We start from the raw sequence: 57043 nt of genomic DNA, 5'->3' as shown, positions 1-57043 counted from the left end.
CGTCGCTGGCGGTGGCGTAGGCCGCTTCTGCGCGGGCGGCGTCCAGTTCGAGTTGCGCGGCGCGGCGGCCATCGAGTTGCAGGGTCCAGGTCTCGCCTGCGTCAGCAGACACCAACACCGCCCCGCCATGGCCGACCGCCCAGCCGTGTTCGGCATCGACGAATTGCACCGCCGTCAGGCTCACCGACACCGGCACCGGCGCCTGACGCCAAGTGTTGCCGTTGTCATCGGAGAGCAAGACAATGCCGCGCTCGCCGACCGCTACCAGTCGCGCGCCGGCCCGGGCCAGATCGAGCAACACCGCGTGTTCAGCCTGCGGCGCGTGCATCGCCGGGGTGTTCAATACATCGCCGACCGCTGCTTCGGCTGCGCTCAAGGGCAACGCCCAGGGCAACGCTAACGTCAGCAAGCCCACCAGCTGACAGACTCTGTTCATAGCCACCTCGAAACCTGTGTGAAACCGCACCGCAAGCTGTGCCGCGATCCGGGCCGTTTCAACGAACCCCGGCACCGGCCATCGCCGCTGGCGAGAATTCCGACGGCTTGTAGCGATCGACTACGCCGTACTGCTCAGGCAGGCCGGTGTAGACGTTCTGGATAAACCAGGCGCCTGAAGTCAGGTCGTAGAAACCCGAGGACAGTTGCGCCTGCGCCGGCAGGTCCGGCAGCACTGCCGGCAGCGACCACAGGGTCTTGGCCAGTTGGCCGTTGGCGTCCCAGCGATCGCCGAGCATCGCTTGCCAAGTGTCTTCGTCGAGGTAGTAGCGGCCCTTCGGCAACTGGTGACGCTTGCCCGGCGCCAGTTCGGCATCGACCACCCATACGCGATGCAGCTCCCAGCGCACGTAATCGGGGTTCAAGTGATGCGCGGAGAACAGGTCTTCGGGTTTGTTGGCGGTGAGGACCTTGTTGGTGTTGTAAGGGATGTACATTTCCTGCTTGCCGACCAGTTTCCAGTCGAAGCGATCCATACGCCCCTGAAACACGCTCAATTCGTCGAACGACATCACCCCGGCGGTGGCCGGTGTCGGTGTGTCGCAGCAAGCGTTGGGCAACTTGCGCACGCGACGCTGCCCGGTCAGGTAAACATGGGCCTGGGTTTTGTCGCCGTTGATGTTGGTACGGCCCATGATCTGCTCACCGGCACGCAGTGGCGGGCCGACATTGAGCAGGCGGAACAGCCAGTAATCACCGGCGAACGTCTCCGGCGAGCCGTCCTGGTAGTAATACGGCATGTCCTGAATCGCCTGGCCGTCAGTGGTCATTACCGACTTGCCGTCCGCGGTCATCAGGTAATGGCGAAAATGCATGGCCAGCGAGGTGCCGCGCCAGTTCAGCACATGGTTCCACATGGCTTCGGAGCCGTTGCGCGGGATCGGAAACGGGATGCCGCCGAATGCGCCTTCCGGCACGGGCCCGGCGCTGCTCTCGACCAGTTTGGCGCGGGTCGCGTTTTTCAGGGTGTTGTCATACACCCATTGCGGCGCGGCAGCCGAGCGCCGGGTCGGGTAGACGTCGATGCGATAGGTGTCCGGAAAGCGCTTGAACATTTCCCGGGTGCCGTCGCTGAGCTTGCTGGCGTACTGCGCAAGATTTTTCGCAGTGATGCTGAACAACGGTTTGTCAGCGGCAAACGGATCGCTGCGCTTGCCGCCCGGTTTGTACGAAGGATCGACCTTGGTGTAACCGCCCTGCCAGGCCGGGATGCTGCCGTCGGCATTGCCGGCACGCTCGGCGCCCATCGGCGTCAGCGTCGTCGACAGTTTCGCCGCTTCCTCGGCAGTGGCAGCGCTCGCGCCATGGCTCAGAACGGCCAGAGCCCCCATCAGTGCGAAGCACACAGCCTTGAGTCGCAAGGCGCGGTGGTGGTGATGAACAGTCATGCGCAAGTCCTCTTAAAACGTGGTCTTGACGGAAAAGGCCAGGTAATCCCGATCCTTCAGCGATTGCTTGTAATTGAACTGGCTGAGGCCATTGAGGTTGGTGTCTTCGGCGCCGTAGTAATGGGTGTAGGTCAGGCCGGCGGTGACGCGGTCGAGGTAGGTGGCGGTGATGCCGATGTTGAAGTCGCCGCCGTTGTCCGCGCCGAACGAGCTGACCACCGCTGATTTGCCCAGGGGGAAATAGCTGACACCGACCGGGATGCTGATATCGACGCCGGAGAAGAACTGTCGGTAGGTCGGCGTGTACACCAGTTTGAAACCGAGGCCGTCGTCGGTGGCGTTGGGGTCGAGTGCGGCGCGGTTTTTGGTGACGCTGAGCAGGCGATTCCACGCCACTTCGCCGACCAGTCCGGATTCGCGCGCAAGGAAGTTGGGGCCGAACGAGGCGATCACGTTGAGGTTGACGTGAGCCGTGCGACCCACTGCATACAGCGCGTCGTCATCATTGTCGGCAACGACGCCCGGCAGCACGGTCTGGCCGTTGGAAACCAGCGGCATGTTCCAGCGCATCGACGCTTCACCGGCGAAGCTGTACTCGTCCATCGTCGTGGAAAAACTGGCGCCGAGGGCGCGGATGTCTTCCGGGTAAACCCAGTAATACTCGCCGATCTGCCCGCTGCTGAAGTTCGGCGCGCCGGCCGAAGGTTTCAGATAAAGCTTGGGCGTCTTGTCGTGATACTGGATCGCATAGAGGCCGTATTCGACGCTTTCAGCGCTGTACTTGAGCTGCAAACCACCCTGCCCCGAACTGCGCGCTTCCTTGTCATTGCCATGGAAAAATGCCGCCGGACTCGCCGGATTGCCGCCGAGAAATGCCGGAAACGGTGCGCCGACAATCAATCGCTCGGTGCCATCGCCGATAGTGTCGCTGGTGGAAAAATAACTGCCCGCCGCCGGCAGACGGGTTTCTTCCCATTCGAACTGGTAGAAGCCGCCGAGCGAGACGTCGTCGGTGAGCTGGAAGGTGCCCGACAGTTGATTGACCGGACGGGTGATTTCCTTGAACTGGGTATTTGGCACCGATTGCGCCTTCACCACGTCGACCGGGGCCATCCCGCCGGCAATGCCGTTGGCGCCGAAGAACAGGCTCTCGCCCCAGATCAGACCGTGGCGCCCGGCGCGCACCGAGGTCGCGCGGTCGGCCAGTTCGCCGTTCCAGTAGACGAAAGCGTCGAGGATTTCAGCGTCACCGCCGTGCAGGTGGCGGGTGTCGTCGGTGAACTCGTCGTAGGCCACCGAACGCGCGTTGGCCCGGGACAGATCGTTGTTGTCGTTGTTGCCCTGGTACTCGCTGTCGTACCACGCCGCGCCGCTCAAACGCGCGCCGACATCCTGGTATGACAAGTCCAGTTCGGAAAGGATGTCGGTGCGGTTGGAGATCAGGCCTTTCGTGAACGCGCGATCGCCATCGTCCTGGTTCAACGCGACCTGGCCTTCGGACAATTTGCTGCTCGGGTTTTGCGTGCGCCACGCGGCGCTGTACTTGACCGTGTTGTCCCAGCGCAATTTGAAATCCGGGTTGCCGGTGTCGATATCGAACGCCTGGGCCGCCTGGCTGCACACCACCAGCGCGGCAGCGACGCTCAAGGCACAGGGTGCAGACAAGCAGACCCGGCGACGCGCAAGCGCCGCAGTCGTAGAACTAACCATCGCGTTAACCTCTTGTTTTTATAGTGGCTACTGCTGTGGGTGGGGCGCCGTGTCGGCTAGATCGGCTCCGCCGTGCGCGCGAGCATCTGCTTGACCAGACCGATGCGATCGAAGCTGCGGTCGTGCTGCATCTCCTTGTCGCCGGCCAGCACCGAGCTCTCGCTGATGTACTTGCAGCGCTCGAAACGCCGCGCCATGAAGCGCTGCAACTGCGCCTCGATATCGCCCGCAGGGGTGGAATCACGGGTGAGTTCTTCGCTGAGCACGATCGCATCTTCGATGGCCATGCCGGCGCCCTGGCCCAGGTGCGGGGTGGTGGCGTGGGCGGCATCGCCGATCAGCAGCACGCGGCCGCGATGCCACGGTTCATCGACGAACACCACTTCCATCGGCTTGTAGACCACCTGGCGGCTGTCGGTGATTTGTTCGCGCAGTTCGCCGATCAGGCCGCTGAAGCCTTGCAGGCGCTGGCACATCTGCGGGGCGAGATCGGCCGGGTCCATCCATGGGTTGGACGGTTCGTGGGAAGTCAGAAACAGGTACATCAGATCACCGCCCAGCGGCACCAGCCCGGCGTTGCCTTCGGCACTTTGATAGTTGGCCAGATGATCGATCTGCGGCGCGCGGGGAAAGTTGTAGCGCCACACCGATTGGCCGGTGAAACGCGGGGTGTAGGTGTCACCGAAGACCAGGCTGCGGACTTTCGAGAACAGGCCATCGGCGCCGACCACCAGATCATATTCACCGCGACTGCCGTCGGTGAACAGCACGTCGACCTGCTGGCCGTTGTCGTCCAGGGTTTCGACGCTCAGCCCAAGACGCACTTTTGCGCCCAGGCCAAGGGCGGTTTCGCTGAGCACCTTGTGCAGGGCCAGACGCGAAATGCCAACGTTGGCCGGGTATTGCGGGCCGGCCAGACGCTGCCCCGGAATCCGTGCCAGTTGCTGCCCGCCCGGGCCGTAGATGGCCACGTCTTCAAAGGCGTAAGCGGCATCGAGATAACCGTCGAGCACGCCCAGCTTGGCCATCTCGCGCACCACGTTGCTCTGCTGGATAATCCCGACGCCGTAGACTGTCCACTCGGACTTGAGCTCGATCAGGTCGACCTCGATGCCTTTGCGCCGCAAGGCGATGGCCGCGCACAAGCCGCCAATACCACCGCCCACGATCAGAACGTTGTTCACTGCACTCATGGCTTATTCTCTTTTTATTCTTGTGATCGAAGCAGCGTCGGGCACTGCGTCGTTGGGTGAAGCTTCCCGGCAAACCAGGGATTTGACTAATCGCGAGTGGGGATGCGATGTATCGCCGTACGCGATACCTCGATTTGCCCTGATACTGGCCTCGTCTCAGGCAGCAGCACCCGCAACCAACCGCCCTCTTCACGCCATTGCAGTGCCTCCAGCGATTGCCCAAGACACGGGCCGTAGACGCATTCGCCGGTGCTCGGCAAGAATTGCGCGCCGTGGGCATAGCAGACGATCAACTGGCCATCGGCCGAGAGAAAACGGTCCTTGCGATACTCCATGCGCACGTCCAGATGCGGGCAACGGTTGCGATAAATCCGCACCTGACCGTCATGGCGCAGGGCAAACAGGCAGTCGCGGCCCTGTTGCAATGGATCGAAACCGCGCGCCTGGCCCTCCAGCAACTCATCCAGCCGACACAGCGGCCACTCGCGCTCACTCATGTCCCGGCCTCAACCAAGCTTCGGTGGCGGGCCGCCGGGCGCCCATTTTTCCTTGCTGGCAAACAGGAACAGCTGCGAGTTGTCCGCCGACAGCGGCGCGCGCCGTGCTTCCCAGGCGTCATCGTGCTTGTCCATGTCGGCGTCATATTCGATGTGGCAGCCCAGCGGACTGTTGAAGTACCAGAACCAGTTCGAACCAAACAGGTGCCGGCCCGGGCCCCAGAAACTGGTCCAGCCCTTCCGCTCGAAGCGCGTACCGGCGAGCAGCACTTCGGTGCCGCTGCCCATGTGAAAGGTGAAGTGTTCGCAGCCTTTCATGTGCGGCGGGGTCTGGATCATGAACAGGCAGTGGTGATCGTCCGAACCTGCCGGGCGCATGAACGGCCCGGCGCCGATGAAGGTGTCAGTGGTGCGAAAACCCAGACGCTGGGCATAGAACGCCTCGGCCTTGACCGCGTCCGGAACGAAATACACCACATGGGACAAAGTCCTCGGGATGGCGCTCATTTCCGGGCTGATGCCTGGCTGATTGAGCGGGCGCTGCGGCGCATGGCCGGCGGCATTGGTCAGATCGGCCGGAGCACTGTAGGGCTTGCGCACACTGACCTGAAAGGCGATCGCAAAGCCCATGTCATCGACGCTGTGCAGCACGCCCTGGGCGTCGCGGCTGACGGGCCGATCGCGGGCCAGTTCATCTTCGATGGCATCCAGATCGCTGAGGGCGCCGACGCCGTACACGGTTTCACGAATTGACGGCGCCGGGCCGATGGCTGCGGGCAGGTCTGGGTCATCGGCGCGGCGGATGATCACGGCGGTGCCGTCGAGCGCTTCGAAACGCCCGCCCTGACTGTCGACGCCGACCGGCGCGAGGCCGTAGTCGCGCAGACAATCGGTGCAGGCTTGGATGTCATCGACGCCAAAGATCAGGGCATCAAGGCCAATGATGTTCATGGCTTACCACTCCATTGAAATTATGATCCGGAGACCGCCACCGCAGACGCCAGGGGGCGTCGGGCCAGGCTGGAAACCGGTGGTGGTGTCAGCGGCTACAGGCCGACTGCGGCGAAGATTGGCGCAAGGCCCGGCAGCTGACTAATCGCGAGTCGGGATGCGACCTATCGGCAAACGCGATACCTGCGCAGATGGTTGACGCGCCGATGGAATCGTTCGAAGGTATTGGCAAAATAAATACAACAAGCGGACCTGCCCATGCGTTTCAACCACCTGGACCTGAACCTGCTGGTGGCGCTCGATGTGCTGCTCGAAGAACAGAACATCACCCGCGCCGCCGAACGCCTGCACATGACCCAGTCCGCCACCAGCGGCGTGCTCGGACGTTTGCGTACTTACTTCGAAGACGAATTGCTGGTCCAGGTCGGGCGCAAGATGCAGCCCACGCCCTACGCCACCGAACTGGCGAAACCGGTGCGCGAAGTGCTGCTGACGATTCAATCCTCGATCACCGCCAAACCGGTGTTCGACCCCACCACCAGCAAGCGTCACTTTCGTCTGGTGACCTCGGATTATCTGATCAGCGTGCTGTTCGCGCAGGTGATCCAGAAGATCCATCAAGAGGCGCCGAACATCACTTTCGAAATGCTCGGCCCCAGCGACAACTCCGGCGAATTGCTGGTGCGCGGTGAGGTTGATCTGATGATCGTGCCCGAGCGCTACATCATCGACGGTCACCCTTCGCAGCTGTTGTTCGAAGAACAACATGTCTGCGTGGTCTGCCAGGGCAACAGCGCGGTTGGTGACAGCCTGACCCTCGAGCAATACATGCAGATGGGCCACGTCTCGGTGGGCTTCGGCCGCACCCGGCACATGAGCATCGAAGAGTGGTTCATGAACCAGTACGGCTTCAATCGCCGTATCGAAGTGATCACCAGCGACTTCAACACCCTGCCGCAACTGGTGGTCGGCACCCAGCGCATCGCCACGATGCACCAGCGTCTGGCCAACCTGTATGCGCGGTATCTGCCGCTGCGCATCCTGCCGCCGCCGGTGAAAATCCCGCTGATGCGCGAGTACATGCTCTGGCACCGCAGCGTCGACGGCGACCCCATGCACCGCTGGCTGCGCGAACGCATCAGTGAGTTCATCCAGCATTTGGAGCAGCCGCCTATCGAGTCTCGCGATACCTCGTATCCGCCGTCACGATTGGCCAATTAGCCGGTTGATCCTTAACGTGCGTTGCGAATGCCAAGGCAACCACAAGGACAACAATAATCATGTTCCGCTACTTCCCGACCAACTACGTGTGGAATCTTTCGGTCGACCTGGCCATTGAAATGGGCGCCCGCATGGGCGAGATCGAGGCCATGTGCGCACCGCTGCAAGAAGCCGCCAAACAACCGGACGCGGCCGGCACCAAGGCGTTTCGCGAGACCTGGGCGAAGATGGCCGACAAGCTCTGCGGCCTCGCCGAAGAAGACGAAGGCAATGGCCGCCTGCTTTCGGCCGGCGAGAAATACAACCGCGCCGCGACTTACTATCTGACCTGCGAACGCCTGCAAGCCCACGGCGCGCCGGGGCGTACCGAGCTGTATCAGCGCTTTCTGCAAACCTTCAAACGCGGCATCGAACTGTCGCAGGAAAACTGCCAAAGGGTGGAAATCCCCTATGAAGGCAAGCACCTCTCCGGCTTGCTGGTGCGCGCTGAAGGTGTCGATGGGCCGGCGCCGATTCTGGTGCAGGTCAACGGCCTGGATTCGACCAAGGAAATGAAATACCGCGTCGGCCTGCCGGCCTGGCTGGCCACGCGCGGTGTGTCGTCACTGATCATCGACCAGCCCGGCACCGGCGAAGCGCTGCGTCTGCACGGTTTGACCGCGCGCTATGACAGCGAGCACTGGGCCAGCCGCGTGGTCGACTGGCTGGAAACCCGCGATGAAGTCGACGCCAAACGCATTGGTCTGGAAGGGGTTTCCCTCGGCGGCTATTACTGCCCCCGCGCGGTGGCGTTCGAACCGCGCTTCGCCTGCGGCGTGGTGTGGGGCGCGAACCACGACTGGCGCGAGGTGCAGAAGCGTCGCCTGGAGAAAGAAGGCAGTTTCCCGGTGCCGCATTATTGGGCGCACGTCTGCTGGGTCTGGGGCGCCAAGGATGTCGAGGAATTCATGAGCATTGCCGAAAACGTCCACCTCGACGGCGTGCTCGACCGGATCAAAGTGCCGTTCCTGGTGACCCATGGCGAGCAGGACTCGCAGATCCCGTTGAAGTGGGCGCATCGCACTTACGAACAGTTGGTCAACAGCCCGAAATGCGAGCTGAAGATCTTCACCGAACGTGAAGGCGGCGTGCAGCATTCGAGCTTCGATAACAGCATCAACGCCGGCCACTACATCGCCGACTGGGTCGCCGAAACCCTGGGCGGACGCACGGCCTGAGCGTTTCGTCGGCGACACCACTCCTACAAACGACCGCGCTCAGTCAGTTCAACCGCATTCCCCTGTGGGAGCGAGCTTGCTCGCGATGAGGCCATCCGCCTCAACATCAAAATCGCCTGCCCCACCGCCTTCGCGAGCAGGCTCGCTCCCACAATTAACCGCATTCCGTCAGTTCAACCGCATTCCTCTGTGGGAGCGAGCCTGCTCGCGAAGAGGCCATCCACCTCGGCACCAATGGCGCCTGCCCCACCGCTTTCGCGAGCAAGCTCGCTCCCACAATTGACCGCGTTCCGTCAGTTCAACCGCAATCCCCTGTAGGAGCGAGCCTGCTCGCGAAAAGGCCATTTGCCTCGACATCAAAACCGCCTGCCCCCCCGCTATCGCGGGCGATGAAGAGTCCTGACAGCGCAAACTCCGCGCGAAAAAAAACCTGCCTTGAAGAGGCAGGTTTTCCCATTGCCAGCGCTCGATCAGCGTGACGGCGGATGTTCCGTCGACACCGAGTTGGCCGCGTCCACATCCGACATGTCTTCCTCGACTGGCGCCTCATCATCCGGCGGCAACGGCACCTCGGGATTTTCCCGCTTGGGATCGTGCCCGGTCTCGTTGTCGGTGGTGCGCGTCACGGCTTGCTGCGACTGGTTGCCCGGTGCGTTTTCATCAATGTCCATGTCGGTCTCCGATGTGATTCAGGGAAAGGTACCTGAACGTGTGAAATGCCAGCGCGCGACAAGTGCCCGGCAATGGACGAACGGTGGCTGGCCTGTCGGTCATGAACGCAAAAAGCCTGCTTTCGAGGCAGGCTTTTGCGGTGGTTTGAAGGCTTACTTCTGCTGCGTCAGCGCCGAGTAGCTGTTCATCAGGTTGCGGTAGTTGGGAATTCGCTGCGACAGCAGGTTGCCCAAGCCTTCAATGTCGTTGCGCCAGTCGCGGTGCAGCTCACAGGCCACCGAGAACCAGTTCATCATTTGTGCGCCGGCCTGGGTCATACGGCTCCACGCCGCTTGCTGCACGGTGGTGTTGAAGGTGCCGGATGCATCGGTGACCACAAACACATCAAAACCTTCCGCCAGTGCCGACAGGGTCGGGAACGCGACACACACATCGGTCACCACACCGGCAATGATGATCTGCTTGCGCCCGGTGGCTTTGATCGCCTTGACGAAATCTTCGTTGTCCCAAGCGTTGATCTGGCCTGGGCGAGCGATGTAAGGAGCATCCGGGAACATCTCTTTCAGCTCCGGCACCAGCGGGCCGTTCGGGCCTTGTTCGAAGCTGGTGGTGAGGATCGTCGGCAGGTCGAAGAACTTGGCCAGATCCGCCAGCGCCAGCACGTTGTTCTTGAACTCGTTCGGCGAGAAGTCCTGCACCAGCGAGATCAGACCGGTCTGGTGGTCAACCAGCAGCACGATAGCGTCGTCTTTGTTCAGGCGGTTGTAGGTTGGAGTGGTCATGGTGTGCGTCCCTTTTCAAGTTTGAAGTTTTGTTGTTGCGTTCAAGTTGGGTACAGATTACTGACGCACAGCAAAGGGATAAATCGGCTGAAAAGCGTTTCACCGTCAACTCAAACAGGACAATGCCAAAAGTCGAAATGCTTGACGGTTAATCCCCCCAGAACGACGCCATGCTATGCTCAGAAAGAGACAACGAGGGGTTAGAAGATGAGCGAATCAGCCACTGACAGCGTCGCGAGCGAAGTTCGCAAGCTCGCGGAAAAACACAGGGTAGGCGCCGAGCGTGACGGACTGAGTCGCATGGCGGTGACGATAACGCGGCTGGCCGGTGATGCCGTTGAACTGGACAGTGTTGAGCAACTGCTGGTCAACCTGAAGCGAAAGGGTGTCCTGAACAAGTCTGAGATCATGGCCTTGCAAGGACGTTACCTTCAGGAAAAAAGGCATTCGAAGAAGCAGCTCAGCGCATGACGTTCGACCCCTTCGGCGATTTCGAAACTGAAGGCTACCTTCGCAACTCGCTCAAGCTCAAAGACCCGGTTGAAGTCAAGGAATCGGAACATCTCTCTTTCGAGGCCAGTATCGAAGAAGCGCTTGCCTATCTGGCAAAAAGAAGACCCATCAACTATCAAGCGGTACTCAAGACTCATGAAATCCTGTTCGCCGGTTTCTACCCATGGTCAGGTAAAGACAGGAATGAGCTGGTTCCCCATCTGGCGGTTTTCAAAGGATCGATAGACGATCCGCATCACACACCTTTCGAGCGTCCAGAGCTGATCAAAAGATCCATCGAATATGCGCTGGAGCTCGCTGCAAACAAAAAACGTTTCCGTGATCGCCCAGGCGAGGTGATGGGGCAATTGGCTTCGGCTCATCCGTTTCTGGATGGAAACGGACGGACTATCCTGCTCGTTTACATGGAGCTGTGCTATCGGGCCAGGTTTGCCATCGATTGGTCCAAGACCAACAAAGATCCATATTTGCGAGCGCTCAGCGACGAGATCCGCGATCCCTTCAGAGGTCACTTGGACGAATATCTGAAACCCCACGTCGTAGACATCTCAAGCCGTGAGGAATGGCCTGGAGTGATTGGCGGTATCAAAGGGTTAGACGGTCTGGATAAGGAAGGAATCATTTACGCGAATCTCGACAATCCTGACATTCAGCAACTGTATAAAACTTACAGAACGCAGCCAATCGAGTGAAAACGCAAAAGCCTGCTTTCAAAGCAGGCTTTTAGTTAGCGATGACTTACTTCTGCTGCGTCAGCGCCGAGTAGCTGTTCATCAGGTTGCGGTAGTTGGGAATTCGCTGGGACAGCAGGTTACCCAGGCCTTCAATGTCGTTGCGCCAGTCGCGGTGCAGCTCACAGGCCACCGAGAACCAGTTCATCATCTGCGCGCCGGCTTGAGTCATGCGGCTCCACGCGGCTTGCTGCACGGTGGTGTTGAAGGTGCCGGACGCATCAGTCACCACAAACACATCAAAACCTTCCGCCAGTGCCGACAGGGTCGGGAACGCGACACACACATCCGTTACAACACCGGCAATGATGATCTGCTTGCGCCCGGTGGCTTTGATCGCCTTGACGAAATCTTCGTTGTCCCAGGCGTTGATCTGACCAGGGCGGGCGATGTATGGCGCATCCGGGAACATCTCTTTCAGCTCCGGCACCAGCGGGCCGTTCGGGCCTTGTTCGAAGCTGGTGGTGAGGATCGTCGGCAGTTCGAAGAACTTGGCCAGATCCGCCAGCGCCAACACGTTGTTCTTGAACTCGTTCGGCGAGAAGTCCTGCACCAGCGAGATCAGACCGGTCTGGTGGTCAACCAGCAGCACGATTGCGTCGTCTTTGTTCAGGCGGTTGTAGGTTGGAGTGGTCATGGTGTGCGTCCCTTTTCAAGTTTGAAGTTTTGTTGTTGCGTTCAAGTTGGGTACAGATTACTGACGCACAGCAAAGGGATAAATCGGCTGAAAAGCGTTTCACCGTCCACTCAAACCGGACAATCTAATCGTAAAACGGCTCAACCAACGCCCGGCTGCTCACAAAGAAGCTGTCCGCCACCAGGCGCAACGGTTGCAGATCCAGGTCGCTGGCCTTGTCGCCGATCAGTTGCTGGAAGTGGCGGTAGACCGCTGCGTACTCGCCCTCCTCCGACACACTTTGGCGCACGCCGTCGATGCTCAGCACGGCACCGCCGTTGTCCAGGCGCAGGACGCCTTCGGCGCAGCGGATTTCGATGCTCCACAGTTCGTCATGACCATGGTCAAAATCGAACTCGGCGCGCACGTCGAGCTGACGCGCATCGGACATTTTGATCGATGCGGCAATCGGCGACTGGCAGTTGCTCGGCACGCGCAGCTCGGCGGCTTCGACAAACAGCGGCAACGCCAGCAGGTGGGTGATGATCGACAAGGCGTTGATGCCCGGGTCGAACACACCGAGGCCGCCCGGTTGCCAGATCCACGCCTGCCCCGGATGCCATTTGCGCACATCCTCCTTCCAGTCGATCTGCACGCTTTGCAGGGTGCGGCTGGCCAGCCAGTCGCGGGCGGCGGCGATGCCGGGCGCATAGCGCGAATGCCAGGCGAACAAAGCGCTGACGCCTTGTTCGGCAACCTGATCGACCAACGCCATGGCCTCGCCCAATGTTGCACACGGCGGTTTTTCCACCAGCACATGCTTGCCGGCCGCCAGCGCCTGTTGCACCAACGCGAAACGCCCTTGTGGCGGCGTGCAGAAGGCAATCGCGTCGACGGTCGGGCCGTCCTTGAGCAGTTCGCCCAGGGACTGGAAGTTTTCCACCCCGGCGCAAGGTTTGCCCTGAGTGGCGACCGCCACCAACTGGAACGCCGGGTTGGCGAGGATGGCGGGGACGTGTTGATCCTGGGCGATCTTGCCGTAACCCACCAGGCCGAGACGAATCGGTTGCATTACAGACTCCTGTTGTTGTTTTGGTCTTTGCAGCGCAGCGGCAAGAGTACGTGTTTCTGCGCCGGCCTCCAATCGTCATACTATTTAAATCGAGTTTGGTCGCGGCGAACGCATGGCTTATTCGTCATTTCTTCTTACACCTTTTGTCGTCCGATCCCGCACTGCGCGGCGATCGGCAGCCGGCGATCAGCCTCAGTTTGCTATCATGCGCCGCTTTTACGGTTAACCCCTCGCCAGTCCTGCTGACTGGCGGGCTGCAAAAGGCGGTATTAGATGACGGCTTTGTTGACTCGCCGCAAGGTACTTGCGGGAATGGGCGTGCTCGGGCTCGGCCTGCTCGCCGGTTGCGATACCCGTGGCCAACTCTCGTACAAATACGGCAAGGATCTGAGCGACAAGATCCTCGGACGCACCTTCAAGCTGAAGAACCCCGAAGGCGAAACCATGTCGCTGTCGAGCTTTCGCGGGATGATGCCGATGATCTTCTTCGGCTTCACCCAGTGCCCGGCCGTTTGCCCCACCACCCTGGCCCGCGCCGCGCAGATCAAGAAACTGATGGGCCGCGACGGCGATCGCCTGCAAGTGGTGTTCATCACCCTCGATCCCGAACGCGACACGCCGCAGATCCTCGACGCCTACGTCAAAGCCTTCGACCCGAGCTTCGTCGCGCTGTACGGCACACTTGAGGAAACCAAGGCCACCGCCAAGGAATTCGACGTGTTCTACGAAAAAGTCCCGGCCGGCGACACTTACACCATCTCCCATACGTCCACCAGCTACGTCTACGACTCGCGTGGTGAGTTGCGCCTGGGCCTGTCCACCTCGCTGACGGCCCAAGAGTGCACGGAAGATTTGCTTACTGTTATGGAGGTCTGCTGATGCATCCCGTTCTGAACCACCTTAAACGCACCGTGTGTGCACTATCCCTGCTCGGCCTGGCCTTTCAGGCGTCGGCGCAGACCAAAGTCGACGACGCCTGGGTCCGTGCCACCGTGCCGACCCAGTCCGCCAGCGGCGCGTTCATGACCGTCACTGCCGACAGCGACAGCAAATTGCTCAGCGTTGCCTCGCCAGTGGCCAAGGACGTACAGATTCATGAAATGAGCATGAAGAACGACGTCATGACCATGGGCCCGGTGAAGTCGGTTGAACTGCCCGCCGGCAAAGCCGTGAGCTTCGACCCGAACGGCTACCACGTTATGTTGATGGGCCTGACCGGTCAGTTGAAGGAAGGCGACAGCGTGCCGCTGACCCTGACCGTGGAAAACGCCAAGGGCGAGAAAGAAACCGTCGAAGTCAAAGCGCCGGTTCGCGCGCTGACCAACATGGGTGGCCACGATCACAGCAAGATGCATTGATCTGACTGAGCGGCAATAAAAAGGGGCGGCGTGATCGATGATCAGGCCGCCCCTTTTTTTGATGTGTGCAGAATTAACGCTTGCGGGCCAATGCGTTGCGCACGCTTTCCGGTGACATCGTTGAGCTGGAACGGGTCATGGGTTCAACGACGGTCGCTTTAGCCAACTGTTCCTTGCGCTTCGTCACCTGACGCCAGTGGTAAGCGAAATATCCGACTGCTACCACGATCCCCAGCCAACCGAACACCGAACTCACGAAGAACCACAGCGCCAGTGTGATCCACACGGTTTTCGAGTTGAACAACTTCAAACTGTCGTCGGCAGGCACCGGTTCGACCGGCGTCTGTGGCGCCTCCGTTACTTTCTGCATCCCCTGCAGATCAAAGCGCAGCGCGAAGTCCGCCCCGGGCACAGGCACCTCGATCTGATTGCCTTCAGCACGATGCACGCGAATTTCGCCATCGACGAGCGAGACGGAGCTGAAACTGATCTGGGTGTCACAGCGAATCTCGCCGTTGACCAGGGTCACGACCGTTCGTTGTGAGTCAGTGGGAGTGTCGCGCATGTCGATTCCTTGAGCGTTCCACGTCGGACGACGTGCGAAGGGAAAATCCGTTGGAGGCAAATGCTACTGAGTGGCTACTACGCTGTCCAGAAGCGTGAACCCGGCTGCAAGTTATCCGGCTCGAGCGTGTTCGAAGTAACCAGCCTGATGGAAAGCGTGCTTTACATCTGAAACAACATCAGCAACCATGTAAAGGGTCTTTTACATAGGAAGTGAAGAATGAACCGGTACCACCTCGAATTGGGCGCAGCATTAATCCTCTACATGCTGGTGCTGACAGCATCATTGATTGCCTCGCAATACCTGATGGATGCGCACCTCGTGCTGCGCTCGACCGTCGCACTGACGCCGATCATTCCGGCGGCCCTGATGTGCTGGGCCATCGTGCGGAACATGCGGCGCATGGACGAAATGCATCTGCGCATCCAGTTCGAAGCCTTGGGGTTCGCCTTCGCCGCCTCGGCATTGGTGACCTTCAGCTACGGTTTTCTGGAAAACGTCGGCGCCCCGCATATCCCGTGGACGTGTGTGTGGCCGGTAATGGGGCTGATGTGGATTGTCGGCCTGCACATTGCGCGACGCCGCTACCAATGAAAAACCGTCTCAAGGAATTGCGAGCCGAGCGCAAATGGTCGCAGGTCGATCTGGCCGAACGCCTGAACGTGTCGCGCCAGACGATCAACGCCATCGAAAACGAGCGCTACGATCCGAGCCTGCCATTGGCGTTTCAGATTGCCCGGGCGTTCGAGCTGCCGATTGAGAGCATTTTTGATGATGGCGAATCTTGAATGGCAAAAGGGGCTACACACGTTGCCCCTGTTCGATCAACTCCCCGCACCACCATGCGCCTCTTCAAAGAAGTAATCCTTCCAGCTCGCCGCCTTGTTTTTCAACACACCCAGTTCCTGCAATTTTTCGGCATAGATAAACGTGCGTTGCGGCACGACGGTGAAGTCGATTTCCGGGTCTTTGACGATTTGCTCTACCAGTGCCAGCGGCAGTTTCGATTGTTCGACGCGGATGTAGGCTTGGGCGGCGGCGGGTTTGTCGGCCTTGATGATCTTCTCGGCTTCGGCCAGTGCGTCGTAGAACGCCTTGTAGGTTTTCGGGTTTTCGTCGTGGAATTTTTCCGTGGTGTAGAGCACGTTGAACGTCGCCGGGCCGCCGAGGATGTCGTAGGAACTCAGCACTTTGTGCACGTTGGGGTTTTGCAGCGCCTGGTATTGAAAAGGCGGGCTGGAGAAGTGCGAGTTGATTTCCGAGCCGCCGGCGATCAGTGCAGCGGTGGCGTCCGGGTGCGGCAGGCTGACCGAAATGTTGTCAAACTTCTTGAACTGGTCGTCGCCGAATTCCCTGGCGGTTTCGATCTGCAGCGTGCGCGACTGGAAGCCTACGCCCGCGGCTGGCACGGCGATGCGATCCTTGTCGCTGAAGTCCTTCAGGGTTTTGATGTTCGGGTTGTTGGTCAGCAGATAATTGGGCATCGAGCCCAGCGCGGCGATGGCTTTGACGTTCTGTTTGCCCTTGGTGCGGTCCCACACGGTGAGCATCGGCGGCACGCCGGCGGAGACCACGTCCAGCGCCCCGGTCAGCAGCGCCTCGTTCATGGCCGTGGCGCCGGAAATGCTGTTCCAGTCGACCTTGATCTCCAGGCCTTGGGCCTTGCCGTGTTTCTCGATCAGCTGTTGATCGCGCACGACGTCGAGAATCAGGTAACCGACGCCGAATTGTTGGGCGATGCTGATCTTGCCCTCGGCCTGGGCGCCACTGCTGAACAGCGCACCCGCTGCCAGAGTAGCGGCCAACAAAGTCAGCGCAGAACGTTTGAACGGTGTGGCCATGACAACCTCGCAGCATGGGGGTGGGCTGAAAGGCCTGACTTTATAGCTATAAAAAATAGAACTTAAATACCTTTATCGCATATCGATAGCACTGAGCGGTTCGATGTGTACGGTGTGGATATCGCTGGCAGCGGACGGATCTACAACAGTCTGAAACAAAAAACTGCGCAGACTGAAAAGCGGCACTACGTCCGCAACCCGCGGCCGGTCTGGGCTCCCGACATTTAACGGATCGCCAGCCGCAGGTTTAAAAAGCCGATCAGCCTGCCTGTCCTTGGTATCATCACCCACACTTTTCTGACCCTTTGATGACATGCAGGCCTTTTTTGTGAGTGCTCTTTTCAACTGGCTGCGGCGGCCGAATGCCCGCCTCCTGTCCTTGATCGTTTTGGTATTGATCGTGCCGCTGTGCCTGCGCGCGGCGTTGGGCTGGTCAACACCGCTGGGCTTTTTGTCGGATCTGGCCGTCGGCAGTCTGCTGGTGGTAGCACTGCATCGTCGCGCATGGTGGCTGGCCTTGCCGGTGCTGGTGTTCTGGGCGCTGTTGGCGATTGCCACGGCAGAACTGGTCAGCGCCGTCGGCCGCCTGCCGACGCCTTCGGATATTCACTATTTGATCGACCCACAGTTTGTCGAGAACTCTACGGGAGGCGGACTTGCGCACCCTGCCCTGTCTTTCGCTTTGTTGGGCGCACTGAGTTTCTGGCTGCTGACGCAAGTGGCCGGCCGCGGTCTGTCTCGTCCGGCACTGCCGCGCGCTGTCTGGGCCGCGCCAATCGTGTTGTTCGCCGCACACTGGGGCGCGCAAAACCTGTGGCCGAACGACGGCGACGCCTGGCGCCTGTACAACCTGCCGCATCAATTGCTCGCCAGCGAAGTGGCCGACCTGCAGATCCAGGCCGAGGAATGGCTGGACGGCGACCTCGAAGAACCGACACCCGCCATGGCCGGACTCACCGACGTCGACCTCAATGGCCAGAAGCTGTTGGCCGCGCCAGGTCAGGCGCGCAACGTGTTGATCATCGCCCTGGAAGGCATTCCCGGCGCCTACATCCGCGCCAACCGCGAGGCAATCGGCAGTCATTATCAGGAAGACCTGATGCCCAATCTCAGCCGTTGGGCCGAGCGCGGCATGAACACCCCGGATTACGTGCTGCACACCCATCAGACCATTCGCGGTCTGTACGCGATGCTTTGCGGTGACTACGACAAGCTCAACAATGGCACGCCCAAAGGCGTGGAAATGCTCACCCTCAACGAGCGCAATCAAGCCTGTCTGCCGGCGCAGCTGCGCGAACACGGTTTCAGCACCCACTATTTGCAGGGCGCTGGCCTGCGCTTCATGGCCAAAGACAAGATCATGCCGCACATCGGTTTTGATGCGACCCACGGCCTGGAATGGTTCAGCAACAACAACTACCTGGAGTTCCCGTGGGGCAAGGATGACAAGGCGTTTTTCGAAGGTGCGCTGGATTACGTCGGCCAACTGAAAAAGCACAAACAGCCGTGGATGCTGACCTTGCTGACAGTCGGCACCCACCAGCCCTACTCCGCACCGGACGATTATCTGCAGCGTTATGAAACGCCGAAGCAGGCCGCCGTCGGTTATCTCGACGATGCGCTGGACCAGTTCCTTTCGGGGCTGGAGCGCCAAGGCGTTCTGCAAGACACGCTGGTGGTGATCACTTCGGATGAATCTCATGGCATCGATGGCGTGCGCCTCGCCTCTTCGTGGGGTTTCAACCTGACGCTGGCGCCGGAACAGGCGCAGCTGCCGCGGCTGAATGCCGGGGTGTATGGCCATGTCGATCTGAGCACCTCGATCCTCGATTATTTCGACCTGCCGGTGCCGACGGCGCTGAGCGGTCGTTCGCTGTTTCGCGACTACGATTCGGGACGAGAAATCATGTCGTTCACCAACGGCAAACTGCGCTACCACAACGGTCAGGGCATCTTCTCCGAGTGCGACCTGCCGCGCCGCTGCCGTTATTACCAGAGCGCTGGCTTCATTGCCGATAGCGCGATCTACAAAGGCACCTACAGCGGTCACCCGGCCCGGCAGATCGCCGCACGCGCCGATGCGCTTGACCTGTCCTTGCTGCGCACTCCGCTCAATCATCGCTACCAGTTCGGCAGCAACAACATCATCCCCCTGCAAGCGCAGATCAACGATGACTGGGCCGACAACCTGATCGGCGCGCAATACCTGGAAATGCCCAAAGGCTCACACACCCGCGTGCGCCTGACCGTGCGCTCGGTCGACCCGCAGCAGGCGGCGTACATCCAGCTCAAGGCCAAGCAATTCGAACAGGACGTGCAACTGGGCCTGCCCGCAGAAATGGTCGCCACGGCGGATCAGCCACTGGAGCTGGATTTCAGTTTCGACAACCCGCAGCCGCGCAAAGCCTTCTCGTTTCATTTGTTGGGGTATGGCAATGGCGCAGTTGAAGTCAGCGATTTCAGTGTCATCACCGAATTGCCTGGCCAGGAAGACATCCTCGACGACATGCCGGAGGACGACACCGCGCAATCGAGTTAAAGTCTCGTATCGATGAATCCAGTGTTGAAGCAACCAGATGCAGTCAGATCTGGAAGCCTCAACACACTGGAGACATCAGCGCGTGATATCGAATTCGCCTGTCACTCTGTTGCCTTTCGCTACCCACGCGATAGTGCCTTTTACAGATTTGCGTTCGTTGTAAAAAGTTACATCCACCGAACCAGATTCAACGACTATCGGATCAGCGTCGATCATCGCGATCCACTTGAGTTCACCCGAAGGGTGAGTAACGGTATGAGGGCCATTAGCTGCCAAGTCAGCCGGTACGGAAAACGCAACCAGATGTTGATTACCTGTATTCGCGACAACAGCAAGGTTCAACCCCATATCGGGGAATCCAACGACGCCTGTTGTCATAAATACGACGCCATTGTTCAACGCGATAAAGCTGCCGGCTCCAGTTGCTTCCGGGTAGTCTAAGTCAGCTAGCTTGGACATGCTGATGCTCCATTTTCAGTTAAGGCAAATATGCCTTTACCGAATCTATTGTCATTGGTGAAAGCGCACACTGGCAGATCTGACAGTCCTTCAGAACCTTTGGAAATCAATCAGCCGAAATTCATTCCATATTCAGCGAAAGAGTCAGCCTATGAGTTGCCAAGACTGCGGCTATTAGCCGACTTGCCAACTCGGGTCTAGCCTTACCAGTCCGAAGTCGGCACGAGCCGGCCGCAGACCTGATAGGGATCCGAACATGGCAAACGAATCGAAATGCCCGTTCAACCACGCCGCTGGTGGAGGTACGACGAACCGTGACTGGTGGCCGAATCAACTCAATCTGAAAATCCTCAGCCAGCATTCACCCAAGTCCGATCCGCTGGGCCAGGACTTCGACTACGCCAAAGCCTTCAAAAGCCTCGATTTTCAGGCGCTGAAACAAGACATCAGAGCGCTGATGACCGATTCCCAGGACTGGTGGCCAGCCGACTTCGGCCATTACGGTCCGCTGTTCGTGCGCATGGCCTGGCACAGCGCCGGCACTTATCGCACCGCCGACGGCCGTGGCGGCGCCGGTTCCGGTCAGCAACGCTTTGCCCCACTGAACAGCTGGCCGGACAACGTCAGCCTCGACAAGGCCCGCCGCTTGCTGTGGCCGATCAAGCAGAAATACGGTCGCAATATTTCCTGGGCCGACCTGATTGTGCTAACTGGCAACGTCGCGCTGGAATCGATGGGCTTCAAGACTTTCGGTTTCTCCGGCGGCCGCGCGGATGTCTGGGAACCGGATGAAGACGTTTATTGGGGCTCGGAAACCGAGTGGCTCGGCGGTGACAACCGTTACGGCAAGAGCAACGGCCCGGTGCAAGAGCCCGGCGACGGCACGCTGGTAGCCGAGCCCGATTTGCATGGCCGTGAGGAAAGCCGCACCGATCAGGGCGAACGCAATCTGGAAAATCCCCTCGCCGCCGTACAGATGGGCCTGATCTACGTCAACCCGGAAGGCCCTGAAGGCAACCCGGACCCGGTGGCCTCGGCCAAGGATATTCGCGAAACTTTCGGCCGCATGGCCATGAACGACGAAGAAACCGTGGCGCTGATTGCGGGCGGCCACGCGTTCGGCAAGACCCACGGCGCCGGCCCGGCCGACAATGTCGGTCCGGAACCGGAAGCAGCTGGCCTTGAACAACAAGGTCTGGGCTGGAAAAACGCCTTCGGCACCGGCAAAGGCGCCGACACCATCACCAGTGGTCTGGAGGTGACCTGGACCACCACACCGACACAGTGGAGCAACAACTATCTGGAGAACCTGTTCGGCTTCGAGTGGGAACTGAGCAAAAGCCCGGCGGGCGCCAATCAGTGGCAACCGAAAAACGGCGCAGGTGCCGGCACCGTTCCCCACGCTCACGATCCGAACAAAAAGCTCTCGCCGACCATGCTCACTTCCGATCTGGCGCTGCGCTTCGATCCGGCCTATGAACAGATCTCGCGGCGCTTCCTGGCCAATCCCGATCAACTCGCCGACGCGTTCGCCCGCGCCTGGTACAAGTTGATCCATCGTGACATGGGGCCACTCTCTCGTTACCTCGGCCCGGAACTGCCGCAAGAGGAGTTGCTCTGGCAAGACCCGCTGCCCGAAGTGACGCACCCGCTGATCGATGACAGCGACGCCACGGCGCTGAAAAACAAGGTGCTGGATTCAGGGTTGTCGGTGTCGCAACTGGTCTCCACCGCGTGGGCGGCGGCGTCGACTTTCCGCGGTTCGGACAAGCGCGGCGGCGCCAACGGCGGGCGCTTGCGTCTGGCCCCGCAGAAGTTCTGGCAGGCCAACCAGCCCGAGCAACTGGACAAGGTGCTGAGTACGCTGGAAGGCATTCAGAACGAGTTCAACGGTTCTGCTGCCAATGGCAAGAAGATCTCGCTGGCGGACCTGATCGTCCTGGCCGGTAACGCCGGGGTGGAAAAAGCTGCGCAGAACGCCGGACATTCGGTGTCGGTGCCGTTTTCACCGGGCCGCGTCGATGCTTCGCAGGAGCAGACCGATGTCGAATCGTTCGGCTTCCTCGAACCGATCGCCGATGGTTTCCGCAATTACAGCAAAGGCAAATACACGGTTGCGGCGGAAACCCTGCTGATCGACAAGGCGCAATTGCTCACCCTCACCGCACCGGAAATGACGGTGCTGCTGGGTGGCCTGCGAGTGTTGAACACCAACGTCGGGCAGACAAAGCACGGCGTATTCACCGACAAACCCGAAACCCTGAGCAATGACTTCTTCACCAACCTGCTGGACATGGGCGTGGAGTGGACACCGACGTCACGGGATGCCGATCAGTTCGAGGGACGAGAGCGCAAGACCGGAGCGGCGAAATGGACAGCGACGCGGGTGGATCTGGTGTTCGGCTCCAATGCGCAATTGCGCGCCTTGGCCGAGGTGTACGCCAGCGCCGATGCGAAGACGCAGTTCGTCAATGATTTCGTCAAGGCATGGACGAAGGTGATGAATCTGGATCGGTTTGACCTGCGCAAATAGCTGTTTCTTGTGCCAATGAAAATGCCGCTCGTTGAGCGGCATTTTTGTGTTTGCTTCGGGTTATGTGGTGCCTGAGATAACCAGCCCCTCACCCCAGCCCTCTTCCAATGGGAGAGGGGGAAAGGGAGCTGATCGAGGGCTTTTGAGATCTTGAGTTCGACTCGGTAATTCAGGTCGGCGGATAGAAAAAGGCAGCTCGGTCAGTCCCCTCTCCCTCTGGGAGAGGGTTAGGTGAGGGGCGGTCTGAAGCTGGAATACGGATCTCTATGATCATCAAAATCAAAAGATCGCAGCCTCGTTTCATTCGGCAGCTCCTCCGGGATCGGGATTACGCCAGGCTTTTGCTTACCACTTCATACACGTCGCTGGACAGCGACCCGGATGCCAGAATCCGCTCCAGCTCAGCCTTCATCAGTGCCTGACGCGCGCTGTCGTATTTGCGCCAGCGGGTCAGCGGCGCCAGTTGGCGTGAGGCGATCTGGGGGTTGAAGCCGTTCAGTTCGATCACCAGATCGGCGAGGAAACGATAACCGGAACCGTCCGCCGCGTGGAAGTTGATCAGGTTCTGCCCGGCGAAGGCGCCGATCAGAGCGCGTACCTTGTTCGGGTTCTTGATGTTGAACGCCGGGTGCTGCATCAACGCCTTCACGCGCTCCAGCCCGCCCGGCAGGGTGCTGCCGGCTTGCACGCTGAACCACTGGTCCATGACCAGCGGATTGTCCTTGAAGTGCTCGGCGAAGCTGGCCAATGCCAGCGCCTTCTGCTCTTCGAACGGCGAGTTGACCAGCACCGCCAGCGCGGTCAGGCGCTCGGTCATGTTGTCGGCAGTCTCGAACTGCTCCAGCGCCGCCGCCAATACTTCCGGCTTGCCGCTGAGCATCAGGTACGACAGGGCAATGTTCTGCAGTGCGCGACGGGCGAAGTGCTCGGCCTCGGCCACGTACGGGGTCTTTTTCGACAGGTCGCGGTTGGCCTGATAACGCAGCCACAGCGCTTCGAACAAGCCTTCGGCAAGTTGCTTGCGGGCGAATTCGCGCGCGACATGAATCGCCTCGACGTCGGCCACTTCGCTGATCTCGGTCAGATACGCCTCACCCGGCAGCGAGAGCATTTCGGCAACCATCGCCTGATCCAGCGACTCGTCGGACAGCACCGTGCGCAGCGCCGTCACAAGACGCGGATCGAGCGTCAGGCTTTCGCCCTTCTGATGCTGGTCGATCAACTCCTGCAACACTTGCACCGACAATTGCTGACCGGCATCCCAGCGGTTGAAGCCGTCGCTGTCGTGCTGCATCAGGAACATCAGCTGATCGCGGTTGTACGGGAAACTCAGTTTCACCGGCGCCGAGAAGCCACGCAGCAGCGATGGCAACGGCTGTTCGTTGATGTCGACGAAAGTGAAGGTCTGCTCGGCTTCGGTGACCGAAATCACCCGAGTGGTGCCTTGTGCCGAGGCTTCGCCAGCCAGGCGCAGGGCGATTTCGTTGCCCTGGCTGTCGAGCAGGCCGAGCTCGACCGGAATCACGAATGGCAGCTTTTCTACCTTGTCGGGAGTCGGCGGGCAGCTCTGGCGGAAGGTCAGGCTGTAGGTTTTTGCCGCCGCGTCGTAAGACTCGCTCACCGCCAGACGCGGCGTACCGGCCTGGCTGTACCAGCGCTTGAACTGACTGAGGTCGACGCCATTGGCATCTTCCATGGCCTTGACGAAGTCGTCACAGGTCACGGCCTGACCGTCGTGGCGTTCGAAATACAGATCGCTGCCCTTACGGAAGCCTTCGGCACCGAGCAAGGTGTGGATCATGCCGACCACTTCCGAGCCCTTTTCGTACACGGTCAGGGTGTAGAAGTTGGATATCTCGATGAAGCTGTCCGGGCGCACGGCGTGGGCCATGGGGCCGGCATCTTCGGCGAACTGGTGGGTGCGCAGGTAGGCGACATCCTGAATGCGCTTGACCGTCGCCGAGTTCATGTCCGAGGAGAAACCGGCATCGCGGAACACCGTGAAACCTTCCTTCAGCGACAGCTGGAACCAGTCACGGCAGGTCACGCGGTTGCCCGACCAGTTGTGGAAGTATTCGTGGGCGACGATCGCCTCGACCCGCTGGTGGGCGGCGTCGGTGGCAGTTTCGGCGCGGGCCAGCACGGCGCTGGAGTTGAAGATGTTGAGGCCCTTGTTCTCCATCGCACCCATGTTGAAATCGTTGACGGCGACGATCATGAAGATGTCCAGGTCGTACTCGCGACCGTAAACCTCTTCGTCCCAGCGCATGGATTTCTTCAGGCTGTTCATCGCGTGCTGGCACTTGTCGATGTTTTCCGGCTCGACATAAATACGCAGCGCGACGTTGCGCTGGCTCATGGTGGTGAAGGTGTCTTCGACGCACCACAGATCACCGGCCACCAGCGCAAACAGGTAGGCCGGTTTCTTGAACGGGTCTTCCCAGGTCGCCCAGTGCCGGCCGTCTTCGCCGGGGCCGGAAGCGATCGGGTTGCCGTTGGAGAGCAGCACCGGGTAGCTGTGCTGTTCGGCCACGACGGTGGTGGTGAACTTGCTCATCACGTCCGGGCGATCGAGGTAATAGGTGATCTTGCGGAAACCCTCGGCCTCGCACTGGGTGCAGAACATCGTGCCGGACTTGTACAGGCCTTCCAGCGCGGTGTTGGTTTCCGGGTGGATGCGCACGCTGGTGTCGAGGGTGAAGGTTTCACTGGTCGGCTGCAGGGTCAGGTGGCTGTCGGAGACTTGGTAGTCCGCGGGGCTCAGCTCCTGGTCCGCCAGCGTCACCGAAAGCAGCTCCAGTTGCTGGCCGTCGAGTACCAGCGGCGGCAGGCCGGCGCCGCGCTCGGGGTTGCGGCGCATCACCAGTTGCGCGTGAACCAGGCTGTGGTCCTCGAACAACTCGAAGGTCAGGTGCGTTTCGTCGATCAGGTACTCGGGCGCCTGATAGTCCTTGAGGTAAATCATCTTCGGTTGTTCGGTGCGCATGCTGGAATCCTTATTGATGCACGGCGAGCTGGTAGGCCGTGTATTTACGAATGTTGATCACGCCGGTGTCGAAGATCAGGTACTGGCCCTTGATCCCCAGCAGCGTGCCTTCGGCAATCGGGTTCTTGTCCAGGTTGAAGCTGACGATTTTCGCCGGGTATTGCTCGACGGGATAGCGGATTTCCAACGGTTCGACATCAGCAATCGTCTGAATTGCCTGTAGGCCGAATCGCTCCTGCAAGCCTTGCAGGCCTTCGGCGCAGCTTTCGAACAACTGATCGCGCACCTGCGCCAGATCCACCGCCGCCGCGTCGCCCTTGAGCAGTGCGCGCCAGTTGGTCTTGTCCGCCACCTGGCTGCGGAACAGGTCTTCGACAAAGCCCGATTGCTGGCGGGTCGACACGCGCATGATCGGCAGCGCCTGACTCGCGCCCTGATCGAGCCAGCGGGTCGGTAACTGCGTGGCACGGGTGATGCCGACCTTGATGCCTGACGAATTGGCCAGGTAAACCACATGGTCGGTCATGCAGAATTTCTCGCCCCACTCCGGATCGCGGCAGGTGCCGGCGTCGAAGTGGCAGCGCTCCGGGCTCATGATGCACAGGTCGCACTGCGCCAGCTTGGTCATGCACGGGTAGCAATAACCCTGACTGAAACTGGTTTTGGTCCTGCGCCCGCAATGGGTGCAGTGGATCGCCCCCAAAAATTCCAGACGCAGGGTACTGCCGATCAACGGATTGACCGGCACCTCGACGTCATCCAGACGAAACGCGTACTGCACGTTCGACCCGTCCAGGCGCGCCGACATTTTGCTGATTGCACCGCGGCCAATCTCGATCAATGGATGGCATCCGACTTGAACAGAATGTTCGGCACTTCGATCGACTTCGACGCACATTCCTGCGGGCCCATATAGCCAGTGCGCTGATCTTCCGGCAGGTTCTGGATCTCCCAGGCGATCATCGCCTGCAACGACAGTTCGCGCTGTTCGGCGGTGAGTTTGTTGCCGTCCGACCATTTGCCGATTTCCACGGCCAGTTTCAGGCTTTCGTAGATGTCCGGGGTGATGTTGCTGATCATGTCGTTGAAAGAGGACATCAGGGTCTCCGTGCTCTTTACTGAAGCAAAAATTTTAGACGGCCAGTTTACGGCGGTTATACAAACCGCCCAACAAACCGGTGAAGCATCCGATGAGTAACCCGCTCAGGTGCGCGGCATTGGCGATCTGGCCGAAACCGATCAGCGAGATCAGCCCGGACATGCACACCACCAGCCAGACCAGCATCATCACCAACACACCGCGCGGCAGGCGATAGGCCGGGTTCGGCGCCAGCAGCTGGAAGATCCAGCAGTGCCCGAGCAAGCCGTACAGCACGCCGGACAGACCACCAAACAGACTCGGGCCGCTCCAGACGAACTGCGCGTAGTTGGAGACAAGACTGAACAGCAGCGTCAGGCCGATCAGGTTGATGCTGCCCTGGCGCGACTCGATGCGCCGCCCCAGTTCCCAGTACCACATGCCGTTCATGGCCAGATGGAGGATGCCGAAGTGGATCAGCATCGGCGTGACCAGCCGCCACCACTGCCCTGCCGCCAGGCTGTCGGCCAGCGGCGTGAAGTGGATGTACTCGCCGATCACGCGGAAATCGAGGAAGGTCAGCCACCGCAGCGTCTCGAGGTTTTCGCCGAGGAAGGTCAGACCGGCGACGATCAGGCTCAACAGCAGAATGAAGCCGGTGGCCCTGGCGCGTTTCAGCTGTTCGGCAAAACTCGGCCGTTTGAAGGTCTGGCCCACGGGAATGTCCAGTTGCTGTTCCGGGTCGCCGGCCGGAAAGCGCTCGTACAGCGAACGCACGTCCTCGCTGATTTCTTCCGGCGCCCACAGCACCTGCTCGCCCGCCTCTTCGCTGACCCGATGGGGCACCTGCATGCGTTGCAGCAGTTTGACGAAACCGCTCAAATCCACCGCCAACGGCAGACGCAATACCGCTACCGCGCTCATTGCAGCACCTCCGGCCGCTCGACATCGACCCAGACGAATTTTTGCGGATCCAGACGCGTTTCCTGATCCAGACGATAGGCCACCAGTTTGCCGTAGAGCACCGCGCTGTAATCCAGGCACGCGAGGTTTGGCCGGATCGGCGCCGGTTTGCCGCTGCGCCAGTAGTGGCCGACGAACAGCAACGGCTCGTCGACGCCGTAGCGCAGCAGGGAGTTCTTTTCCGTGGATGTCAGCGGCGTCTGCGCGACAGGTTCTGGCAAGGCATCGGGCTGGAAGACGATGTCGCCGTAGGTTTTCGGGTCGTCTTCCCAGAACTTGGTGCGGAAGAACGAGCGCACCAGACCGTCGCCGCTGGTCATGGTCAACCCGCCCGGCAGGCGCATGTCGGTACCACGCAGCAAGCGGTCGAACACGGTGCAGGCAAAACTGCCGGGAACGGCCGATGCCTGGAGGAAATGCTCATCGACGCAGCCGTCGGGGAACAACGCCTGCAGCGGCTCGATCAGTCCGGCGTCCCAGCAGGCGTGGACGACGCGGAAACGCCCGGCATCGACGAACAGCGGCAGCTCGTAGAACCACTGTTGGAAGTCATGCCAGTCGCCGGGGTGGTTTTCGAATTGCGTCAGGGTTTCCTGCAGCAGGCGCGCATGGCGTTTGGTGTGTTCGCGCACGAACTGCTTGCCGCTGCCCGGTGGGGCCGGCGTCACCCAGCCGAGCGCGTTGAACTCATGATTGCCCATGATGCACAGCGCCTGCCCTGCCTCGACCATGTCATGGACGATGTGCAGCGCCTCGCGGATGCGCGGGCCACGGTCGATGATGTCGCCGACGAACACCGCCATGCGTGACGGATGGCGCCAGACCCCGCCCTGCTTGTGATAACCGAGACGGTCCAGCAAGTGTTCGAGGGTCAGAGCGCATCCGTGCACGTCACCGATCAGGTCGTAACTGCGCGCGGGATCGAGCATCAGTCGCCTCCGCCCCCCAGCTTGCTGCCCCAGCCAAGCTTGGTGCGGCACACCTCGTAGTAATTGTGATCGAGCGGATGAATCAGGCGCAGTTTCTGCGCTTTCTTGCTCACGGTGATGGTGTCGCCCGGTGCGCAGGTGAAGTGGTTCTGGCCGTCGCAGGAGACCTGCGGGTAAATCTGCATATCTTTGGACACGACGATTTTCAGCTCACTGTTGCCATCGACCACGATCGGCCGTCCCGACAAGGTATGGGGGTACATCGGCACAATCACAATAGCGTCGAGCTTGGGATGCATGATCGGGCCACCGGCGGACAGCGCATAGGCGGTGGAACCGGTCGGTGTGGCGACGATCAGGCCGTCGGCCTTCTGGCTGCAGACGAACTGGCCGTCGATGTACAGCTCGAATTCGATCATCCGCGTCGATTTGCCCGGGTGCAGCACCACATCGTTGAGCGCATCGCCCTGGCCGATGGCCTCGCCGTGGCGACGTACTTCGGCTTGCAGCAGGAAGCGGTTTTCTACCAGATAGTGGCCGTCGAGCACTTCGGCGACCTTGATTTCCAGCTCATCCGGACGAATATCGGTGAGGAAGCCGAGGCTGCCACGGTTGATGCCCAGCACCGGAATATTGTGTCTGGCCAGCGCCCGCGCGGCGCCGAGCAGGCTGCCGTCACCGCCGACGACGATGACCATGTCGCAGACTTCGCCGAGCATCTTGCGCGACGAGGTTTGCAGGCCATGGCCGGGCAGGACTTCAGCGATGGTGTCTTCGAGGATCACATGCAGGTGACGGTCGAGCAGAAAGCGTTTCAGTCGGCGGACGGTATCCAGCACCTGGGAACTGCCCAGGCGACCGATGATGCCGATATTACGAAATTGCTCCATGGGACCTCTGCGGACAATCGAAAACGCGAAAACCCGATTATGGGCGAAAGCGCCAGATAGACAAAATCCTTTCAGCCTCAAGGGTGGGCTCAGGTTTAAGGCTATGCTCGCAAGATGATCCTGTTTCCCGACTTGTTGCAGTTGCCCCATCAATTACGCCATCCCGAAGTGCGGGACCTGGCGTGGGTGATCCTTGCGCCGCCGATGCTCGCCGCCACGCCGTGGCCACAGCGCCATCCGCTGGCCGGCAGCGACTGGGTGCACGACCCGCAGCGCCTCGAGCACTGGTTGCGCCAGCTCGACCGCGACAGTTACGGCCTGCTGCAATGGCTGTCGCAGGCGCGCACGCGGCGTCTGGGCCTGTATTACGAGCGTTTGTGGCAGTTCGCAGTGGAGCATGCGCCGGGTATCGAACTGATCGCCGCCAACCTGCCGATCCGCCGCGCCGGGCACACCCTGGGCGAGCTGGATATGCTGCTGCGTGACCGCGACGGCGTGCATCATCTGGAACTGGCGATCAAGCTTTACCTCGGCCCGCAAAATGGCGAGGGCCGTGATCCGGCGCAATGGCTGGGGCCAGGTTGCCATGACCGACTGGATCGCAAACTGGCGCATCTGGCCGAGCATCAATTGCCGATCTCGGCGCGTCCGGAAAGCCGCGAAGTACTCGCGGCGCTGGACATCGAAACCTTCAGCGCGCAGCTGTGGCTGGGCGGTTATCTGCTGTATCCGTGGCCGGGGCAGGCCGAATCACCGCACGGCGCGCATCCGCACCATCTGCGTGGCAGTTGGCTGCATCAGCAAGACTGGCCGGCGTTTGTCGCGCAGCGCCCGCCAGGACGCTGGCAACCCCTGCCCCGCCACGCCTGGCTGGCGCCGGCGCATTACCTGGCGGATCAGGTCTGGGCGGATGAGCATTTGCGTTTGTGGCTGGAAGATCTGCCGCCGCTGGCCCCGGCGCAGTTGATGGTGCGCCTGACCGAGAATGCCCAGGGCAAATGGGAAGAGGCGGAGCGGTTGTTTCTGGTGGCGGATCTCTGGCCGAATGTCCCCGGCCAAGCCTGAGATTTGTGGTGTCTGACCCAATTCGCGAGCAGGCTCGCTCCCACAGGGACCGCATTCCAGATTTGAAATGCATTCTATGTGGGAGCGAGCCTGCTCGCGAAAAGGACAACTCGGTCTATATGGATAACCGCAAAGCCAATGCCGCCAACGTCACCAGCAACACCGGCACGGTCAACACAATCCCGACGCGGAAGTAATAACCCCAGCCAATATGGATGCCCTTGCGCTCCAGCACATGCAGCCATAACAACGTTGCCAGGCTGCCGATCGGAGTGATTTTCGGCCCCAGGTCGCTGCCAATCACGTTGGCGTAGATCATCGCCTCCTTGATCACCCCACTGGCCTGGCTGGCATCAATCGACAGCAATCCAATGAGCACGGTCGGCAGGTTGTTCATGATCGACGACAACAGCGCCGTCAGCACGCCGGTGCCCATGGCCGCGCCCCATACGCCGTGGCCGGCGAATACGTCCAGCCAGCCGGCGAGATAACTGGTGAGCCCGGCGTTACGCAGGCCGTAGACCACCAGATACATGCCCAGCGAAAAAATCACGATCTGCCATGGCGCCTCTTTCATCACTTTGCGCGTGGAGATCTTGTGGCCGCGCGCGGCGATGCCCAGCAGCAGCGCGGCGCACACTGCCGAAATTGCGCTGATCGGAATGCCCAGCGGTTCGAGGGCGAAGCAGCCGATCAACAGGATCACCAATACCGCCCAGCCAGCGTAGAACGTCGCCTTGTCGTGGATCGCGGTGTTTGGGTTTTCCAGTTGTTCAGGGTCGTAAGACGCAGGAATGTCGCGGCGGAAGAACCACAGCAACATGCCCAACGTCGCCGCGACGCTGACGAAGTTGACCGGCACCATCACCGCGGCATAACGGTTGAAGCCGATATGGAAGAAGTCCGCGGAAACGATGTTGACCAGGTTCGACACCACCAGCGGCAGGCTCGCCGTGTCGGCGATAAATCCGGCGCCCATGACGAAGGCCAGCGTCGCCGCCGGTGAGAATCGCAGCGCCAGCAACATCGAAATCACAATCGGTGTGAGAATCAGCGCCGCGCCGTCATTGGCGAACAGCGCCGAGACCAGCGCGCCGAGCAGCACCATGAAGGCAAACAGCTTGCGCCCACTGCCCCGCCCCCAACGCGCCACGTGCAGCGCCGCCCAGTTGAAGAAGCCAGCCTCGTCGAGCAGCAGGCTGATGATGATCAGTGCGACGAAGGTGCCGGTGGCGTTCCAGATGATCTGCCAGACCAGCGGAATATCCGTGAGGTGAACGACGCCGAAGATCAACGCCAGCACGGCGCCCAGCGTTGCACTCCAGCCGACGCCAAGGCCCTTGGGTTGCCAGATGACGAGGGTGATGGTCAGCAGGAAAATCAGTGACGCAGCGAGCATTCGCAGAAGCCTTCAAATATGGAAACGGGTGGAGATCGAACAAATGTGGGAGCGAGCCTGCTCGCGAAGGCGGTGTGTCAGACATGAAATTATTATCTGACACACAGCTTTCGCGAGCAGGCTCGCTCCCACAGTGAGTCTCAGTGAGATTATTTCTTGTGTTGCTCTACGAACTGGCCGTAGGCATCGATGAATTTCTGCAGGAACGGCTTTACCGATTCGCTCAGCTTGCCCGCTTCGTCAAACGCATTGCCCGCACCGCCCAGATACGCTTCAGGCTGTTGCAGGCAATGGATATCGAGGAAAACAAAGGTCTGGCGCAGGTGCTGGTTGGCGCCGAAACCGCCGATGGCGCCTGGCGAAACGCTGATCACCGCGCCGGGTTTGCCGCTCCACGCGCTCTGGCCATAAGGGCGGGAGCCGACGTCGATGGCGTTCTTCAATGGTGCCGGGATCGAGCGGTTGTACTCGGGGGTGACAAACAGCACCGCGTCGGATGACGCCACTTTCTGACGGAAAGTGCTGTAGGCTGCGGGCGGAGAATCGCCGTCGATGTCTTCGTTGTACAGCGGCAGTTCACCGATTTCGACAATCTCCAGCTTGAGATTGGCCGGTGCCAGTTCGGCGAGGGCCAGTGCGACTTTGCGATTGATCGATGCTTTGCGCAGGCTACCGACCACTACAGCGACGTTGTAGACATTGCTCATGTATGACTCTCGATGGTCTGTGGGAAGAGTCGCTAGTTATAGATGATCCACTGACGCTTTCACCAGTGTTCATTGGTTTTTCCTGCGCGAGGAATATTTTTTTCCTGTACGAAAACTTACCGGGCTTGGTGACGGTCTACAAAGCCGCAAATCAAGCGTTTTATCTCCAGAGGTTCTAAGCAGATGGCAGCAGTACTCGTCGGTCAGTTTCATGCAAGAGACGCGGAAGGCCGTGTTTATTCGGTGCATGAATTCCAGGAATCGAACCCGTCTGCAGACGGATCCACTGGCTCGGAGCCCATTTACCGACTGGCCATTGGCGATCGAGTCAACAAGGTCAGTGACAGCGAGTTCCTCCTGGTTCAATCAGGCATTACCCTGATCCGCGAACCTGAGCCAACCGTCGCTCAATAACCCTGGGTTATGAGCAGAAGTCATGCGTGCAGACTTGGGGTAGGATTCAGCGTCTGCCCCCACCTGCTGAACATGGACTTCACGCATGCGTTTACGCCACATCGAAGTGATTCAGGCGCTCTTGCAGACCGGTCACCTGGGCACCGCCGCCGAATGGCTGCAATTGCCCGTGACCGAAGTCGAAGAGCGTTTGCGCGAAGCCGAGAGTCAGCTGGGGTTCATGCTGTTTGCCAGCGTTCGCGGACGCCTGCAATCGACGCCCGAAGCGCGCGCCTTGCAAGTGGAAATCGCGCACATCTATGAGGCGCTGGAGCCGGTGCAGCGTCTGGCCAGCAGCCTCAAGCAATACCTCGCCCCGCCCCTGCGCATCATCGGCACCCCGCCGCTGGCTCAACAGCTGTTGCCGCAAAGCCTGGCGGCCCTGCGCCGCCGTTTGCCGGATGCACCTTGCAGCCTGCTCAGCGCACCGACACGCGACATCGTCCGCAGCCTGTTACTGCGCGAAAGCGATCTGGGCCTGAGCCTGCACGATCCCGAGCACGCCGATATCCACTGTCAGCCGTTGGCCCAGGGCAAGCTGCAATTGCTTGCGCCGCACGGCTGGCTGCAGCCGAAACAGAAATACATTTCCGTGGCGGATCTGGCCGGTCAGGCCATGGTCGGTCTCGAGGGTCAGGATCCGCTGAGCCCGGCGCTGGAAAACAAACTGCAGGCCTTGCGCCCGGCGCCGAGTATTCAGACCCGCGTGCAGACCCATCAAATGATGCGCAGCATGGTCGAGGCCGGCGAAGGCCTGGCCATCGTCGATCCCTTCACCGCTTTGGGCGCCCGCGCCGGCGGGCTGGACGTGTGCCCGTTATCACCGGCGGTGCCGATCAGCCTCTACGCCCTGACCTTCAAGCACGCCGCGCCGTCAGCGGCGATTCAGGCGCTGCTGGCAATCATCACGGAACAAGCCGAGGCGATGTTGTCGAGCTGAGTGGTTTTTCCAGCGGGTTGTCGAACAGGCGATACCAGAACAATGCGACTTCGGCGGTATGCGGATCGATGCCGCGATAGCGCAGGTGATCGATGCCGCCAATCACGTAACCGCAGCGCTCATATAGCCGACAGGCGCCGAGGTTGTTGTTCTGGGTTTCAAGCATGATGCCCGGCAGTTTTTTCTTGCGACTCCAGAACTGCGCGACATCGAGCAACGCCTTGGCCACGCCGTGGCGCCGGGCCGGGGCGTGCACCGCCAGTTCATCAATGTGGGCAAAGCCGTTCCAGTTGGTGCTGATTACCAAGTGGCCGACCGGTTCGTCGTCCAGGTACGCCATGAAAATCGCGCTGTCGGGCGCATTGTGAAAGGCGCTGAATTCTTCGGGATCGATGCCGTAGCACTTGCGGTACGGCACGATCGGCGTCACCGGCCATTGCTCGACCGGTTTGCCGATCACGGCCGCACCATAGGCGGCGACCTCGAAACTGAAGTCGCTGCCCCAGATATATGGCGCAAAACCTTCGTCGGCGACCCGCACCGACAACCCTGGGTATTTCGGATTCATGACCGGTTGCATACTGGGAAAGGTCCTCATTCCTTGACGCAGCCGACGCTGTCGACCTTGATGTCGCGATGGATGATTGCCAGCGCAAATTTCAACTCTTTGTACATGCGGCTCAGTGTCCTGAGGCGGCAGATCTGCACCTGCCAATGCTCTCAGGGTAGAGGGTTGCAGCGGATGTGGCGAGGGTGGCAACTTGGCTCCATGTCGCCAAACGCAAAAAATCGCCGCCTTCCTCGTCCCTTACTATGGAATGCAATCCCCGTAGGAGCTGCCGAAGGCTGCGATCTTTTGATCTTCTGATCTTTTGTTTTTTCGATCTTTCAGGCCTGCGCATCAGCCTCGGCAATCTGTGTCCACAACGCTGGCGCTCCTGCCGATTTGGCAATGATTTCCAACCGCACCAGATGCGCCGCCAGTTCTTCTTCGGTCGCGCGGATGATGCGTGCTGGCTGACGATCAACCGGCAGACGACGGATTTCCGTGGCCGAGTTGTCCGCGCCCTCACCCGTGCCATTGCCGTCGGAGGCGTTGCCGGCCAACGACAGGCTGGTCTGGCCGCCGGTCATGGTCAGGTAGACGTCGGCGAGGATCTCCGAGTCGAGCAAGGCGCCGTGCAACTCACGGCCGGAGTTGTCGACGCCGTAACGCTTGCACAACGCATCGAGGCTGTTGCGCTGCCCCGGATGACGCTCCCGGGCCATCATCAGGGTGTCGAGGATCGTGCAGTGCTGAGTGATGTCAGCGCGATCGTGCTGGCCCATCAAGGCGAATTCGTTGTTGATGAAGCCAACGTCGAACGCCGCGTTGTGGATGATCAGCTGCGCGCCTTTGATGAACTCGAAGAACTCGTCGGCGACCTCGGCAAAGCGCGGCTTGCCGACGAGGAATTCATTGGTGATGCCGTGCACACCGATCGCACCCTCGTCGCTCTCGCGATCCGGTTGCAGATAAACGTGAAAGTGCCGGCCCGTCAGGCGCCGACCGATCAGTTCGACGCAACCGATTTCAATGATCCGGTGACCATCGGTCACCGGCATGCCGGTGGTTTCGGTATCGAGTACAACGGATCTGGTGGCCATCAGTGTTCAATTCTCAACGGGGTCAATCGTGCAAAGGCGCGGATATTAACACGCTCGGTGGGGTGTTTCAGTCAGACCGTGGCGAGCCCTTCGCGAGCAGGCTCGCTCCCACATTGGAATGTATTCCAATTCAAGGTCTGGAATACATTTCCCTGTGGGAGCGAGCCTGCTCGCGAATGGGCGCACCACGGTTAGAAGCGGAATCAGCTCTGCTTGTAACCACGCACTTCGTCAACACCCCGGTTGGCCAACTGGTCCGCCCGCTCGTTACCGTGATGGCCAATATGCCCGCGCACCCATTTCCAGGTGACTTTGTGGCGGTTGACCTGCTCGTCCAGCTCTTTCCACAGATCGGCGTTCTTCACCGGTTCTTTTGCGGCAGTCTTCCAGCCGCGCTTTTTCCAGTTGGCCATCCACTCGTTGATGCCTTTCATCACGTATTGCGAGTCGGTCACCAGCAGCACTTCGCAGGGACGCTTGAGTGCTTCGAGGCCGCGGATCGCGCCGAGCAGTTCCATGCGGTTGTTGGTGGTGTTGGCCTCGCCGCCCCACAGTTCCTTTTCGACGCCCTTGCACACCAGCAGCGCGCCCCAGCCGCCGGGGCCGGGGTTGCCCTTGCAGGCGCCGTCGGTGAACAGTTCTACGGTGTCGACGCTTTCCACGCTTTCGCTCATGCCAGTCTTTCCAGAAAAATGCCTGTCCTGCCGATCACGAATCGACAGTGACCGCGGCCGGGACAAGCCCGGCCACAAATAAAAGAGGGTTTACGGTTCGATACGGCGGCGATTGACCTTGGCCATCGGCAGCGGAATCAGCTTGCCCATCGGCTCGCGACGCTCCTGGCGCAACGGCCGGAGCCCCACCACGATCTTGCGCGCCACCAACAGATAGAAGCCGCCGCCAGACAATTGCCAGTCGCCGGCCTTGCGTTCCCAGCCGGCCAGACGGTTCTGCCACTTGGGCGACGCGAGCGGCGGACGATAGCACCCGAAGCGGCGTTTCTCCAGCGCGAAGCCCAGCAGATTGAGCCAGTCGGCGACCCGCGACGGCGAGATGCAGCGCGCCTTGCGCAAGGCGTCGTTGGCGAAGAAATGCCGCAGGCCCCAAGTGCTCCAGGGATTGATGCCGATGATCAGCAAATGCCCGCCGGGACGCACGCTGCTCGCCGCTTCACGCAGCAAACCGTGGGGCGACAGGCAGAAATCCAGACCATGCTGCATCACCACCACGTCGGCGGCGTGCTCGCTCAACGGCCAGGCCTGCTCTTCGCAGACGATCTCGACCCCGGGCAACGGCGCGCCAAGACGCACGTTGCGCTGCACTTGCGGCGCCGCCGGCGGGGTTTCGGCGGACGGGCCGTAATGCACCAGATAACCGCCGAAGAACCGGCCGAGCTCGTCATCGAGCATGCGCCGCTCTTCATCCAGCAGAAATTGCCCGAGCGGCCCCGACAGCCATTCGCGGGCGGCGCTGATCAATGCCAGCCAGTCGGGATCGGCCTGAGCGAACGCTTTATCGGTCATGTCATTCTCCAACGCGCCAGGAACTACTAAGATGCGCCAATGTTTTCCGCTTGGCGAATTCCGACGATGATACAGATCAGTGCCCTGCCCGCCTTCACCGACAACTACATCTGGTTGTTACAGGATCATCAGACCCAGCGCTGTGCGGTGGTCGATCCGGGCGACGCCGCCCCGGTGCAGGCGTGGCTCGATGCGCATCCGGGCTGGGTGCTCAGCGATATTCTGATCACCCACCATCACCACGACCACGTCGGCGGTGTCGAGCGCCTGAAAGCCGCGACCGGCGCCAAGGTCTACGGCCCGGCCAGCGAAAGCATCCCGGCGCGCGACGTAGCGCTGAAGGACAACGACAGCGTCAGCGTGCTCGGCTGGGACTTCGACGTCTACGCGGTGCCCGGTCACACCCTGGGGCACATCGCCTATTACCACCACGGCCTGCTGTTCTGCGGCGATACCCTGTTCGCCGCCGGTTGCGGCCGGCTGTTCGAAGGCACGCCCGAGCAGATGTATCACTCGCTCAGCCGTCTCGCGGCGCTGCCGGAAGATACCCTGGTCTACTGCACCCATGAATACACTTTGAGCAATCTCAAGTTTGCCGCCGCCGTCGAGCCGGGCAATCGGCATGTTGCCGCCCGTCTGGAAAAGGTCACTCAGCAACGGCAGAACGGCGTGATGACACTGCCGTCGACGTTGGCCCTGGAAAAACTGACCAATCCGTTTTTACGCGCTTCTGAAACATTGGTTACACAAAAAGTGGACGAACGGGAAGGCGCTCAAAACCGGGCGCCGAGTGAGGTTTTTGCGGCTCTGCGGGCATGGAAAGACAAGTTCTGACGACCGCGCCGGCCGGGGCAAAAATTCTCAATGGTTGACCGCAGGGGGTGCGCTTTCTAGAATCGCCCGACATTTTTGCCCGGAACTTACTTCCAGCCAATGTCGTCATCCATACGTAAGTCCGTCAATTCAGATGCTTTGACCCGCCTGGCGCAAGCCATCGCGGTGGCTGTGTCCGCCACGCTGGCGGGTTGCTCCAGCCACGCTCCGCAGACTGAAGCGACACATACGCCGAACATTGCTGCGCGAGCCAAGCAGAAGCCGATCTGGCTGACCGAAAAGCCCACGCCAGTGGCGCCCCAGGACATCTGGGAACGCATGCGCCAGGGCTTCCAGCTGCAGGACGGCCTAGGCGTCAATCCGCGCATCGAGCAACAACGCCTGTGGTTCGCCAGTAATCCCTCTTTTCTCGAGAATGCCGGCGAACGCGGCAGCCTCTACATTCATTACATTGTCGAACGCCTCGAAGAGCGCAACATGCCGCTGGAGCTGGCCCTGCTGCCGGTGATCGAGAGCGCCTACAATCCGATGGCCTATTCCCGCGCCGATGCAGTGGGCCTGTGGCAGTTCATTCCATCGACCGGGCGTTACTTCAACCTGCGCCAGACGCGTTTCTACGATGGCCGTCGCGACATCACCGCTTCAACCACGGCGGCGATGGATTACCTGACTCGTCTGCACGACATGTTCAACGGTGACTGGCTGCTGGCTCTGGCGGCCTATAACGCCGGTGAAGGTACGGTCAGCCGGGCGATCGAGCGCAACGAAAAGCTTGGCCTGCCCACCGACTACTGGAACCTGCCACTGCCGGCAGAAACCCAGGCCTACGTGCCGAAACTGCTGGCACTGTCGCAGGTGGTGCTGGCGCCGGAAGCCTACGGCGTCAACCTCAATCCGATCGCCAACGAACCGTACTTTCAGGTCGTCGAAATCAACCAGCGCATGGACCTATCCAAGGTCGCTGCGGTGGCCAACATCGACGAAGACGAACTGTTCCAGCTCAACCCGGCGTTCAAACAGCGCACCACCATCGACGGCCCGCAGCATCTGCTGGTGCCGACGTCCAAGGCGCAACTGCTGACCGCCAGCCTGCAGACCATGCGCCCGGACGAGCTGATCAGCCCGCGCTCGCTGAAGCCGGTATTCGAAGGCGCCGATCCGTCTGAAGTCGCGCAGCTCAAACGCGCTTATCGGGTCAAGCGTGGCGACAATCTCGGCTCCATCGCCAAGGCCAACAAGGTTGAAGTCAAGGATCTGCAGCGCTGGAACAAGCTGACCGGCAAGAATCTCAAGGTCGGCCAGACCCTGGTCATGCAGGACAACACCAAGCGGGCACCGGCGCGCAAGTCCGGCCGGGTCAACACCGTTGTGGCAGCCAACAGCAAGAGCAAAGGCAAGGACGAGAGCAAGCAGCAGACCCAGTACAAGGTCAAGCGCGGCGACACCCTGTATGTGGTGGCCAAGCGGTTCAACGTCGAGATGCAACATCTCAAGCGCTGGAATCCGGGTGCGGGCAAGGCACTCAAGCCTGGGCAAATGCTCACGGTTTATCAGCCGCACTGATTGAAAGAGCCTCTGAGAAATCAGGGGCTTTTTTCTGGATCGAATACTGTGGAGCCCTGAGGATCCATCCCCCTCACCCCAGCCCTCTCCCCCAAGGGGGCGAGGGGGAAAGGGAGCCAATCGGGGGCTTTTCAGAAACTGAGTTCGACTCGGTATCGCACGTCGGTGCAATTTGCCCAGACACCACGATCAGTCCCCTCTCCCTCCGGGGAGAGGGTTAGGGTGAGGGGCGCATTAACCCGCTATCTTTTTCCTGTCCAGACAAGCTGTTACTGTACGGCCCACAAAGCCCAAGCCGCTGGATCGGATCTGACTTGAAGCGTGCCCTCCTCCTGCTCCTGATCAGCCTGGCCTTGAGCTCAACCGCAAGCGCGACGATTACCGAAAGTCATGGTTATGCGCAGTTCGGCACGCTCAAGTACCCGGCCAGATTTACCCACTTCGACTGGGTCAACCCGCAAGCGCCCAAGGGCGGTACGTTGCGGGTGATGGCGTTCGGCACTTTCGATACGGTCAACCCGTACACCTTCAAGGGCACCAGCCCGGTCACCACCGCCAATTTCCTCCAGTACGGCATCAACGAGCTGAACGAGCCGCTGATGGTCGGCACAGGGCAGTATTCGCCGTCCGGCGACGAGCCTGCGTCGAGTTATGGTTTGATCGCACAATCGCTGGAGTACAGCGAAGATCGCAGCTGGGTGGTGTTCAACCTGCGCCCCGAGGCGCGCTTCCATGACGGCACGCCGATCAGCGCCTATGACGTCGCGTTCTCCTATCGAACGCTGCTCAAGGACGGTCATCCGCTGTATCGCACCGCGCTGCAGGAAGTGCTGCGGGTCGACATCCTCAACAAGCAGCGCATTCGCTTCGTGTTCAAGCGCTCGGGCAATCCGCTGCTGATCCTGCGCCTGGGCGAATTGCCGGTGCTGCCACAGCATTACTGGAAAGACCGCGACTTCAAGGCCACCACCTTCGAACCACCGCTGGGCAGCGGGCCATACCGCATCATCTCGGTAACGCCGGGGCGGCAGTTGATTTTCGAACGGGTCAAGGATTACTGGGGCAAGGACCTGCCGGTCAATCGCGGCAAGTACAATTTCGATCGCATGGAAGTCGAGTTCTACCGCGACAGCGATGTGGCGTTCGAAGCGTTCAAGGCCGGCGAGTTCGACATCTACATCGAGCATCAGGCGAAAAACTGGGTCAACGGCTACCACTTCCCTGCCGTACGGCGTGGCGAGGTGATCAAGGCGCAGATCCCGCATCAGATCCCGACCCAGACCCAGGGCCTGTTCATGAACACCCGCCGCGCGACCTTCGCCGATGTCAGGACTCGCGAAGCGCTGGGCCTGATGTTCGACTTCGAGTGGACCAACCGCGCGCTGTTCAGCGATGCCTACAAACGCACCACCAGTTATTACCCCAACAGCGAATTCACCGCCTCCGGCCTGCCGGTCGGGCACGAATGGCTGATGCTCAAGCCGTACAAGGATCAGCTCCCGGCCAGGCTGTTCACCGAGCCGTTCACTCTGCCGAAAACCGACGGCCGCGGCATTCCGCGCGAGACCATGCGCAAGGCGCTCGCCCTGCTCGCCGAGGCCGGCTGGAAACTCCACGGCCAGCGCCTGCAAAACGCCCAAGGTCAACCGCTGCGCTTCGAGCTGCTGCTGGTCAATCCGAGCTTGGAGCGTCTCTATCAGCCATACATCGAGAATCTCAACAGCATCGGCATCGACGCGCGCCTGCGCACCGTTGATCGTGCGCAGTACAAACAGCGCCTCGATCAATTCGATTTCGACATGATCTCGATGACCCTCGGCCAGACCCTGAGCCCGGGCCTGGAACAATGGCAGTACTTCCACTCCAGCCAGGTGAACGTCAAGGGCAGCAAGAATTACGCGGGCATCGCCAACCCGGTGGTCGATCATCTGCTTGAACAATTGCTCGCCGCGCGCACCCGTGACGAGCAGGTCGCCGCCGGCAAGGCGCTCGACCGCGTGCTGCTCTGGCAGCACTACAGCATTCCCAACTGGTATCTCAATTATCACCGTCTGGCCTACCGCAACCGGTTGGCCTTTGTCACCACGCCGCCCTACACCCTGGGCCTGAGCGCATGGTGGCTGAAGTCTTCGGAGAAAGATCGATGAACCCTGTTCGCACCCTGCTCGTGCAGGCCAGCGGTTTGCTGTTCGCCGGGCTGGCCTGGGCCGCCCCGCAACACGCCGTGACCCTGTACAACGAGCCGCCGAAATACCCGGCCGACTTCAAGCATTTCGACTACGTGAACCCCGATGCGCCCAAAGGCGGCGTGTTCCGTCAGGCCGGTTTCGGTGGCTTCGACAGCCTCAACCCGTTCATCAACAAAGGCGTGCCGGCCGATGACATCGGGCAGATCTACGACACCCTGACCAAGCACAGTCTCGACGAGCCGTTCACCGAATACGGCCTGATCGCCAGCAAGATCGAGAAAGCCGACGACAACAGTTGGGTGCGCTTCTACCTGCGCCCGGAAGCGCGTTTCCATGACGGCCATCCGGTGCGCGCCGAAGACGTGGTGTTCAGCTTCGAGACGCTGACCAAGGAAGGCTCGCCGATGTTTCGCGGCTATTACAACGACGTCGCCGAAGCCATCGTCGAAGACCCTTTGAAAGTGCTGTTCAAGTTCAAACACAGCAACAACCGCGAACTGCCGCTGATCCTCGGCCAATTGCCGGTCCTGCCGAAACACTGGTGGGCCAGTCGCGACTTCAACAAGGGCAATCTGGAAATTCCGCTGGGCAGCGGCCCGTACAAGGTCACCGAAGTGAAGGCCGGACGCTCGGTACGTTACGAGCGGGTCAAGGATTACTGGGGCAAGGACTTGCCGGTGAACCGTGGCTTTTACAACTTCGACACGATGACCACCGATTACTACCGCGACAACACCGTCGCCCTCGAAGCGCTGAAGGCCGGGCAGTTCGATTACTGGCTGGAGATGACCGCGAAGAACTGGGCCAGTGCCTATAACGTTGCGGCGGTCACCGAGGGCCGCTTGATCAAGGAACTGATCCCCAACAGCAACCCGACCGGCATGCAGGGCTTCGTCTTCAACCTGCGCCGCCCGCTGTTCCAGGATGTCCGCGTGCGTCAGGCGCTGGGGCTGCTGTTCGATTTCGAATGGACCAACAAGCAATTGTTCAACGGCGCTTACGTGCGCACCCGCAGTTACTTCGAGAACTCGGAAATGGCCGCCACCGGCCTGCCGGACGCCGATCAGCGGGCGATCCTCGAACCGTTCCGCAGCAAACTGCCGGCCCAGGTGTTCAGCGAAGCCTTCGAAAACCCGAAGACCGACGCCAGCGGCATGATTCGCACCCAGCAGCGCGAGGCGTATCAACTGCTGCAAGAGGCCGGTTGGAAGATTGTCGACGACAAAATGGTCGACGCCACGGGCAAACCGGTGGTGATCGAATTCCTCCTCGCCCAGACCGAATTCGAACGGGTGCTGCTGCCGTTCAAGCGCAACCTCAGCGACCTCGGCATCGATCTGGTGATCCGCCGCGTCGACGTCTCGCAGTACATCAACCGCGTGCGTTCGCGGGACTTCGACATGATGGTCGGCAGTTTTCCGCAGTCCAACTCGCCGGGCAACGAGCAGCGCGAATACTGGATGAGCGCCGCCGCCGACAAACCGAGCAGCCGCAACAGCATGGGCCTGAAAGACCCGACCGTTGACCAACTGGTGGAAAGCCTGATCAACGCCGATTCGCGCAAAAGTCTGGTAGCCCACGCCCGCGCGCTGGATCGCGTACTGCAATGGGGCTACTACGTGGTGCCCAACTGGCACATCAAGAGCTGGCGCGTGGCCTACTGGAACCACATCGGCCACCCGAAAACCTCGCCCAAGTACGACATCGGCATCAACACCTGGTGGGTCAAGCCTGACGCCAAGCCTGCCGTAGAAGTCGAAACCCAACTGCAAGCCGACCCTGCGGGCACGGAGTAATCAGATGCTGGCGTATATCTTTCGGCGACTGCTGCTGATCATCCCGACCCTGTTCGGCATTCTGCTGATCAACTTCGTGATCATCCAGGCCGCGCCCGGCGGGCCGGTCGAGCAGATGATCGCCAAGCTCGAAGGCTTCGAGGGCGCTACCAGTCGCATCGCTGGCGGCGGTGCCGAGGTGGCGGTGGCCGGTTCGTCCTACCGTGGCGCGCAGGGCCTGGACCCGGCGCTGATCAAGGAAATCGAGCACATGTACGGGTTCGACAAATCGGCCCCGGAACGCCTGTGGATCATGGTCAAGAACTACGCCCGGCTGGATTTCGGCGACAGCTTCTTCCGCGACGCCAAGGTCATCGACCTGATCAAGGAAAAGATGCCGGTGTCGATCTCGCTGGGGCTGTGGAGCACGCTGATCATGTACCTGGTGTCGATCCCGCTGGGCATCGCCAAGGCCACGCGGCACGGCAGCCACTTCGATGTCTGGACCAGTTCGGCGATCATCGTCGGTTATGCAATCCCGGCGTTTCTGTTTGCGATCCTGCTGATCGTGGTATTCGCCGGAGGCAGCTATTTGGACTGGTTCCCCCTGCGCGGCCTGACGTCGAACAACTTCGATGAGTTGAGCCTGGGCGGCAAGATCCTCGATTACTTCTGGCACCTGGCATTGCCGGTCACGGCGCTGGTAATCGGTAACTTCGCGACCATGACCCTGCTGACCAAGAACAGCTTCCTCGACGAGATCAACAAACAGTACGTGGTCACCGCCAAGGCCAAGGGCCTGACTCGCCATCGCGTGCTCTACGGCCACGTGTTCCGCAACGCCATGCTGTTGGTGATTGCCGGTTTCCCGTCGGCGTTCATCGGCATCTTCTTCACCGGCTCCCTGCTGGTGGAAGTGATCTTCTCCCTCGACGGCCTCGGCCTGATGAGTTTCGAAGCGGCGATCAACCGCGATTACCCGGTGGTGTTCGGCACGCTGTTCATCTTCACCCTGCTCGGGCTGGTGGTGAAACTGATCGGCGACCTGACCTACACCTTTGTCGATCCGCGCATCGACTTCGCCAGCCGGGAGCATTGAGATGAACCTGTCCCCTCTCAACCGCCGGCGCTTCGAACTGTTCAAGGCCAACAAGCGTGGCTGGTGGTCGCTATGGCTGTTCCTGATCCTGTTCGGCCTGAGTCTGGGCGCCGAACTGATTGCCAACGACAAGCCACTGGTCGTGCATTACGACAACAACTGGTATTTTCCGGCGATCAAGCGCTACCCGGAAACCGCCTTCGGCGGCGAATTCCCGCTGGAAGCCAACTACAAGAGCCCGTACATCCGCGAACTGCTGAAGGCCAAGGACGCGTGGATTCTGTGGGCGCCGATTCCCTACAGCTACCAGAGCATCAACTACGACCTGAAAGTCCCGGCGCCGGCGCCACCCTCGGCGGACAACCTGCTGGGCACCGACGATCAGGGCCGCGATGTGCTGGCGCGAGTCATCTACGGTTTCCGCATTTCCGTGCTGTTTGCGCTGACGTTGACCGTGCTGAGTTCGATCATTGGCGTGATTGCCGGGGCACTGCAGGGGTTTTATGGCGGCTGGGTCGATCTGGCCGGACAGCGTTTCCTGGAAATCTGGTCGGGCCTGCCGGTGCTGTACCTGCTGATCATCCTCGCCAGTTTCGTCCAGCCGAATTTCTGGTGGTTGCTGGGGATCATGTTGTTGTTCTCGTGGATGAGCCTGGTCGATGTGGTGCGCGCCGAGTTCCTGCGTGGCCGCAATCTGGAATACGTGCGCGCCGCGCGGGCGCTGGGCATGCAGAACGGCGCGATCATGTTCCGCCACATTCTGCCCAACGCCATGGTCTCGACCATGACCTTTATGCCGTTCATCCTCACCGGTGCCATCGGCACACTGACCGCGCTGGATTTCCTCGGCTTCGGCTTGCCGGCCGGCAGTCCGTCGCTGGGCGAGCTGGTTGCTCAAGGCAAATCCAACCTGCAGGCGCCATGGCTGGGCATGAGCGCGTTTGCCGTGCTGGCGCTGATGCTGAGTTTGCTGGTGTTTATCGGCGAGTCCGCTCGCGATGCCTTCGACCCGAGGAAGTGAAATGAATCAGGACAATCTGATCGAAGTGCGCGACCTCGCCGTCGAATTCGGTTTCGGCGAGCGCGTACACCGCGTGGTCGAGGGCGTGAGCTTCGACATCAAGCGCGGCGAAACCCTGGCGCTGGTCGGCGAATCGGGCTCGGGCAAATCGGTGACGGCGCATTCGATCCTGCGCCTGCTGCCCTACCCCATGGCGCGGCATCCGGCCGGCAGCATCAATTACGCCGGGCAGAACCTGCTGGATCTGAGCGAAAAGACCATTCGTCATATTCGCGGCAACCGCATCGCGATGATCTTTCAGGAGCCGATGACTTCGCTGAATCCGCTGCACTCGATCGAGAAGCAGATCAACGAAATCCTCGGCATCCACAAGGGCCTGAGCGGCAAAGTCGCGACCAGACGGACTTTGGAACTGCTGGAGATGGTCGGCATCCCCGAGCCGCACAAGCGCCTCAAGGCCCTGCCCCATGAACTGTCCGGCGGCCAGCGCCAGCGGGTGATGATCGCCATGGCCCTGGCCAACGAACCGGAATTGCTGATTGCCGACGAACCAACCACCGCGCTGGACGTGACCGTTCAGCTGAAAATCCTCGATTTGCTCAAGGATCTTCAGGCTCGATTGGGCATGTCGTTGCTCCTGATCAGTCATGATTTGAACCTGGTGCGAAGAATTGCGCATCGCGTATGTGTCATGCAGCGCGGTTGCATCGTCGAACAGGCATCGTGCGCAGAGCTGTTCCGTTCGCCGCAGCATCCGTACACTCGGGAACTGCTTGGCGCGGAGCCCAGCGGCGGCCCGGCGAACAATGAAATCGGCGCGCCGCTGCTCGAAGTCGAGGACCTGAAAGTCTGGTTCCCGATCAAGAAAGGCCTGCTCAAGCGCACGGTGGATTACGTCAAGGCAGTGGACGGCATCAATTTCAGCCTGCCTCAGGGTCAGACCCTGGGGATTGTCGGCGAAAGCGGTTCCGGCAAATCCACCCTGGGTCTGGCGATTTTGCGCCTGATCGGCAGCAAAGGCGCGATCCGCTTTGAAGGCAAGCAGCTAGACTGCCTGACGCAAAGCGAGGTTCGCCCGTTGCGCCGGGAGATGCAGGTGGTATTTCAAGACCCGTTTGGCAGCCTGAGCCCGCGCATGTGCGTCAATGACATCGTTGGCGAGGGCCTGCGGATACACAAGATGGGCACCGCCGCCGAGCAGGAAGCGGCGATCATTGCGGCATTGAAGGAGGTAGGTCTGGATCCGGAAACCCGGCACCGCTACCCCCACGAATTTTCCGGTGGGCAACGGCAGCGAATCGCCATTGCCCGGGCCCTGGTGCTGAAACCGGCGCTGATCCTGCTGGACGAGCCGACTTCGGCGCTCGACCGGACGGTGCAGCGGCAAGTGGTGGAGCTGTTGCGTTCACTGCAAGCCAAGTACAACCTGACGTATTTGTTCATCAGCCATGACCTGGCTGTCGTCAAAGCGCTGAGCCACCAGTTGATGGTGGTCAAGCATGGCCAAGTGGTCGAACAGGGAGACGCGCAAAGTATCTTTGCCGCCCCCCAACATCCGTATACACAGCAGTTGCTGGAAGCCGCTTTTCTGGTGCCAGCCACTGCGCAATAACCTGAAAGAGGAGCAACACATGGGTTTTCTCGCCGGTAAGCGCGTACTGATCGTCGGTGTCGCCAGCAAGCTGTCCATCGCATCCGGCATCGCTGCCGCCATGCATCGCGAGGGCGCTGAGCTTGCCTTCACTTATCAGAACGACAAACTGAAAGGTCGTGTTGAAGAATTCGCCCAAGGCTGGGGTTCGAGCCCTGAGCTGTGCTTCCCGTGCGACGTGGCCAGCGATGAAGAAATCGCCAAGGTCTTCGAACAACTGAGCAAGAAGTGGGACGGCCTGGACTGCATCGTTCACTCCGTCGGCTTCGCTCCGGGCGACCAACTGGACGGCGACTTCACCGAAGCCACCACCCGTGAAGGTTTCCGCATCGCTCACGACATCAGCGCCTACAGCTTCGTCGCGCTGGCCAAGGCCGGTCGCGAAATGATGAAAGGCCGCAACGGCAGCCTGCTGACCCTGTCGTACCTGGGCGCCGAGCGCACCATGCCGAACTACAACGTGATGGGCATGGCCAAGGCTTCGCTGGAAGCCGGCGTCCGTTACCTGGCCGGTTCCCTCGGTCCGGATGGCACCCGCGTCAACTGCGTATCGGCCGGTCCGATCCGCACCCTGGCCGCTTCCGGCATCAAGAATTTCCGCAAGATGCTGGCCGCCAACGAAGCGCAGACGCCGCTGCGCCGCAACGTCACCATCGAAGAAGTCGGCAACGCCGGCGCCTTCCTGTGCTCCGACCTGGCGTCGGGCATCAGCGGTGAAATCATGTACGTCGACGGCGGTTTCAACACCACCGCAATGGGCAACATCGAAGAGTGATCTTCCTGTAGCCGATAAAAAACCCGCCGGATCCGGCGGGTTTTTTTATGCCTGCAGAAAAGCTCGGACCACTACATATGTACCGCCAGCCGCCCTGCCCCGGCGTCGATACTCGGCGTTCGATGCTTATCAGCCGCCAGGGAGGCGCAGATGAACGACACACCGGTACATGAACAGACGCTGATCCACAATCTCATTACAGAATTGACCGCCGTACCGGTGGTCAGCACCGCCACACCGGCGCGTACGCTGGACGTGCCCCGTCCGTGCCTGCTGCGCGAATGGATGGAGCTTTACTGGGCGGCCCTGGAACGCCCCGAATTTCTCGACTGGGCCAGCCGCTTTCACATCGATCTGGACACCGTGCAGATCAAGGGTGACACCCTGCAAGCGCAGACCCCGTCGAACGGCACCACTGGCATCCGTATTTTCACGCTGGAAGATGACTCGGGCTGGTGGCAGATGGCGCCGATGCTGCTGTCGATTTCCCAGCGCATCGATCCTGCGGCGCTGGGCCTGCCCTATATCGGCGGTAAATCCGCCAACCCGCTGTATCGCTTTCCCCGGCAAGTGGTGCTGGCGTTCTACGGCTATCCGGAACCGCAAAACCAGGTCCAGGCCAGAGTTATCATCGCCGAGTTGAAGACCAGTGGCCTGGCCGTCATCGATGAAAACGGCCACACCACTTCGGCCGTGGTAAAGGAGCGCAACGCGCAACTGGAGGACTTCCGGGCCATCGCCGATTGCATCGATGCGGCGTTGCTGGCGAGCGATCCATTCGAGCAGCGAGGCTTTCTCGACACGCCGGTAACGCTCACTTCAGCTTCCGTTTCCGCTCCTGTCCGAGGGCCGCGCCTTAAACTCGGCGAGCTGCTGGGCCGCTACGAGTTCGCGGTGCCTGAAGATGCCGTGCAGGCCAAAGCACTCGCGCAACGCCTGCGCCAATACACCTGGCCTGAACTGCCCTACGTCAGCGATTACGTTCAGACCAGCGCGCCCATCCGCAGTTATCGCGAAGGTTTTGGCGATCTGGAAGACGCCCGGCATATTGTCCGACGTCTGGAAGCATTGAGCTGGAACAAGGCGCCGAAGGCCAGAATCGATTACGAGGAGTTCAGCGAGCCCCATCCGGATTCCGCGCTGGCGGAGTGGATGGCGCTCGGCCAGCGCCAATTGCAGACGCTAAGCTCCAATGCGGGTTTTCAGGCCATCCTGCAGCAGCGCAGCTTGCCTGCCGACAATCAATTGCTGGTGACCGATTCCGGTCATGTCGGTACCGCCAGTGGCAAAGGATGGGTCAACCTGACGGCGCAGGTGGAAAAACATTCCGATCTGAAGCTGCACCGCGACCGGCTCAAAGCCAATGCAAGCAAAGCCGGCGGAGCTCTGCGCTCAAGCGGCAAGGTCACGCTCGGGCAGATGCTGCGTTTCTACGAACTGCCTTTGCCGAAAACTGTCGAGCAAGCCCTCGCCCTGGCGAAATGGGACAGGATCAATCTGCACATGCGTCCCGGACACATGAATCACTGGTATCTGCTGGGGCAACCGTGGACAAAAACCGAACGGTTCACGGCGCAGCAGCGTCAACGCATCATCGACACCACCCAAAGGTTTTTACCCAAGGATTCGCCGCCTTTGATCGACTACTTGAGTGAAGGGGTCGATACCGATCTGCCGCTCAATACCCTCAGAGCCAAAGCCGACTACCTGATCAGCCGTATCCTGATCACGCCACGCGCACGGACGCTGGCCAATCAACTGGTGAAGAACCTGGGCGCGCCGACCCAGAAAAAACGCCTGTTGGCCACCAATCGCGACCGTCTGTTGCTCGCGGCGTTGATTCTCAACCTGGAACCGAGCGCCGGTGAGGATGTGAACCGAATCGTCGCCCAGCGCCTGGAGGGCAGTGATTTCTGGGGCGACAATTACGATGAAGTACGCCGGTTCATTGATCGGCAACCCCAACTGGCGCGGGTCAAAAACAAGACATTGGCGACCCACCTGTTATTGTCCGGCATCTCGCCAGAGTTTCTCACCCGCGGCATTCCTCGATCGCTGCCTTACATGAGTTGCCTGCGCTGGGTAAGGCTGAAACAGGTCGTGCTGTACATTGAAAGCCGCCTGCCCGGCGTGGCGCGCCTGATGACCTACGAGCAATTGCGCCAGCTGACGAAAGGCCCGGCACCAGCGGACTTCTACAGTTTTTTGCGCGAAGAAACCTGTGCCTCGGTCGTTGTCGACTGGGCCGTTGCACGAGGGCTGATCCAGCGCAACGCCGAATTTCAGGTCACCGTTTACGACGCCGATACGCTGAAGCAGGCTGATCTGCTCTTTCGCAACCACAATCGGCTGATCTACGATTTTTATCGCCGGGCCTTCCAGTCGTCAGCGCCCACTCCCACTACTGTTGCCCTGGCGGATCTGCGCAAGGTCTTCGCCGATAACCCGCACCTGACGGAGAAGGTGCTGTTTGTTCCAGCCTCGAACGCTGATATTCCTGTGCCGCATTTCTCCCTGTCTGAACTGCATATCGCCGGCAAGTTGTCAGGCGACATGCAGGGATGGCAATCGAGCAATGCGCAGTTGCAACTGGCCCCCATGCTTGCGTCGTTGCCCAGACTGAACAACGTGGCAAGCGCCTTTCATGCGGCACTGACGGCGCGCCTCAAGCACATGAAGGACGCGCATGTCGCAGGTCTCAAGGAAGCATTCTGTCGCCTGCCGCTGGCGCAACGGCTCGACATCGAAGACAACACGCTGGAGTTGCTTGCCCTGCGACCGGTATCGGCAGCCACGGACAAGCTGGCTGAGGCCAACACTGCACCGTTTGCCGTACTGGCGCTGCTGCATGGGCGGCCAACCAGAGTTTTCGAGATTTTGCCCTGCAGGAATGAAGTACTGCTGCGTCGCGATATCGACGTTGCATTACTCAAACCATCGGTGGGGAAAGAAGCGGCGAAATCGCTGCCCCTCGATGCCGAAGCATACCGTCACGGCACCCTGCCTCGCTCGAACGCCACCTGCACAGCGTTCATCACTCGGCTCGATATTCAGGGCGCACCACTGGCGCAACAGGAACGCACCGCCGTGCCCGATACCTTCGCCTCCAACAAAGTCAACGCCATCGCCAGCACCGCCGTCCGGCACCTGTTCGATGCTTATGAAGCGAAAGCGCTGCAAGACGCGTTGCGAGTGCCCGAACTCAAGGATGCCGCTGCCATTCACGAGAAATGGCTGGCGTTTTACCAGAAGCTCAGCCCGCCCAAGCGCTGAGCAATGGCGACTCCCGCGATGAATCGGCTGACGTCTTCGCGAGCAGGCTCGCTCCCACAGAGATGGTGCTGAACTGAAAAATCCTCCGCGCCATCGAAACCTGTGGGAGCGAGCCTGCTCGCGAAGACGGTCGATCAGCCAGCATCAAATTGCCTGACCCACCGCTATCGCGAGCAGGCTCACTCCTGCAAAGGATTTTCGCCAGGACTAGCAGCCTTTCAACGCCTGTTTGTGCGCATACATCGCGCCATCCGCATCGGCCAGCAAGCGATCCACGGTTTCGTGGCGCGCGGGATCGTATTCGATCTGGCCGACGCTGAAGCGAATCGCGTACCCGCGGTGCAGGGTGGCGTTGCGTTCTTCGAGGATTTCCTTGAGCCGCGCCATGATCCGCGTGGTTTCGACGTGGCTGGAGCCGGTCAGCAACGCGACAAACTCATCGCCGCCAAGGCGCCCGACCACATCACTCTCGCGAAAGGCAATGCGCAACACATCGGCGAAGGTCTTCAGCGCACTGTCGCCTTCGGCATGGCCGTACAGATCGTTGATCTGTTTGAAGTCGTTGAGATCGAAAAACAGCAACGTTGCCGGCCGGTTCAGCCGCGCACAGGCGTCCAGTGCATGCTGGGCCAGCTGCTTGAACCCGCGGCGATTGGACAGCAGCGTCAGTTCATCCATGCTCGCCATTTGTACCGCCGTCAATTCTTGCTCGGCCATCTCCGCGAGGTCGCGCAACAAAGCACGTTCTTCGTCGTCGAGGTTGCGGGGTTTGGTATCGATAAGGCACAAGGTGCCCATCTTGTTGCCGTCCGGCACGGTCAGCGGATAACCGGCATAAAAACGAATATTCGGCGCGCCGGTGACCAGCGGATTGTCATGAAAACGCAAATCTTCCAGCGCATCGGGTACCAGCATCAGCTTGTCCTGCAAAATCGCATGACCGCAGAACGAGACATCGCGCGACGTCTCGCTGACATCAAGCCCCACACAGGACTTGAACCACTGACGATCCTTGTCCACGAGCGTGACCAAGGCGATCGGCACGTTGAACAGGCGCTTGGCCAGACGCGTCAGGCGATCGAAACGCTCCTCCGGCGCCGAGTCGAGCTTCAGGCCGTGCAGCGCGTCGATACGTGCAGCTTCGTTGACAGGTTTTCCGGGCACCAGCATGCGCACACTCCATAGACAGTCATGCCCTCAGCGTAGCGCTAAATCGTCGCGGCTTCACATCTGCGCCACCGGACACGGCCCGCCGGCATCGGCCCAGAGTTTGAATTGCGCGACGAAAATATCGTGCGGCACCGGCACCGGCGCGCGCCCTGCCCCGGGATTCCAGCCCCAGAGCACCAGTTTGTCTTCGCTGACGTGTTTTAACAGCGCAGCGAAATCGCGATCGCCGTTGCTCGCGCGGTCCTTGATCATCGCGCAGAGCTTGTCCGAGGGCAGACCGATCCAGGCCATTTTGTGCGCCGCCGGCGGCAGGCTCCAGTGTGGCGCGCCCGGAGGTGCATGGGGGCCGTAGCTGGCCGGCGGATTGCTTTCGGCGTGGCAGGTGGCACAGGGCAGACCAGCGGCGCCCTTGCCGTCCATGCCGCGCACGACATTCATCGCGTGGGGGATGCCGGCGTCGAACTGCAACGGCGAATCGCCGGGAATATGGCAGTTCTGGCAGCGCGGGCTCTGAAAGACTTTCTGCACCGTGCCAAAGGCTTTCAGAGCTTCCTGATCCTCGGCAAACAGGTCCGAGGCGTAGCCACCGAGACCGAGCAAAACGACGGTGCCCAACACAAGATGTCGTTTCATCTCACACCCCCGACAGTTGCAGTGGCAGTTCGCGCAGGCGTTGCCCGGTCAGGGCGAACACCGCGTTGGCCACGGCCGGCGCGGTTGGCGGTACGCCGGGCTCGCCGATACCGCCGGGTTTTTCGCTGCTGGGAACGATGTGCACTTCGACCAGCGGCATTTCGTTGAGCCGCAGCACCTGATAATCGTGATAGTTGGACTGCACGACGCCGCCGTCCTTCACGGTGAGCTTGCTGTACAGCGCCATGCCGAGGCCGAAGGTGATGCACGATTCCATCTGCGCGGCGATGCTCTGCGGATTCACCGCAATGCCGCAGTCCACCGCGCAGACCACCCGATGCACGCGGATCGCCAGATTGTCCTGCGACACCTCGGCGACCTGCGCCACATAGCTGCCGAACGACTCGTGTACCGCCACGCCCAGAGCATGCCCGTCCGGCAACGGTGCGCCCCAATTGGCCTTCTCCACTGCCAGATTGAGCACGCCGAGGTGGCGCGGGTGCGCCTTGAGCAACGTTCGCCGGTACTCCACCGGATCCCTGCCCGCCGCTGTTGCCAGTTCATCGATCAGCGATTCCATGACGAAACCTGTGTGGGTATGGCCCACCGAGCGCAGCCACAGCACATTGATCCCGGTCTGTGGCGAATGCAGCTCAACCTGATGATCAGCCAGGTCCTTGATGTACGGACTGTCGGCCACGCCCTCGACCGAGGTCGCATCGATGCCGTTCTTGACCATCGCCGCCTCGAGCATCGTCCCGGCCATGATCGACTGGCCGACCAGCACATGCTGCCAACTCATCGGCAGGCCATCGGCGCCCAGCCCGACCTGGGCGTGATGCAGGTACATCGAGCGGTAATAGCCGCCGCGAATGTCATCTTCGCGCGCCCACACGGTTTTCACCGGCAGGCCCGCCGCTTTCGCTACATGCACGGCTTCGGCGACAAAATCCGAGGTCGGATTGGCCCGGCGCCCGAAGCCACCGCCGAGAAATTCCGTGTGTATCTCGACCTGTTCAGGCTTGAGCCCGGTGATCTTGCTGGCGACCATTTGATCGAGGGTCTGGAACTGCGTGCCGGTCCAGATTTCGCATTTGCCGGCGCTGATTTGCACTGTGCAATTGAGCGGTTCCATCGGCGCGTGGGCCAGATACGGCACGCTGTATTCGACGTCGATTTTCTTCGCGGCTTTGCCGAAGCTGGTCTTGGCATCTCCTGCCTGCGTGGCGGAGGTGCCTGGCGTCGCCGCCAGTTTGCGGAAACTTTCCAGCAGTTTTTCACTGCTCATGTCGGCCAGCGGCCCCAGGTCCCAATCGACCTTCAGCGCATCACGCCCCAGCTTCGCCGCCCAGAAATGCTCGGCGACCACCGCCACCCCGCTGGGCACCTGCAGCACCTTGTGCACACCGGGAATCGCCAGCGCTGCGGCGCCTTCGAAGGATTTGACCGTGGCGCCGAACACCGGCGCGCGGGCGACCATCGCGGTCATCAGGCCTTCGAACTGCACGTCCATGCCGAATCTGGCGCGGCCGGTGATCTTTTCCGGGGTGTCGAGACGTTTGGTCGGTTTGCCGATGACCTTCCAGTCCTTGGCCTCCTTGAAGGTGATGGTTTTCGCGTCCGGCACCGGCAGTTGCCCGGCGGCATCGGCCAGTTCGCCATAGGTCGCGCGCTGGTCGCCGGCGATCACCACGCCGGACTCAGTGCGAATCGTCGAAGGCGCAACGTCGAAGCGTTTCGCCGCCGCTTCCACCAGCATCTGCCGCGCCGTCGCCCCGGCCAGTCGATAGCGGTCGAATTCCATCCAGGTCGACGTCGAGCCGCCGGTGATCTGCATGCCGCCAAACGCCGGCAAACCGTAATCCGCCGCCGAGGCTGGCGAGTGCTCGACGCGGATTTTCGACCAGTCGGCGTCGAGTTCTTCGGCGATCAGCATGGTCAGTCCGGTCCAGATGCCCTGGCCCATTTCCGAATGGCCAAGCAGCACGGTGACGCTGTTGTCCGCCGCAATGCGCAGGAACGCATTCGGCGCGAATGTCTTGTTCTGATCCTCTGCTGCGCGGGCGAATCGATTGGCCCCGGGCACCACAAACGCCACCATCAAGCCGCCACCGAGCACGGCGCTGCCCTTGAGAAAACCGCGACGCGATAGGGGACTGTTCATCGTCTATCTCCCAGAGATTGAATCAGCCGATTTCGGCAGCGCGTTTGACCGCTGCGCGAATGCGCGGATAGGTGCCGCAGCGACAGATATTGCCGGAGAGGGCCTGATCGATATCGCTGTCGGTGGGGTTGGGAATTTTCGCCAGCAACGCGGCGGCAGACATGATCTGCCCGGACTGGCAGTAACCGCACTGGACCACGTCGAGTTCCGCCCAGGCCTGCTGCACCGGGTGCGAGCCATCGGCGGACAAGCCTTCGATGGTGAGGATTTTCTGCCCGTGGGCGACGGCAGTGGCCGGGGTAATGCACGAGCGTAATGGCGCGCCGTCAACGTGCACGGTGCAGGCACCGCACTGGGCCATGCCACAGCCGAACTTGGTCCCGGTCAGGTGCGCGACATCGCGCAGAACCCAGAGCAGCGGCATGTCGGCGGGGACATCGAGCTCCTGATCCTTGCCATTGATATTCAGGGTCAGCATCGGGTGATTTCCTCAGGCTTACGGTGTTGCGCAGGGGCATCGCTGTGGTCGGAGAAACCTACGCACGCCCGCGCTTATCCCTTTCAGCAAAGCCTAAATTGCGCTTGAAGCCAGACGTTGTGACCAGCGGTCATGCAGACTCCGGCTTTGCTCCTACAGTTGATAACGGCTCGCACCGAGTCGTCGTATCTCTGCGCAACCGGTCCGCGGATCTCGCGGTTGTCCATCACAGGTCAGGAGTAACGAATATGGGTTTTGTCACCACTCGAGACGGCGTCGACCTCTTCTACAAGGACTGGGGCCCGCGCGACGCCCCGGTAATTCACTTCCACCATGGCTGGCCACTCAGTTCGGATGACTGGGACGCGCAACTGCTGTTTTTCCTGGCGCAGGGCTTTCGGGTGATTGCCCATGATCGACGTGGCCACGGGCGCTCGAGCCAGGTCTGGGACGGCCACGACATGGACCACTACGCCGACGATGTGCTGGCCGTGGTCAATCATCTGGGAACGAACAACGTGGTGCATGTCGGCCATTCCACCGGCGGCGGCGAAGTGATCCATTACATCGCCCGGCATGGCCAGGACAAGGTCAGCAAAGCGGTATTGATCAGCGCCGTGCCGCCATTGATGGTGCAGACTGAAAGCAACCCGGGCGGTTTGCCGCAATCGGTATTCGATGGCTTCCAGGCACAGTTGGCGGCGAATCGCGCGCAGTTCTATCGAGATGTGCCGAGCGGGCCTTTTTATGGCTACAACCGCCCCGGCGCCGAGCCGTCGGAAGGGATCATCGCCAATTGGTGGCGCCAGGGCATGATCGGCGGCGCCAAGGCCCACTACGACGGCATCGTCGCGTTCTCGCAAACTGACTTCACCGAAGATCTGAAAAAAGTCACGGTGCCAGTTCTGGTGATGCATGGCGAAGACGACCAGATCGTGCCTTACGCCAACTCCGGGCCACTGTCGGCGAAACTGCTGCCCAATGGCACGCTGAAGTCGTATCCGGGTTTTCCGCATGGCATGCCAACGACGCAGGCGGAGACGATCAATGCGGATTTGTTGGCGTTTATTCGCGGCTGAGATGCAGATGTACGCAATCCCTTGTAGGAGTGAGCCTGCTCGCGATAGCGGTGGGTCAGTCAATTCAATAGTGACTGACCCACCGCCATCGCGAGCAGGCTCGCTCCCACATTTGGAACAGGTATATCCGCCACAGACTGGTCGGCTATAAGGCCGCCATCGCTGGCAAGCCAGCTCCCACAGGGATCAGGATAGATCCGCTATTCATTCGTATCTTTGAGATAGCTATCGCGAGCAGGCTCACTCCTACAAGAGCAAGATCAAGATCAAGATCAAGATCAAGATCAAGATCAAGATCAAGATCAAAAGATCGCAGCCTTCGGCAGCTCCTACAATGATCGCGCCAACCATGAGGCCGAGTGTCAGCTCGCCTGCTTTTGATCTTGATCTTGATCCACGGGCGACG

The 57043-nt window shown here is 60.6% G+C and carries 52 protein-coding genes (1 of these 52 cut by a window edge); 23 read left to right on the top strand and 29 right to left on the bottom strand.

The genetic code is table 11. The annotated features are described in order from the left end of the window. The 6 genes from GXB78_RS21715 to GXB78_RS21690 all read right to left on the bottom strand — a co-directional run. Positions 1-436, bottom strand: partial view of a WD40/YVTN/BNR-like repeat-containing protein gene (locus tag GXB78_RS21715; RefSeq protein ID WP_329516918.1) — the 5' end (the start) only. 656 nt of this gene lie to the left of the window's left edge; only the first 436 of its 1092 coding nucleotides appear in the window; it begins with the start codon at positions 434-436; its stop codon lies off the left edge, out of view. 58 nt (positions 437-494) lie between these two features. Next, positions 495-1883, bottom strand: a complete 1389-nt coding sequence (locus GXB78_RS21710; RefSeq protein ID WP_329516917.1) for a DUF1329 domain-containing protein — start codon at positions 1881-1883, stop codon at positions 495-497. Between the two features lie 12 nt (positions 1884-1895). Continuing rightward, on the bottom strand, positions 1896-3593 hold the full coding sequence (locus tag GXB78_RS21705; protein ID WP_329516916.1) for a DUF1302 domain-containing protein: 1698 nt from the start codon (positions 3591-3593) through the stop codon (positions 1896-1898). 56 nt (positions 3594-3649) lie between these two features. Further along, positions 3650-4786, bottom strand: a complete 1137-nt coding sequence (locus tag GXB78_RS21700) for an FAD-dependent oxidoreductase (protein ID WP_329516915.1) — start codon at positions 4784-4786, stop codon at positions 3650-3652. 86 nt (positions 4787-4872) lie between these two features. Then, a complete protein-coding gene (locus tag GXB78_RS21695) occupies positions 4873-5283 on the bottom strand; it encodes a Rieske (2Fe-2S) protein (RefSeq protein WP_329516914.1) in 411 nt (136 codons plus the stop codon). A 9-nt stretch (positions 5284-5292) separates the two neighbouring features. Further along, positions 5293-6234 carry a VOC family protein gene (locus GXB78_RS21690; protein ID WP_329516913.1) on the bottom strand — a complete coding sequence of 314 codons (942 nt, stop codon included), beginning with the start codon at positions 6232-6234 and terminating at the stop codon, positions 5293-5295. Positions 6235-6492: 258 nt separating this feature from the next. On the opposite strand from GXB78_RS21690, the gene GXB78_RS21685 reads away from it, so the two are divergent. Together GXB78_RS21685 and GXB78_RS21680 are read left to right on the top strand one after the other, a co-directional pair. Next, positions 6493-7455: a LysR family transcriptional regulator gene (locus GXB78_RS21685; protein ID WP_329516912.1), complete on the top strand. Its 963-nt coding sequence runs from the start codon at positions 6493-6495 to the stop codon at positions 7453-7455. 59 nt (positions 7456-7514) lie between these two features. After that, positions 7515-8672 (top strand): alpha/beta hydrolase family protein, encoded by a 1158-nt coding sequence (locus GXB78_RS21680; RefSeq protein WP_329516911.1) that lies wholly within the window; start codon positions 7515-7517, stop codon positions 8670-8672. 470 nt (positions 8673-9142) lie between these two features. Here the strand turns inward: GXB78_RS21680 and GXB78_RS21675 are convergent, their stop codons facing one another. Both GXB78_RS21675 and ycaC (GXB78_RS21670) read right to left on the bottom strand, forming a co-directional pair. Further along, positions 9143-9343, bottom strand: a complete 201-nt coding sequence (locus GXB78_RS21675) for a hypothetical protein (protein WP_016774226.1) — start codon at positions 9341-9343, stop codon at positions 9143-9145. 153 nt (positions 9344-9496) lie between these two features. After that, positions 9497-10126 (bottom strand): isochorismate family cysteine hydrolase YcaC, encoded by a 630-nt coding sequence (ycaC, locus tag GXB78_RS21670; RefSeq protein WP_016774235.1) that lies wholly within the window; start codon positions 10124-10126, stop codon positions 9497-9499. 207 nt (positions 10127-10333) lie between these two features. Here ycaC (GXB78_RS21670) and GXB78_RS21665 point away from each other — a divergent pair, with 207 nt between their 5' ends. Together GXB78_RS21665 and GXB78_RS21660 are read left to right on the top strand one after the other, a co-directional pair. Next, complete coding sequence (locus GXB78_RS21665) at positions 10334-10597, top strand: hypothetical protein (protein WP_217850025.1); 264 nt, start codon at positions 10334-10336, stop codon at positions 10595-10597. Next, positions 10594-11331, top strand: a complete 738-nt coding sequence (locus tag GXB78_RS21660; protein WP_329516910.1) for a Fic family protein — start codon at positions 10594-10596, stop codon at positions 11329-11331. Before GXB78_RS21665 ends, GXB78_RS21660 begins: the two co-directional genes overlap by 4 nt. Before the next feature lie 46 nt (positions 11332-11377). Here GXB78_RS21660 and ycaC (GXB78_RS21655) read toward each other — a convergent pair whose 3' ends face one another. Further along, complete coding sequence (gene ycaC, locus GXB78_RS21655) at positions 11378-12007, bottom strand: isochorismate family cysteine hydrolase YcaC (RefSeq protein WP_217863713.1); 630 nt, start codon at positions 12005-12007, stop codon at positions 11378-11380. 124 nt (positions 12008-12131) lie between these two features. After that, the gene (locus GXB78_RS21650) at positions 12132-13058 is read right to left on the bottom strand and encodes a Gfo/Idh/MocA family protein (RefSeq protein ID WP_329516909.1); all 927 of its coding nucleotides are present in this window, start codon (positions 13056-13058) and stop codon (positions 12132-12134) included. Between the two features lie 273 nt (positions 13059-13331). Between GXB78_RS21650 and GXB78_RS21645 the strand changes: the two genes are divergently transcribed. Next, positions 13332-13937 (top strand): SCO family protein, encoded by a 606-nt coding sequence (locus GXB78_RS21645; protein WP_016774221.1) that lies wholly within the window; start codon positions 13332-13334, stop codon positions 13935-13937. After that, positions 13937-14416: a copper chaperone PCu(A)C gene (locus GXB78_RS21640; protein WP_329516908.1), complete on the top strand. Its 480-nt coding sequence runs from the start codon at positions 13937-13939 to the stop codon at positions 14414-14416. The genes GXB78_RS21645 and GXB78_RS21640 overlap by 1 nt, the downstream gene beginning before the upstream one ends. Positions 14417-14489: 73 nt before the next feature. Here GXB78_RS21640 and GXB78_RS21635 read toward each other — a convergent pair whose 3' ends face one another. Beyond that, positions 14490-14981 (bottom strand): hypothetical protein, encoded by a 492-nt coding sequence (locus GXB78_RS21635; RefSeq protein ID WP_329516907.1) that lies wholly within the window; start codon positions 14979-14981, stop codon positions 14490-14492. A gap of 219 nt (positions 14982-15200) precedes the next feature. Here GXB78_RS21635 and GXB78_RS21630 point away from each other — a divergent pair, with 219 nt between their 5' ends. Continuing rightward, positions 15201-15575: a hypothetical protein gene (locus tag GXB78_RS21630; RefSeq protein ID WP_329516906.1), complete on the top strand. Its 375-nt coding sequence runs from the start codon at positions 15201-15203 to the stop codon at positions 15573-15575. Beyond that, positions 15572-15769 carry a helix-turn-helix transcriptional regulator gene (locus GXB78_RS21625; protein ID WP_101159038.1) on the top strand — a complete coding sequence of 66 codons (198 nt, stop codon included), beginning with the start codon at positions 15572-15574 and terminating at the stop codon, positions 15767-15769. The genes GXB78_RS21630 and GXB78_RS21625 overlap by 4 nt, the downstream gene beginning before the upstream one ends. Positions 15770-15805: 36 nt before the next feature. Here GXB78_RS21625 and GXB78_RS21620 read toward each other — a convergent pair whose 3' ends face one another. Further along, positions 15806-16822: an ABC transporter substrate-binding protein gene (locus tag GXB78_RS21620; RefSeq protein ID WP_329516905.1), complete on the bottom strand. Its 1017-nt coding sequence runs from the start codon at positions 16820-16822 to the stop codon at positions 15806-15808. A 328-nt stretch (positions 16823-17150) separates the two neighbouring features. On the opposite strand from GXB78_RS21620, the gene GXB78_RS21615 reads away from it, so the two are divergent. Further along, positions 17151-19361, top strand: a complete 2211-nt coding sequence (locus GXB78_RS21615; protein WP_329516904.1) for an LTA synthase family protein — start codon at positions 17151-17153, stop codon at positions 19359-19361. Positions 19362-19436: 75 nt separating this feature from the next. Here the strand turns inward: GXB78_RS21615 and GXB78_RS21610 are convergent, their stop codons facing one another. Beyond that, positions 19437-19820, bottom strand: coding sequence for a hypothetical protein (locus GXB78_RS21610; protein WP_329516903.1), 384 nt, complete (start codon positions 19818-19820; stop codon positions 19437-19439). 256 nt (positions 19821-20076) lie between these two features. On the opposite strand from GXB78_RS21610, the gene katG reads away from it, so the two are divergent. After that, positions 20077-22353, top strand: coding sequence for a catalase/peroxidase HPI (gene katG / locus GXB78_RS21605; RefSeq protein ID WP_329516902.1), 2277 nt, complete (start codon positions 20077-20079; stop codon positions 22351-22353). 328 nt (positions 22354-22681) lie between these two features. On the opposite strand, the gene pepN is transcribed toward katG, so the two are convergent. From pepN to GXB78_RS21575, 6 genes are read right to left on the bottom strand one after another with little or no spacing between them, the layout of a single operon-like run. Next, the gene (gene pepN, locus GXB78_RS21600; protein ID WP_329516901.1) at positions 22682-25339 is read right to left on the bottom strand and encodes an aminopeptidase N; all 2658 of its coding nucleotides are present in this window, start codon (positions 25337-25339) and stop codon (positions 22682-22684) included. Between the two features lie 10 nt (positions 25340-25349). Beyond that, the gene (locus tag GXB78_RS21595; protein WP_329516900.1) at positions 25350-26180 is read right to left on the bottom strand and encodes a DUF2797 domain-containing protein; all 831 of its coding nucleotides are present in this window, start codon (positions 26178-26180) and stop codon (positions 25350-25352) included. Further along, on the bottom strand, positions 26177-26437 hold the full coding sequence (locus tag GXB78_RS21590) for a YeaC family protein (RefSeq protein WP_042609561.1): 261 nt from the start codon (positions 26435-26437) through the stop codon (positions 26177-26179). Before GXB78_RS21590 ends, GXB78_RS21595 begins: the two co-directional genes overlap by 4 nt. Before the next feature lie 34 nt (positions 26438-26471). Then, positions 26472-27341 carry a rhomboid family intramembrane serine protease gene (locus GXB78_RS21585; protein ID WP_329516899.1) on the bottom strand — a complete coding sequence of 290 codons (870 nt, stop codon included), beginning with the start codon at positions 27339-27341 and terminating at the stop codon, positions 26472-26474. Next, the gene (locus GXB78_RS21580) at positions 27338-28309 is read right to left on the bottom strand and encodes a metallophosphoesterase (protein ID WP_116657598.1); all 972 of its coding nucleotides are present in this window, start codon (positions 28307-28309) and stop codon (positions 27338-27340) included. Before GXB78_RS21580 ends, GXB78_RS21585 begins: the two co-directional genes overlap by 4 nt. Continuing rightward, positions 28309-29199 carry an NAD(+) kinase gene (locus GXB78_RS21575; protein WP_041480619.1) on the bottom strand — a complete coding sequence of 297 codons (891 nt, stop codon included), beginning with the start codon at positions 29197-29199 and terminating at the stop codon, positions 28309-28311. Before GXB78_RS21575 ends, GXB78_RS21580 begins: the two co-directional genes overlap by 1 nt. A gap of 114 nt (positions 29200-29313) precedes the next feature. Here GXB78_RS21575 and GXB78_RS21570 point away from each other — a divergent pair, with 114 nt between their 5' ends. Then, positions 29314-30264 (top strand): DUF1853 family protein, encoded by a 951-nt coding sequence (locus GXB78_RS21570; RefSeq protein ID WP_329516898.1) that lies wholly within the window; start codon positions 29314-29316, stop codon positions 30262-30264. A gap of 115 nt (positions 30265-30379) precedes the next feature. Here the strand turns inward: GXB78_RS21570 and GXB78_RS21565 are convergent, their stop codons facing one another. Further along, positions 30380-31663: an arsenic transporter gene (locus tag GXB78_RS21565; protein WP_329516897.1), complete on the bottom strand. Its 1284-nt coding sequence runs from the start codon at positions 31661-31663 to the stop codon at positions 30380-30382. A gap of 149 nt (positions 31664-31812) precedes the next feature. Continuing rightward, positions 31813-32370 carry an NADPH-dependent FMN reductase gene (locus GXB78_RS21560; protein WP_042609556.1) on the bottom strand — a complete coding sequence of 186 codons (558 nt, stop codon included), beginning with the start codon at positions 32368-32370 and terminating at the stop codon, positions 31813-31815. Between the two features lie 183 nt (positions 32371-32553). Between GXB78_RS21560 and GXB78_RS21555 the strand changes: the two genes are divergently transcribed. After that, positions 32554-32784, top strand: coding sequence for a hypothetical protein (locus GXB78_RS21555; protein WP_016774209.1), 231 nt, complete (start codon positions 32554-32556; stop codon positions 32782-32784). A gap of 85 nt (positions 32785-32869) precedes the next feature. Next, positions 32870-33763 (top strand): LysR substrate-binding domain-containing protein, encoded by an 894-nt coding sequence (locus GXB78_RS21550; RefSeq protein WP_329516896.1) that lies wholly within the window; start codon positions 32870-32872, stop codon positions 33761-33763. Here GXB78_RS21550 and GXB78_RS21545 read toward each other — a convergent pair. From GXB78_RS21545 to GXB78_RS21530, 4 genes are all read right to left on the bottom strand, one after another. Continuing rightward, entirely contained in the window at positions 33729-34343 is a 615-nt protein-coding gene (locus GXB78_RS21545; RefSeq protein ID WP_329516895.1) for a GNAT family N-acetyltransferase, read from the bottom strand. The two genes, GXB78_RS21550 and GXB78_RS21545, sit on opposite strands and share 35 nt — an antisense overlap. Positions 34344-34651: 308 nt before the next feature. Then, complete coding sequence (gene dnaQ, locus GXB78_RS21540) at positions 34652-35410, bottom strand: DNA polymerase III subunit epsilon (protein ID WP_133339872.1); 759 nt, start codon at positions 35408-35410, stop codon at positions 34652-34654. Positions 35411-35613: 203 nt separating this feature from the next. Next, positions 35614-36084, bottom strand: coding sequence for a ribonuclease HI (gene rnhA, locus GXB78_RS21535; protein ID WP_007910572.1), 471 nt, complete (start codon positions 36082-36084; stop codon positions 35614-35616). A gap of 90 nt (positions 36085-36174) precedes the next feature. Then, positions 36175-36933 carry a class I SAM-dependent methyltransferase gene (locus GXB78_RS21530; RefSeq protein WP_041480625.1) on the bottom strand — a complete coding sequence of 253 codons (759 nt, stop codon included), beginning with the start codon at positions 36931-36933 and terminating at the stop codon, positions 36175-36177. A gap of 66 nt (positions 36934-36999) precedes the next feature. Between GXB78_RS21530 and gloB the strand changes: the two genes are divergently transcribed. From gloB to GXB78_RS21485, 9 genes are all read left to right on the top strand, one after another. Then, complete coding sequence (gloB, locus tag GXB78_RS21525) at positions 37000-37767, top strand: hydroxyacylglutathione hydrolase (RefSeq protein ID WP_329516894.1); 768 nt, start codon at positions 37000-37002, stop codon at positions 37765-37767. A gap of 99 nt (positions 37768-37866) precedes the next feature. Then, the gene (locus GXB78_RS21520) at positions 37867-39330 is read left to right on the top strand and encodes a transglycosylase SLT domain-containing protein (protein ID WP_329516893.1); all 1464 of its coding nucleotides are present in this window, start codon (positions 37867-37869) and stop codon (positions 39328-39330) included. 314 nt (positions 39331-39644) lie between these two features. Continuing rightward, entirely contained in the window at positions 39645-41477 is a 1833-nt protein-coding gene (locus tag GXB78_RS21515) for an extracellular solute-binding protein (protein ID WP_329516892.1), read from the top strand. Beyond that, positions 41474-43315 (top strand): extracellular solute-binding protein, encoded by a 1842-nt coding sequence (locus GXB78_RS21510; protein ID WP_329516891.1) that lies wholly within the window; start codon positions 41474-41476, stop codon positions 43313-43315. Before GXB78_RS21515 ends, GXB78_RS21510 begins: the two co-directional genes overlap by 4 nt. Before the next feature lie 4 nt (positions 43316-43319). Next, positions 43320-44393, top strand: a complete 1074-nt coding sequence (locus GXB78_RS21505) for a microcin C ABC transporter permease YejB (RefSeq protein ID WP_329516890.1) — start codon at positions 43320-43322, stop codon at positions 44391-44393. Between the two features lies 1 nt (position 44394). Continuing rightward, entirely contained in the window at positions 44395-45414 is a 1020-nt protein-coding gene (locus tag GXB78_RS21500) for an ABC transporter permease (protein ID WP_016774153.1), read from the top strand. A gap of 1 nt (position 45415) precedes the next feature. After that, positions 45416-47026: an ABC transporter ATP-binding protein gene (locus tag GXB78_RS21495; RefSeq protein ID WP_329516889.1), complete on the top strand. Its 1611-nt coding sequence runs from the start codon at positions 45416-45418 to the stop codon at positions 47024-47026. Between the two features lie 19 nt (positions 47027-47045). Next, the gene (fabI, locus tag GXB78_RS21490; RefSeq protein ID WP_014339032.1) at positions 47046-47840 is read left to right on the top strand and encodes an enoyl-ACP reductase FabI; all 795 of its coding nucleotides are present in this window, start codon (positions 47046-47048) and stop codon (positions 47838-47840) included. A gap of 150 nt (positions 47841-47990) precedes the next feature. Then, positions 47991-51113 (top strand): hypothetical protein, encoded by a 3123-nt coding sequence (locus GXB78_RS21485; RefSeq protein ID WP_329516888.1) that lies wholly within the window; start codon positions 47991-47993, stop codon positions 51111-51113. Positions 51114-51320: 207 nt separating this feature from the next. On the opposite strand, the gene GXB78_RS21480 is transcribed toward GXB78_RS21485, so the two are convergent. Genes GXB78_RS21480 through GXB78_RS21465 form a run of 4 tightly spaced genes read right to left on the bottom strand, consistent with a single transcriptional unit; the run spans position 51321 to position 55558 of the window. Beyond that, complete coding sequence (locus GXB78_RS21480) at positions 51321-52283, bottom strand: sensor domain-containing diguanylate cyclase (RefSeq protein ID WP_329516887.1); 963 nt, start codon at positions 52281-52283, stop codon at positions 51321-51323. A 54-nt stretch (positions 52284-52337) separates the two neighbouring features. Continuing rightward, complete coding sequence (locus GXB78_RS21475) at positions 52338-52916, bottom strand: hypothetical protein (RefSeq protein WP_016774149.1); 579 nt, start codon at positions 52914-52916, stop codon at positions 52338-52340. Position 52917: 1 nt separating this feature from the next. Continuing rightward, positions 52918-55080, bottom strand: a complete 2163-nt coding sequence (locus GXB78_RS21470) for a xanthine dehydrogenase family protein molybdopterin-binding subunit (protein ID WP_329516886.1) — start codon at positions 55078-55080, stop codon at positions 52918-52920. Positions 55081-55102: 22 nt separating this feature from the next. Continuing rightward, positions 55103-55558 carry a (2Fe-2S)-binding protein gene (locus tag GXB78_RS21465; RefSeq protein ID WP_329516885.1) on the bottom strand — a complete coding sequence of 152 codons (456 nt, stop codon included), beginning with the start codon at positions 55556-55558 and terminating at the stop codon, positions 55103-55105. Positions 55559-55806: 248 nt separating this feature from the next. Here GXB78_RS21465 and GXB78_RS21460 point away from each other — a divergent pair, with 248 nt between their 5' ends. Beyond that, the gene (locus GXB78_RS21460) at positions 55807-56637 is read left to right on the top strand and encodes an alpha/beta fold hydrolase (RefSeq protein WP_329516884.1); all 831 of its coding nucleotides are present in this window, start codon (positions 55807-55809) and stop codon (positions 56635-56637) included. Positions 56638-57043: the final 406 nt, after the last annotated feature.

It is taken from the genome of Pseudomonas moraviensis subsp. stanleyae, assembly GCF_036283065.1.
In the GTDB taxonomy this organism is placed as follows: domain Bacteria; phylum Pseudomonadota; class Gammaproteobacteria; order Pseudomonadales; family Pseudomonadaceae; genus Aquipseudomonas; species Aquipseudomonas stanleyae.
Note: the sequence above shows the minus strand (reverse complement) of the source record. Positions and strands in the feature narration are given on the sequence as shown.

What these genes read in the sequence shown, in the direction of transcription:
- GXB78_RS21710 (WP_329516917.1), bottom strand. Translation starts at nt 1,883, where the DNA reads ATGACTGTTCATCACCACCACCGCGCCTTGCGACTCAAGGCTGTGTGC.
- GXB78_RS21705 (WP_329516916.1), bottom strand. Translation starts at nt 3,593, where the DNA reads ATGGTTAGTTCTACGACTGCGGCGCTTGCGCGTCGCCGGGTCTGCTTG.
- GXB78_RS21700 (WP_329516915.1), bottom strand. Translation starts at nt 4,786, where the DNA reads ATGAGTGCAGTGAACAACGTTCTGATCGTGGGCGGTGGTATTGGCGGC.
- GXB78_RS21695 (WP_329516914.1), bottom strand. Translation starts at nt 5,283, where the DNA reads ATGAGTGAGCGCGAGTGGCCGCTGTGTCGGCTGGATGAGTTGCTGGAG.
- GXB78_RS21690 (WP_329516913.1), bottom strand. Translation starts at nt 6,234, where the DNA reads ATGAACATCATTGGCCTTGATGCCCTGATCTTTGGCGTCGATGACATC.
- GXB78_RS21685 (WP_329516912.1), top strand. Translation starts at nt 6,493, where the DNA reads ATGCGTTTCAACCACCTGGACCTGAACCTGCTGGTGGCGCTCGATGTG.
- GXB78_RS21680 (WP_329516911.1), top strand. Translation starts at nt 7,515, where the DNA reads ATGTTCCGCTACTTCCCGACCAACTACGTGTGGAATCTTTCGGTCGAC.
- GXB78_RS21675 (WP_016774226.1), bottom strand. Translation starts at nt 9,343, where the DNA reads ATGGACATTGATGAAAACGCACCGGGCAACCAGTCGCAGCAAGCCGTG.
- ycaC (WP_016774235.1), bottom strand. Translation starts at nt 10,126, where the DNA reads ATGACCACTCCAACCTACAACCGCCTGAACAAAGACGACGCTATCGTG.
- GXB78_RS21665 (WP_217850025.1), top strand. Translation starts at nt 10,334, where the DNA reads ATGAGCGAATCAGCCACTGACAGCGTCGCGAGCGAAGTTCGCAAGCTC.
- GXB78_RS21660 (WP_329516910.1), top strand. Translation starts at nt 10,594, where the DNA reads ATGACGTTCGACCCCTTCGGCGATTTCGAAACTGAAGGCTACCTTCGC.
- ycaC (WP_217863713.1), bottom strand. Translation starts at nt 12,007, where the DNA reads ATGACCACTCCAACCTACAACCGCCTGAACAAAGACGACGCAATCGTG.
- GXB78_RS21650 (WP_329516909.1), bottom strand. Translation starts at nt 13,058, where the DNA reads ATGCAACCGATTCGTCTCGGCCTGGTGGGTTACGGCAAGATCGCCCAG.
- GXB78_RS21645 (WP_016774221.1), top strand. Translation starts at nt 13,332, where the DNA reads ATGACGGCTTTGTTGACTCGCCGCAAGGTACTTGCGGGAATGGGCGTG.
- GXB78_RS21640 (WP_329516908.1), top strand. Translation starts at nt 13,937, where the DNA reads ATGCATCCCGTTCTGAACCACCTTAAACGCACCGTGTGTGCACTATCC.
- GXB78_RS21635 (WP_329516907.1), bottom strand. Translation starts at nt 14,981, where the DNA reads ATGCGCGACACTCCCACTGACTCACAACGAACGGTCGTGACCCTGGTC.
- GXB78_RS21630 (WP_329516906.1), top strand. Translation starts at nt 15,201, where the DNA reads ATGAACCGGTACCACCTCGAATTGGGCGCAGCATTAATCCTCTACATG.
- GXB78_RS21625 (WP_101159038.1), top strand. Translation starts at nt 15,572, where the DNA reads ATGAAAAACCGTCTCAAGGAATTGCGAGCCGAGCGCAAATGGTCGCAG.
- GXB78_RS21620 (WP_329516905.1), bottom strand. Translation starts at nt 16,822, where the DNA reads ATGGCCACACCGTTCAAACGTTCTGCGCTGACTTTGTTGGCCGCTACT.
- GXB78_RS21610 (WP_329516903.1), bottom strand. Translation starts at nt 19,820, where the DNA reads ATGTCCAAGCTAGCTGACTTAGACTACCCGGAAGCAACTGGAGCCGGC.
- katG (WP_329516902.1), top strand. Translation starts at nt 20,077, where the DNA reads ATGGCAAACGAATCGAAATGCCCGTTCAACCACGCCGCTGGTGGAGGT.
- pepN (WP_329516901.1), bottom strand. Translation starts at nt 25,339, where the DNA reads ATGCGCACCGAACAACCGAAGATGATTTACCTCAAGGACTATCAGGCG.
- GXB78_RS21590 (WP_042609561.1), bottom strand. Translation starts at nt 26,437, where the DNA reads ATGTCCTCTTTCAACGACATGATCAGCAACATCACCCCGGACATCTAC.
- GXB78_RS21585 (WP_329516899.1), bottom strand. Translation starts at nt 27,341, where the DNA reads ATGAGCGCGGTAGCGGTATTGCGTCTGCCGTTGGCGGTGGATTTGAGC.
- GXB78_RS21580 (WP_116657598.1), bottom strand. Translation starts at nt 28,309, where the DNA reads ATGCTCGATCCCGCGCGCAGTTACGACCTGATCGGTGACGTGCACGGA.
- GXB78_RS21575 (WP_041480619.1), bottom strand. Translation starts at nt 29,199, where the DNA reads ATGGAGCAATTTCGTAATATCGGCATCATCGGTCGCCTGGGCAGTTCC.
- GXB78_RS21570 (WP_329516898.1), top strand. Translation starts at nt 29,314, where the DNA reads ATGATCCTGTTTCCCGACTTGTTGCAGTTGCCCCATCAATTACGCCAT.
- GXB78_RS21565 (WP_329516897.1), bottom strand. Translation starts at nt 31,663, where the DNA reads ATGCTCGCTGCGTCACTGATTTTCCTGCTGACCATCACCCTCGTCATC.
- GXB78_RS21560 (WP_042609556.1), bottom strand. Translation starts at nt 32,370, where the DNA reads ATGAGCAATGTCTACAACGTCGCTGTAGTGGTCGGTAGCCTGCGCAAA.
- GXB78_RS21555 (WP_016774209.1), top strand. Translation starts at nt 32,554, where the DNA reads ATGGCAGCAGTACTCGTCGGTCAGTTTCATGCAAGAGACGCGGAAGGC.
- GXB78_RS21550 (WP_329516896.1), top strand. Translation starts at nt 32,870, where the DNA reads ATGCGTTTACGCCACATCGAAGTGATTCAGGCGCTCTTGCAGACCGGT.
- GXB78_RS21545 (WP_329516895.1), bottom strand. Translation starts at nt 34,343, where the DNA reads ATGCAACCGGTCATGAATCCGAAATACCCAGGGTTGTCGGTGCGGGTC.
- dnaQ (WP_133339872.1), bottom strand. Translation starts at nt 35,410, where the DNA reads ATGGCCACCAGATCCGTTGTACTCGATACCGAAACCACCGGCATGCCG.
- rnhA (WP_007910572.1), bottom strand. Translation starts at nt 36,084, where the DNA reads ATGAGCGAAAGCGTGGAAAGCGTCGACACCGTAGAACTGTTCACCGAC.
- GXB78_RS21530 (WP_041480625.1), bottom strand. Translation starts at nt 36,933, where the DNA reads ATGACCGATAAAGCGTTCGCTCAGGCCGATCCCGACTGGCTGGCATTG.
- gloB (WP_329516894.1), top strand. Translation starts at nt 37,000, where the DNA reads ATGATACAGATCAGTGCCCTGCCCGCCTTCACCGACAACTACATCTGG.
- GXB78_RS21520 (WP_329516893.1), top strand. Translation starts at nt 37,867, where the DNA reads ATGTCGTCATCCATACGTAAGTCCGTCAATTCAGATGCTTTGACCCGC.
- GXB78_RS21510 (WP_329516891.1), top strand. Translation starts at nt 41,474, where the DNA reads ATGAACCCTGTTCGCACCCTGCTCGTGCAGGCCAGCGGTTTGCTGTTC.
- GXB78_RS21505 (WP_329516890.1), top strand. Translation starts at nt 43,320, where the DNA reads ATGCTGGCGTATATCTTTCGGCGACTGCTGCTGATCATCCCGACCCTG.
- GXB78_RS21500 (WP_016774153.1), top strand. Translation starts at nt 44,395, where the DNA reads ATGAACCTGTCCCCTCTCAACCGCCGGCGCTTCGAACTGTTCAAGGCC.
- GXB78_RS21495 (WP_329516889.1), top strand. Translation starts at nt 45,416, where the DNA reads ATGAATCAGGACAATCTGATCGAAGTGCGCGACCTCGCCGTCGAATTC.
- fabI (WP_014339032.1), top strand. Translation starts at nt 47,046, where the DNA reads ATGGGTTTTCTCGCCGGTAAGCGCGTACTGATCGTCGGTGTCGCCAGC.
- GXB78_RS21485 (WP_329516888.1), top strand. Translation starts at nt 47,991, where the DNA reads ATGAACGACACACCGGTACATGAACAGACGCTGATCCACAATCTCATT.
- GXB78_RS21480 (WP_329516887.1), bottom strand. Translation starts at nt 52,283, where the DNA reads ATGCTGGTGCCCGGAAAACCTGTCAACGAAGCTGCACGTATCGACGCG.
- GXB78_RS21475 (WP_016774149.1), bottom strand. Translation starts at nt 52,916, where the DNA reads ATGAAACGACATCTTGTGTTGGGCACCGTCGTTTTGCTCGGTCTCGGT.
- GXB78_RS21470 (WP_329516886.1), bottom strand. Translation starts at nt 55,080, where the DNA reads ATGAACAGTCCCCTATCGCGTCGCGGTTTTCTCAAGGGCAGCGCCGTG.
- GXB78_RS21465 (WP_329516885.1), bottom strand. Translation starts at nt 55,558, where the DNA reads ATGCTGACCCTGAATATCAATGGCAAGGATCAGGAGCTCGATGTCCCC.
- GXB78_RS21460 (WP_329516884.1), top strand. Translation starts at nt 55,807, where the DNA reads ATGGGTTTTGTCACCACTCGAGACGGCGTCGACCTCTTCTACAAGGAC.